56 protein-coding genes (2 of these 56 cut by a window edge) are annotated in these 56,849 nt (G+C 61.4%); 28 read left to right on the top strand and 28 right to left on the bottom strand.

Annotation, left to right across the window (positions count from 1 at the left end):
* On the bottom strand, positions 1-815 hold the 5' portion of the coding sequence (gene gyrA, locus JFU57_RS31485; RefSeq protein ID WP_020299636.1) for a DNA gyrase subunit A. 1,855 nt of this gene lie to the left of the window's left edge; 815 of the gene's 2,670 nt are visible here — the first part of the coding sequence; the start codon lies at positions 813-815; its stop codon lies off the left edge, out of view.
* A gap of 355 nt (positions 816-1,170) precedes the next feature.
* Positions 1,171-2,247, bottom strand: a complete 1,077-nt coding sequence (gene mtnA, locus JFU57_RS31490) for an S-methyl-5-thioribose-1-phosphate isomerase (protein WP_201131924.1) — start codon at positions 2,245-2,247, stop codon at positions 1,171-1,173.
* A 108-nt stretch (positions 2,248-2,355) separates the two neighbouring features.
* On the opposite strand from mtnA, the gene JFU57_RS31495 reads away from it, so the two are divergent.
* The 5 genes from JFU57_RS31495 (at position 2,356) to JFU57_RS31515 (ending at position 7,281) form a co-directional block, all read left to right on the top strand.
* Entirely contained in the window at positions 2,356-3,687 is a 1,332-nt protein-coding gene (locus JFU57_RS31495; protein WP_201131925.1) for a TRZ/ATZ family hydrolase, read from the top strand.
* A 62-nt stretch (positions 3,688-3,749) separates the two neighbouring features.
* A complete protein-coding gene (gene ubiG, locus JFU57_RS31500) occupies positions 3,750-4,448 on the top strand; it encodes a bifunctional 2-polyprenyl-6-hydroxyphenol methylase/3-demethylubiquinol 3-O-methyltransferase UbiG (protein ID WP_020299633.1) in 699 nt (232 codons plus the stop codon).
* 4 nt (positions 4,449-4,452) lie between these two features.
* Complete coding sequence (gene mupP, locus JFU57_RS31505; protein WP_078470710.1) at positions 4,453-5,124, top strand: N-acetylmuramic acid 6-phosphate phosphatase MupP; 672 nt, start codon at positions 4,453-4,455, stop codon at positions 5,122-5,124.
* A 117-nt stretch (positions 5,125-5,241) separates the two neighbouring features.
* Positions 5,242-5,982, top strand: coding sequence for a YciK family oxidoreductase (locus JFU57_RS31510; protein WP_201131926.1), 741 nt, complete (start codon positions 5,242-5,244; stop codon positions 5,980-5,982).
* 372 nt (positions 5,983-6,354) lie between these two features.
* Positions 6,355-7,281, top strand: coding sequence for a GGDEF domain-containing protein (locus JFU57_RS31515; RefSeq protein ID WP_078470712.1), 927 nt, complete (start codon positions 6,355-6,357; stop codon positions 7,279-7,281).
* Between the two features lie 94 nt (positions 7,282-7,375).
* Here the strand turns inward: JFU57_RS31515 and JFU57_RS31520 are convergent, their stop codons facing one another.
* From JFU57_RS31520 to JFU57_RS31550, 7 genes are all read right to left on the bottom strand, one after another.
* Positions 7,376-8,128: a TenA family transcriptional regulator gene (locus tag JFU57_RS31520; protein WP_207202530.1), complete on the bottom strand. Its 753-nt coding sequence runs from the start codon at positions 8,126-8,128 to the stop codon at positions 7,376-7,378.
* A gap of 78 nt (positions 8,129-8,206) precedes the next feature.
* Entirely contained in the window at positions 8,207-10,666 is a 2,460-nt protein-coding gene (locus JFU57_RS31525) for an EAL domain-containing protein (protein WP_078470713.1), read from the bottom strand.
* A gap of 211 nt (positions 10,667-10,877) precedes the next feature.
* On the bottom strand, positions 10,878-12,695 hold the full coding sequence (locus tag JFU57_RS31530) for an ATP-binding cassette domain-containing protein (protein WP_201131928.1): 1,818 nt from the start codon (positions 12,693-12,695) through the stop codon (positions 10,878-10,880).
* Positions 12,688-13,290: a DsbA family protein gene (locus JFU57_RS31535; protein ID WP_178102949.1), complete on the bottom strand. Its 603-nt coding sequence runs from the start codon at positions 13,288-13,290 to the stop codon at positions 12,688-12,690. The genes JFU57_RS31530 and JFU57_RS31535 overlap by 8 nt, the downstream gene beginning before the upstream one ends.
* Before the next feature lie 36 nt (positions 13,291-13,326).
* Positions 13,327-14,268 (bottom strand): oxygen-dependent tRNA uridine(34) hydroxylase TrhO, encoded by a 942-nt coding sequence (gene trhO, locus JFU57_RS31540; protein ID WP_078470716.1) that lies wholly within the window; start codon positions 14,266-14,268, stop codon positions 13,327-13,329.
* Between the two features lie 141 nt (positions 14,269-14,409).
* Positions 14,410-14,712, bottom strand: coding sequence for a BolA family protein (locus JFU57_RS31545; protein WP_020299624.1), 303 nt, complete (start codon positions 14,710-14,712; stop codon positions 14,410-14,412).
* Between the two features lie 12 nt (positions 14,713-14,724).
* Entirely contained in the window at positions 14,725-15,240 is a 516-nt protein-coding gene (locus JFU57_RS31550) for a DUF2059 domain-containing protein (protein ID WP_020299623.1), read from the bottom strand.
* A gap of 192 nt (positions 15,241-15,432) precedes the next feature.
* Between JFU57_RS31550 and JFU57_RS31555 the strand changes: the two genes are divergently transcribed.
* Positions 15,433-16,827: a class II fumarate hydratase gene (locus JFU57_RS31555; protein WP_078470717.1), complete on the top strand. Its 1,395-nt coding sequence runs from the start codon at positions 15,433-15,435 to the stop codon at positions 16,825-16,827.
* Positions 16,828-16,933: 106 nt separating this feature from the next.
* Here the strand turns inward: JFU57_RS31555 and JFU57_RS31560 are convergent, their stop codons facing one another.
* Together JFU57_RS31560 and pap are read right to left on the bottom strand one after the other, a co-directional pair.
* Entirely contained in the window at positions 16,934-18,118 is a 1,185-nt protein-coding gene (locus JFU57_RS31560) for a thiolase family protein (protein WP_078470718.1), read from the bottom strand.
* 102 nt (positions 18,119-18,220) lie between these two features.
* Complete coding sequence (pap, locus tag JFU57_RS31565) at positions 18,221-19,735, bottom strand: polyphosphate:AMP phosphotransferase (protein ID WP_078470719.1); 1,515 nt, start codon at positions 19,733-19,735, stop codon at positions 18,221-18,223.
* Positions 19,736-19,929: 194 nt separating this feature from the next.
* On the opposite strand from pap, the gene mnmC reads away from it, so the two are divergent.
* The 5 genes from mnmC (at position 19,930) to JFU57_RS31590 (ending at position 27,266) form a co-directional block, all read left to right on the top strand.
* Positions 19,930-21,912 carry a bifunctional tRNA (5-methylaminomethyl-2-thiouridine)(34)-methyltransferase MnmD/FAD-dependent 5-carboxymethylaminomethyl-2-thiouridine(34) oxidoreductase MnmC gene (gene mnmC / locus JFU57_RS31570; RefSeq protein ID WP_201131929.1) on the top strand — a complete coding sequence of 661 codons (1,983 nt, stop codon included), beginning with the start codon at positions 19,930-19,932 and terminating at the stop codon, positions 21,910-21,912.
* Between the two features lie 202 nt (positions 21,913-22,114).
* Positions 22,115-23,887, top strand: coding sequence for an N-acetylglutaminylglutamine amidotransferase (locus JFU57_RS31575; protein ID WP_201131930.1), 1,773 nt, complete (start codon positions 22,115-22,117; stop codon positions 23,885-23,887).
* 3 nt (positions 23,888-23,890) lie between these two features.
* On the top strand, positions 23,891-25,636 hold the full coding sequence (ngg, locus tag JFU57_RS31580; protein ID WP_201131931.1) for an N-acetylglutaminylglutamine synthetase: 1,746 nt from the start codon (positions 23,891-23,893) through the stop codon (positions 25,634-25,636).
* Between the two features lie 129 nt (positions 25,637-25,765).
* The gene (locus JFU57_RS31585) at positions 25,766-26,950 is read left to right on the top strand and encodes an osmoprotectant NAGGN system M42 family peptidase (RefSeq protein WP_078470723.1); all 1,185 of its coding nucleotides are present in this window, start codon (positions 25,766-25,768) and stop codon (positions 26,948-26,950) included.
* 88 nt (positions 26,951-27,038) lie between these two features.
* Positions 27,039-27,266, top strand: coding sequence for a YheU family protein (locus JFU57_RS31590; protein WP_020299615.1), 228 nt, complete (start codon positions 27,039-27,041; stop codon positions 27,264-27,266).
* A 28-nt stretch (positions 27,267-27,294) separates the two neighbouring features.
* Here the strand turns inward: JFU57_RS31590 and JFU57_RS31595 are convergent, their stop codons facing one another.
* Both JFU57_RS31595 and JFU57_RS31600 read right to left on the bottom strand, forming a co-directional pair.
* A complete protein-coding gene (locus JFU57_RS31595; RefSeq protein WP_201131932.1) occupies positions 27,295-27,627 on the bottom strand; it encodes a YnfA family protein in 333 nt (110 codons plus the stop codon).
* A gap of 64 nt (positions 27,628-27,691) precedes the next feature.
* Complete coding sequence (locus JFU57_RS31600; RefSeq protein ID WP_020299613.1) at positions 27,692-28,507, bottom strand: SDR family oxidoreductase; 816 nt, start codon at positions 28,505-28,507, stop codon at positions 27,692-27,694.
* A gap of 333 nt (positions 28,508-28,840) precedes the next feature.
* Between JFU57_RS31600 and JFU57_RS31605 the strand changes: the two genes are divergently transcribed.
* A complete protein-coding gene (locus tag JFU57_RS31605) occupies positions 28,841-28,999 on the top strand; it encodes a DUF3309 family protein (protein ID WP_177323429.1) in 159 nt (52 codons plus the stop codon).
* A 69-nt stretch (positions 29,000-29,068) separates the two neighbouring features.
* On the opposite strand, the gene JFU57_RS31610 is transcribed toward JFU57_RS31605, so the two are convergent.
* From JFU57_RS31610 to JFU57_RS31635, 6 genes are all read right to left on the bottom strand, one after another.
* Positions 29,069-31,162: an LTA synthase family protein gene (locus JFU57_RS31610; protein WP_078470725.1), complete on the bottom strand. Its 2,094-nt coding sequence runs from the start codon at positions 31,160-31,162 to the stop codon at positions 29,069-29,071.
* Between the two features lie 297 nt (positions 31,163-31,459).
* The gene (speE, locus tag JFU57_RS31615) at positions 31,460-32,335 is read right to left on the bottom strand and encodes a polyamine aminopropyltransferase (protein ID WP_020299610.1); all 876 of its coding nucleotides are present in this window, start codon (positions 32,333-32,335) and stop codon (positions 31,460-31,462) included.
* A gap of 227 nt (positions 32,336-32,562) precedes the next feature.
* The gene (locus tag JFU57_RS31620; RefSeq protein ID WP_020299609.1) at positions 32,563-32,754 is read right to left on the bottom strand and encodes a PLDc N-terminal domain-containing protein; all 192 of its coding nucleotides are present in this window, start codon (positions 32,752-32,754) and stop codon (positions 32,563-32,565) included.
* 83 nt (positions 32,755-32,837) lie between these two features.
* Entirely contained in the window at positions 32,838-33,368 is a 531-nt protein-coding gene (locus tag JFU57_RS31625) for a hypothetical protein (RefSeq protein WP_078470726.1), read from the bottom strand.
* Positions 33,369-33,464: 96 nt separating this feature from the next.
* Positions 33,465-33,983 (bottom strand): ankyrin repeat domain-containing protein, encoded by a 519-nt coding sequence (locus JFU57_RS31630; RefSeq protein WP_020299607.1) that lies wholly within the window; start codon positions 33,981-33,983, stop codon positions 33,465-33,467.
* A gap of 97 nt (positions 33,984-34,080) precedes the next feature.
* Positions 34,081-35,919 carry a long-chain-acyl-CoA synthetase gene (locus JFU57_RS31635; protein WP_201131933.1) on the bottom strand — a complete coding sequence of 613 codons (1,839 nt, stop codon included), beginning with the start codon at positions 35,917-35,919 and terminating at the stop codon, positions 34,081-34,083.
* A gap of 501 nt (positions 35,920-36,420) precedes the next feature.
* Between JFU57_RS31635 and JFU57_RS31640 the strand changes: the two genes are divergently transcribed.
* Complete coding sequence (locus tag JFU57_RS31640; protein WP_020299605.1) at positions 36,421-36,699, top strand: DUF3509 domain-containing protein; 279 nt, start codon at positions 36,421-36,423, stop codon at positions 36,697-36,699.
* Between the two features lie 57 nt (positions 36,700-36,756).
* On the opposite strand, the gene mtnC is transcribed toward JFU57_RS31640, so the two are convergent.
* The 5 genes from mtnC to aroC all read right to left on the bottom strand — a co-directional run bounded on the left by mtnC (position 36,757) and on the right by aroC (position 40,991).
* Entirely contained in the window at positions 36,757-37,440 is a 684-nt protein-coding gene (gene mtnC / locus JFU57_RS31645; protein ID WP_201131934.1) for an acireductone synthase, read from the bottom strand.
* 4 nt (positions 37,441-37,444) lie between these two features.
* Positions 37,445-37,990 carry a 1,2-dihydroxy-3-keto-5-methylthiopentene dioxygenase gene (locus JFU57_RS31650; protein ID WP_078470730.1) on the bottom strand — a complete coding sequence of 182 codons (546 nt, stop codon included), beginning with the start codon at positions 37,988-37,990 and terminating at the stop codon, positions 37,445-37,447.
* Positions 37,991-38,096: 106 nt separating this feature from the next.
* Positions 38,097-38,717, bottom strand: a complete 621-nt coding sequence (locus tag JFU57_RS31655; RefSeq protein ID WP_201131935.1) for a methylthioribulose 1-phosphate dehydratase — start codon at positions 38,715-38,717, stop codon at positions 38,097-38,099.
* A complete protein-coding gene (locus JFU57_RS31660; RefSeq protein WP_201131936.1) occupies positions 38,714-39,865 on the bottom strand; it encodes an MFS transporter in 1,152 nt (383 codons plus the stop codon). Before JFU57_RS31660 ends, JFU57_RS31655 begins: the two co-directional genes overlap by 4 nt.
* A 34-nt stretch (positions 39,866-39,899) precedes the next feature.
* Complete coding sequence (aroC, locus tag JFU57_RS31665) at positions 39,900-40,991, bottom strand: chorismate synthase (RefSeq protein ID WP_201131937.1); 1,092 nt, start codon at positions 40,989-40,991, stop codon at positions 39,900-39,902.
* A gap of 141 nt (positions 40,992-41,132) precedes the next feature.
* Here aroC and JFU57_RS31670 point away from each other — a divergent pair, with 141 nt between their 5' ends.
* Both JFU57_RS31670 and JFU57_RS31675 read left to right on the top strand, forming a co-directional pair.
* A complete protein-coding gene (locus tag JFU57_RS31670; protein WP_020299599.1) occupies positions 41,133-42,086 on the top strand; it encodes an alpha/beta hydrolase in 954 nt (317 codons plus the stop codon).
* A gap of 99 nt (positions 42,087-42,185) precedes the next feature.
* On the top strand, positions 42,186-42,977 hold the full coding sequence (locus JFU57_RS31675; protein ID WP_078470734.1) for a hypothetical protein: 792 nt from the start codon (positions 42,186-42,188) through the stop codon (positions 42,975-42,977).
* A 51-nt stretch (positions 42,978-43,028) separates the two neighbouring features.
* Here JFU57_RS31675 and prmB read toward each other — a convergent pair whose 3' ends face one another.
* Positions 43,029-43,937, bottom strand: coding sequence for a 50S ribosomal protein L3 N(5)-glutamine methyltransferase (prmB, locus tag JFU57_RS31680; protein ID WP_078470735.1), 909 nt, complete (start codon positions 43,935-43,937; stop codon positions 43,029-43,031).
* A 226-nt stretch (positions 43,938-44,163) separates the two neighbouring features.
* On the opposite strand from prmB, the gene JFU57_RS31685 reads away from it, so the two are divergent.
* From JFU57_RS31685 to JFU57_RS31705, 5 genes are all read left to right on the top strand, one after another.
* Entirely contained in the window at positions 44,164-44,754 is a 591-nt protein-coding gene (locus JFU57_RS31685) for a cysteine hydrolase family protein (RefSeq protein ID WP_078470736.1), read from the top strand.
* A gap of 132 nt (positions 44,755-44,886) precedes the next feature.
* Positions 44,887-45,207, top strand: a complete 321-nt coding sequence (locus JFU57_RS31690; RefSeq protein WP_043230410.1) for a hypothetical protein — start codon at positions 44,887-44,889, stop codon at positions 45,205-45,207.
* A 73-nt stretch (positions 45,208-45,280) separates the two neighbouring features.
* Positions 45,281-45,838, top strand: a complete 558-nt coding sequence (locus JFU57_RS31695; RefSeq protein WP_020299594.1) for a Smr/MutS family protein — start codon at positions 45,281-45,283, stop codon at positions 45,836-45,838.
* 77 nt (positions 45,839-45,915) lie between these two features.
* On the top strand, positions 45,916-46,461 hold the full coding sequence (gene folE, locus JFU57_RS31700) for a GTP cyclohydrolase I FolE (protein WP_003204506.1): 546 nt from the start codon (positions 45,916-45,918) through the stop codon (positions 46,459-46,461).
* 101 nt (positions 46,462-46,562) lie between these two features.
* A complete protein-coding gene (locus JFU57_RS31705) occupies positions 46,563-46,934 on the top strand; it encodes a glutathione S-transferase N-terminal domain-containing protein (protein WP_020299593.1) in 372 nt (123 codons plus the stop codon).
* A 49-nt stretch (positions 46,935-46,983) separates the two neighbouring features.
* On the opposite strand, the gene JFU57_RS31710 is transcribed toward JFU57_RS31705, so the two are convergent.
* A complete protein-coding gene (locus JFU57_RS31710) occupies positions 46,984-47,586 on the bottom strand; it encodes a glutathione S-transferase family protein (RefSeq protein WP_078470737.1) in 603 nt (200 codons plus the stop codon).
* 10 nt (positions 47,587-47,596) lie between these two features.
* Positions 47,597-48,763: an aminotransferase-like domain-containing protein gene (locus JFU57_RS31715; protein WP_201131938.1), complete on the bottom strand. Its 1,167-nt coding sequence runs from the start codon at positions 48,761-48,763 to the stop codon at positions 47,597-47,599.
* Positions 48,764-48,845: 82 nt separating this feature from the next.
* On the opposite strand from JFU57_RS31715, the gene JFU57_RS31720 reads away from it, so the two are divergent.
* The 3 genes from JFU57_RS31720 to JFU57_RS31730 all read left to right on the top strand — a co-directional run bounded on the left by JFU57_RS31720 (position 48,846) and on the right by JFU57_RS31730 (position 51,617).
* Positions 48,846-49,280 (top strand): MarR family winged helix-turn-helix transcriptional regulator, encoded by a 435-nt coding sequence (locus tag JFU57_RS31720; protein ID WP_201131939.1) that lies wholly within the window; start codon positions 48,846-48,848, stop codon positions 49,278-49,280.
* 297 nt (positions 49,281-49,577) lie between these two features.
* Complete coding sequence (locus JFU57_RS31725; protein WP_020299589.1) at positions 49,578-50,927, top strand: NCS2 family permease; 1,350 nt, start codon at positions 49,578-49,580, stop codon at positions 50,925-50,927.
* A 63-nt stretch (positions 50,928-50,990) separates the two neighbouring features.
* Positions 50,991-51,617, top strand: coding sequence for a LysE family translocator (locus tag JFU57_RS31730; RefSeq protein WP_078470740.1), 627 nt, complete (start codon positions 50,991-50,993; stop codon positions 51,615-51,617).
* Between the two features lie 133 nt (positions 51,618-51,750).
* Here JFU57_RS31730 and uraH read toward each other — a convergent pair whose 3' ends face one another.
* The gene (gene uraH, locus JFU57_RS31735) at positions 51,751-52,104 is read right to left on the bottom strand and encodes a hydroxyisourate hydrolase (RefSeq protein ID WP_078470741.1); all 354 of its coding nucleotides are present in this window, start codon (positions 52,102-52,104) and stop codon (positions 51,751-51,753) included.
* Positions 52,105-52,527: 423 nt separating this feature from the next.
* Between uraH and puuE the strand changes: the two genes are divergently transcribed.
* The 5 genes from puuE to JFU57_RS31760 all read left to right on the top strand — a co-directional run.
* Positions 52,528-53,454: an allantoinase PuuE gene (gene puuE, locus JFU57_RS31740; protein ID WP_078470742.1), complete on the top strand. Its 927-nt coding sequence runs from the start codon at positions 52,528-52,530 to the stop codon at positions 53,452-53,454.
* A complete protein-coding gene (gene uraD / locus JFU57_RS31745; RefSeq protein ID WP_078470743.1) occupies positions 53,451-53,966 on the top strand; it encodes a 2-oxo-4-hydroxy-4-carboxy-5-ureidoimidazoline decarboxylase in 516 nt (171 codons plus the stop codon). Before puuE ends, uraD begins: the two co-directional genes overlap by 4 nt.
* Positions 53,967-54,057: 91 nt before the next feature.
* Complete coding sequence (alc, locus tag JFU57_RS31750) at positions 54,058-55,053, top strand: allantoicase (protein WP_020299584.1); 996 nt, start codon at positions 54,058-54,060, stop codon at positions 55,051-55,053.
* An 83-nt stretch (positions 55,054-55,136) separates the two neighbouring features.
* Positions 55,137-55,640 carry an ureidoglycolate lyase gene (locus tag JFU57_RS31755; protein ID WP_020299583.1) on the top strand — a complete coding sequence of 168 codons (504 nt, stop codon included), beginning with the start codon at positions 55,137-55,139 and terminating at the stop codon, positions 55,638-55,640.
* Between the two features lie 51 nt (positions 55,641-55,691).
* Positions 55,692-56,849 carry the 5' portion of a urate hydroxylase PuuD gene (locus JFU57_RS31760; protein ID WP_201131940.1) on the top strand. It continues 135 nt past the right edge of the window, so 1,158 of the gene's 1,293 nt are visible here — the first part of the coding sequence; its start codon is at positions 55,692-55,694; the stop codon falls past the right edge of the window.

Raw genomic sequence — 56,849 nt, forward strand, 5'->3', positions numbered from 1 at the left:
GCCTTGTTCAACTGGTATGGGAGCTCGGTAATGACGATCTGCTGGCGGCCACCGACCTTGTCGATATCTTCGATCATCGAGCGGGCGCGCATGTAAATGCGGCCACGACCGGTGCGATAGGCTTCGATGATGCCGGCACGACCGTTGATGATCGCGGCGGTCGGGAAGTCCGGGCCCGGGATGTATTGCATCAGCTCGTCGACCGTCAACTCAGGGTTGTCGATCAGCGCCAGGCAACCGTCGATGACTTCACCGAGGTTGTGCGGCGGAATGTTGGTCGCCATGCCCACGGCGATGCCGCTGGAACCGTTGACCAGCAGGTTGGGAATACGGGTCGGCATGACCGCCGGGATCATTTCGGTGCCGTCGTAGTTCGGCACCCAGTCCACGGTTTCTTTATGCAGGTCGGCCAGCAGCTCATGTGCCAGCTTGGTCATGCGCACTTCGGTGTATCGCATGGCCGCAGCGTTATCGCCGTCGACCGAACCAAAGTTGCCCTGACCGTCTACCAACAGGTAGCGCAGCGAGAATGGCTGCGCCATCCGAACGATGGTGTCGTACACCGCGGTATCACCGTGAGGGTGATACTTACCGATCACGTCACCGACAACACGGGCAGATTTCTTGTACGGCTTGTTGAAGTCGTTGCCCAGCTCGCTCATCGCGAACAGCACACGCCGATGCACGGGCTTCAAGCCATCGCGCGCATCAGGCAGTGCCCGCCCGACAATTACGCTCATCGCGTAGTCGAGGTAGGACTGTTTCAGCTCGTCTTCGATATTGACCGGGAGGATTTCTTTGGCCAGTTCGCCCATGAGAAGCCTGATTCCTTTTTCTGGTGAAACCTCGTCACATCCATATGGGACGAACGAAGCTCGTCGCTGCAGGCCTAGCGCCTTGCACCGACTTACGACAAATCAACAAGTTATGCCATGGATTTGCGCAGTAAAGGCAACCACTTTGGGCCACCTTGGAAACCGCCGGATGTTATCACAATCGCCGCCACGCACCTATCCCCCAGATGCGCATGGTGCGTAGTTAGTTGACCGGTGACAGCCTGATAGGGGACCAGAGAAGCTCAGAGGCGGATTTCGCGCTTAAACGGGGATTTTTTCTTGACCAATAGCCGTTTCCAGGGAGCAGCGACCTACTCCACGGGAAACGAGTGTCTCAATGCAGGCGTTTGCGGCACATCAATTGGGCCATTTTCGCGGTATCCGGCCGCTCGACTATGCCCTTTTCAGTGACGATGGCGTCGATCAGGTCTGCCGGCGTCACATCGAATACCGGGTTGAAGGCGTCCACCTCGGCACCGACGCGCTTGCCGCCCACTTCCAGCAATTCCTTGCCGTCGCGCTCTTCGATCGGGATCTCATCGCCACTGGCGAGGTTCATGTCGATGGTGGAACTGGGCGCGACCACCATGAATCGCACGCCATGGTGCATGGCATTGACCGCCAACTGATAAGTGCCAATCTTGTTCGCCACATCACCGTTGGCGGTAATGCGGTCGGCACCGACTATCACCCAGGTCACACCCTTGGTCTTCATGATATGGGCGGCTGCGGAGTCGGCGTTCAAGGTCACCGGAATGCCTTCATTGGCCAATTCCCAGGCCGTCAGGCGCGAACCTTGCAGCCAGGGTCGGGTTTCATCGGCGTAAACGCGCTCGACCATGCCTTCGAGCCATGCCGCGCGGATAACCCCCAACGCCGTGCCAAAGCCACCGGTGGCCAGGGCACCGGTATTGCAGTGGGTCAGCAGCGCCTGGGCATTGCCCTGGTGCCGGCGGATCAGGTCCACGCCCAACTGCGCCATGGTCAGGTTGGCTTCGCGATCGCTTTCATGAATGGCCAGGGCTTCGGCCTCAAGCACGGCCAGCGGGTCGATGTGGTCCTTGAGCCGCTCCAGGCGATCGCGCATGCGATTGAGCGCCCAGAACAGGTTGACCGCGGTCGGGCGCGAGTCGGCAAGCAGGGTGAAGTCCTCCTCCATTGCCGCCTGCCAGTCACCGCCGGCGGCAAACCGCGCGCGTGCCGCCAGGACCACGCCATAGGCCGCGCTGATGCCGATTGCCGGCGCGCCACGGACTACCATGGAGCGAATCGCCTCGGCAACGCCCGCGGCGCTGGTGTAGGCGATCCAGGTTTCCTCGAAAGGCAAAATGCGCTGATCGAGCAGATACAGGGCGTCATCCCGCCAATCGATGGCCTTCACCTTCTCCGCAGCCAACAGTCGATCGCGCATCCCTCACCCCGCACTCATGAACAAAAGCCGTCGATTATAGCGATCCCCCGGCGAAGACGCTCGGGTATACTTCGCCATCCCTTACAAAAGCTCTGGAACCGATCTTCGATGCCGACACCTGCCGCTGCGCTCGACTTATTGCTGTTGCCGACCTGGTTGGTGCCTGTCGAACCTGCTGGCGTGGTTCTCAAAGAACACGGCCTGGGCATCCGCGACGGGCGCATCGCCTTTATCGGGCCCAGGGCCGAGGCCTTGCGCCTGAAGGCCACGCAAGTGCGGGAACTGCCAGGCATGCTGCTCAGCCCGGGCCTGATCAATGCTCACGGGCATGCGGCCATGACCCTGTTTCGCGGCCTGGCCGACGATCTACCGCTCATGACCTGGCTGGAAAAGCACATCTGGCCGGCCGAGGCCAAGTGGGTCGATGAAGCCTTCGTGCGCGACGGCACCGACCTGGCCATTGCCGAACAGCTCAAAGGCGGCATTACCTGCTTCTCCGACATGTACTTCTTCCCCAAGGTGGCCAGCGAACGCGTGCACAACAGCGGCATACGCGCACAGATCGCGATTCCAATCCTCGATTTCCCGATTCCCGGCGCCCACGACGCCGATGAAGCGATCCGCCAGGGTGTCGAGCTGTTCGGCGACCTCAAGCACCACCCTCGCATCAAGATCACCTTCGGCCCTCATGCACCCTATACCGTGGGCGATGAGAACCTGGAAAAAATTCGCGTTATCGCCGAAGAGCTCGACGCCTCGATCCATATGCACGTCCATGAAACCGCATTCGAGGTGCAACAATCCCTCGAACAGCACGGCGAGCGCCCCCTGGCCCGCCTTGGCCGCCTCGGTTTGCTAGGCCCTCGCTTCCAGGCCGTTCATATGACCCAGGTCAGCGATGAAGACCTGGCTTTGCTGGTAGAAACCAACAGCAACGTTATTCATTGCCCGGAATCGAACCTCAAGCTGGCCAGCGGTTTCTGCCCGGTGGAGCGACTTTGGCAGGCTGGGGTGAATGTCGCGGTCGGCACCGATGGCGCCGCCAGTAACAATGACCTGGATCTGCTGGGTGAAACTCGCACTGCCGCGCTGCTGGCCAAAGCCGTTGCAGGCTCCGCCACCGCGCTGGACGCCCATCGCGCCCTGCGCATGGCGACCCTGAACGGCGCTCGCGCCCTGGGCCTGGAGGCTGAAGTCGGTTCCCTGGAACTGGGCAAGGCCGCGGACCTGGTGGCGTTCGACCTGTCGGGTTTGGCCCAGCAGCCGATTTATGACCCGGTTTCGCAGCTTATATATGCCACCGGCCGCGATTGCGTGAAACACCTTTGGGTCGCCGGCAAGCAGTTGCTCGACGACCGGCGCCTGACCCGCCTCGATGAACAGCAGCTGTGCGCCACGGCCACTGCCTGGGGCCAGCGCATCAGCGGACATACCGAATAGACAGACCCCTTGAGGATCAACTCAAGGCCCAGTGCAGAATTTTTTAGATTTGAGGATTACCCATGAGCAACGTCGACCACGCTGAAATCGCCAAATTCGAAGCCCTGGCTCACCGCTGGTGGGACCGTGAAAGCGAGTTCAAACCCCTGCACGACATCAACCCGCTGCGGGTCAACTGGATCGACGAGCGGGTCAACCTCGCGGGCAAGAAAGTCCTCGACGTCGGTTGTGGCGGCGGCATCCTCAGCGAAGCCATGGCCCAGCGTGGCGCTACCGTGATGGGTATCGACATGGGCGAGGCGCCACTGGCAGTGGCGCAGTTGCACCAGCTGGAGTCGGGTGTCAGCGTCGAATACCGGCAAATCACTGCCGAAGCCCTGGCCGAAGAAATGCCCGAGCAATTCGACGTCGTGACCTGCCTGGAAATGCTCGAACACGTACCGGATCCGTCGTCGGTGATCCGCGCCTGCTTCCGCATGGTCAAGCCGGGCGGCCAGGTGTTTTTCTCCACCATCAACCGCAATCCCAAGGCTTACCTGTTCGCCATCATTGGCGCGGAGTACATCATGAAGCTGCTGCCGCGCGGCACCCATGACTTCAAGAAATTCATCCGCCCTTCCGAGCTTGGCGCCTGGAGCCGCATGGCCGGCCTGACCGTCAAGGACATCATCGGCCTGACCTACAACCCCCTGACCAAGCACTACAAGCTGGCGGCGGACGTGGACGTCAACTACATGATCCAGACCCTGCGAGAGGAATAAGCCCATGGGTATCAGAGCAGTTCTTTTCGACATGGACGGCACCCTGCTCGACACCGCGCCGGACTTCATCGCCGTCTGCCAGAGCATGCGCGCCGATCGCGGCCTGGCACCGATCGTCGACCAGCACATCCGTGACGAAATCTCCGGTGGTGCCCGGGCCATGGTCGCCGTGACCTTCTCCATGGACCCTGAATCGCCCGGATTCGAAGAGCTGCGCCTGGAGTTCCTGGAGCGTTACCTCCAGCACTGCGCGGTGCACAGCAAATTGTTCGACGGCATGGCCGAGCTGCTGGCGGATATCGAGAAGGCCAACCTGATCTGGGGCGTGGTGACCAACAAGCCGCTGCGCTTCGCCGAACCGATCATGCAGCAACTGGGGCTGTCCGAACGCTCGGCCCTGCTGATTTGCCCGGACCACGTGAAAAACAGCAAACCCGACCCGGAGCCGTTGATCCTGGCGTGCAAGATGCTCGACCTGGACCCGGCCAGCGTGCTGTTCGTCGGCGATGACCTGCGTGATATCGAATCGGGGCGCGATGCCGGCACCAAGACCGCCGCCGTGACCTACGGCTATATCCACCCGGACGACAACCCCAGGCACTGGGGCGCCGACGTGGTAGTCGATCACCCGCTGGAACTGCGCCGCGTGCTGGATAACGCCCTCTGCAGCTGCTGATGCGACGCGGGTAATACCCCTCGCCCGAGCAGTTGCACTGTCACCGCACAGGCTGTGCGACCGGCCCAGCTCCAAGAGTGCTGCCGGTCCTATCGTTGATATTGTGTTGAGGTTTTTATGTTTGATTACTCCGCTCGCCCCGAACTGCTCAAGGATCGGGTCATCCTGGTCACCGGCGCCGGCCGTGGCATCGGTGCTGCCGCCGCCAAGACCTTTGCCGCCCACGGTGCCACCGTATTACTGCTGGGCAAGACCGAAGCCAATCTGACCCAGGTCTACGACGAAATCGAAGCCGCCGGCCACCCGCAACCGGCGGTGATCCCGTTCAACCTGGAAACCGCCCTGCCTCACCAGTACGACGAACTGGCGGCCATGATCGAAACCGAATTCGGCCACCTCGACGGCCTGTTGCACAACGCATCGATCATCGGCCCCCGCACGCCACTGGAGCAGCTCTCGGGCGAGAACTTCATGCGCGTGATGCAAGTCAACGTCAACGCCATGTTCATGCTGACCAGCACCCTGCTGCCGTTGCTCAAGCTATCCAAGGACGCCTCGGTGGTCTTCACTTCGAGCAGCGTCGGCCGCAAGGGTCGTGCCTACTGGGGCGCCTACGGCGTTTCCAAATTCGCGACCGAGGGCCTGATGCAGACCCTGGCCGACGAACTGGATACCGTGGCCCCGGTCCGCGCCAACAGCATCAACCCTGGCGCCACCCGCACCAGCATGCGCGCCCAGGCCTACCCCGGGGAAAACCCGAGCAACAACCCAACTCCGGAGCAGATCATGCCGGTCTACCTCTACCTCATGGGGCCGGACAGCAGCGGGATCAACGGCCAGACCTTCGACGCCCAGTAAACATGCCGTACATCAGGTCGCGGCGGAAAGCTGTCGCGGCCTTTTTTGAAATTCCGCGGACTTTTGCCGCCTCCAGTCAAACAAATGCCGCGCCAGGCATCCTATCTTGCCACTCATTATTGCCAACAGATTGAATTCAAAAGACTTTTATTTATCTGAACCGAATGGCATGACTTTCGCTCTAAACCTGCTCATACACGCAGTGTATTGGCGAGCCAGGCACCGCCCCAATCGGGGCTTATAACGACGGGCAAAGCGGATTAGACTGTGAAAACTCGTCCTACGGGACTGATGGAACAGTATGACGCGCAGCCCAGAGCCGCTCTCACCCAGCCAGTAAGACTGCATTACGTGCTCAGGGGCTCACGCCATATGAAAACACCAACCCAGACCAACGCAATTGACTTCGATAGCGCCAAATTGCAACGCCTGGGCTTTGGTCAACCATCGCCATTGGCGCAACGTCCGGTAGGGCTGGCTCAATTACGCCAGCAACTGGGCCTGCAGCTGCAAACCAGCCTCGAACCACAGCGGATCCTTGGCCTGTTCTTCCGTGAAGTCCAGCGCCTGGTCCCCCTCGATGCCATGGTCTATCAACACACCCCCAGCGACCTGCGCCTGGAGTTCGGGCTGCGCGGCCACCACTCGGTCAGCTACAGCCTCAGCCATGAAGGCGAGCCCATGGGCGAACTGGTGTTCCGACGCAATCAGCGCTTCAACGACCAGGAACAGGGCAACCTCGAATCGCTGCTCTCATCCCTGCTCTACCCCATGCGCAACGCCCTGCTGTATCGCGCAGCGACCCGCAGTGCCCTGCGTGACCCCCTGACCGATACCGGCAACCGTATCGCAATGGACCAGACCCTGCAGCGCGAAATCGAAATGGCACGCCGGCACACCCAGCCGCTGTCGCTGCTGATGCTGGATATTGACCACTTCAAGAGAATCAATGACAACCATGGCCACAGCGCGGGCGATGAGGTGCTCAAAGCCGTTGCAGCAGCCATCAAGGGGCAACTGCGCAATGTCGACATGGTGTTCCGTTTCGGCGGGGAGGAGTTTCTGATCCTGCTTTCCAACACCGGGCGCGACGCTGCCGCGATGATTGGCGAGCGCCTGCGGCATGCGACTCAGACCCACGATTATCGGGTCGACGGCCAGCCGATCGAACTGACCGTCAGTCTCGGCTGCTCGACTCTGTTGCCTGGCGAGTCGTCGGACAGCCTGCTGCGCCGTGCCGACAGCGCACTCTATGTGGCCAAGCGCGAAGGCCGTAACCGCCTGGCAATGGCCGGCTGAACCTGCCCCGAAAACAATCGCGGGCAGGTTCGTCGCCTCGGAAAGCCGCAGCTCCCGTTGACGCCGAACCTGCCCGCGCAGGCAAATCCTGTACTCAGCCTTCCGCCAGGGCCAACCGCTCGCGGCTTACGGGGGCTTTTTCCTGCTGCATACAGCGCTCCAGGAACAGGTACATGTAGTCGTAGCTCTTGCACACAGCCTGGCGCAACTCGACCTGCAACGCCTTGCTCGGATTCTGGCCGGCCAGGGTGCAGATGATTTCCAGTGCTTCCCATGGATGGGCGTCGTCGTACTGGGCATGCATCTTCAACCACTTCATGGCGCGCTTGCGGTCCTCTTCAGGAAAGGCCGCGGCGTATAGGCCATTGGAACAGACCAGCGCAGACCACTCGCCCGTCGCACCTTCGATCGCATAGTTGGTGGCAGCAATCGCCACGATCAGGGAGTCAGACGAACTGGTATGCCAGCACCAGTGGCTCAAGGCGTGCAATTCGGGCGGCACTTGTTGCGCCTGCAAGTCCTCCAGGCTGACGCCATGGGCTCGACTCCAATGCACCCAGTAATCGGCATGGTTGAGCTCGACGCGAATATTGCGCATCAGCCAGCGTCGCGCCATGTCCTCGCCCGGATGGCGGGCAAAGCGGGTCTTGGTCAGGTTTTGCGCCATGTACAAAGCAAACTGCTCGACCACCGGCCAACCGCCAATAAGGTATTGGCGCATGGTCTTGGCACTGAGTTTGTTGTCACGCATGCGCTGATACAGTTCGTGTTCGACTACACGGCGCTTGCTCTCGCTGCAATCCTGGATCAGTTGCTGAGCCCAGGCGGGGTAACTTGCGGCTTCCATGAGCGGGCCGGTTCGGTTGAAGGTGTCAATCACTGTCGGGCTCCTTTTGAGTGTGATTCATACTGATCAACAAAGGTTTCAACGGAACGTGCCGGGCGCCTTGAACAACAGCGGCTGCGCGCGTGGTGGTCGACACTGCAGACTGTCACAGGTGAACAATTGCGGGCGTTCGATGATGTAGCCCTGAGCAAAATCCACACCGATTTCAAGCAACGCCTGCTCGATCTGCGGTGTTTCGACAAACTCGGCAATGGTGCGTTTACCCATGACATGGCCGATGTGATTGATCACTTCGACCATGGCGCGGTTAATCGGGTCGTCCAGCATATCCTTTACGAAACTTCCATCGATCTTCAAGAAGTCTACAGGCAAATGTTTGAGATAAGCGAATGAGGACATGCCCGCACAAAAGTCATCCAGAGAGAAGTGACAACCCAACCCTTTGAGTTCATTAATAAAACGAATCGCGCTGCCCAGGTTGGCAATAGCGCTGGTTTCGGTGATTTCAAAACAGATCATCGCCGGCGGTATGGCGTAGCGGGTGAATTGCTCGCGCAGGAAGTCGAGAAAGTCGTCGTCACCGATGGTAATGCCCGACAGATTGATCGCACACATGGCCATCGGCCCTTCGCCCTTCTCCTCAATGCACTGGGCAATGATCTTGAACACGTTCTGCACCACCCAACGGTCCAGGGACGTCATCAACCCATAACGCTCAGCCGCAGGAATAAAGCTGTCCGGCAGGATCATGCGCCCGGCTTCGTCATGCAGGCGCAACAGAATCTCGATATGTCCGCCCGAGCGATCAGGGTGTCCGAGGGCCGCAATCTCCTGGGAGTAAAGGCAGAAGCGATTTTCCTCAAGGGCCATATGCAGGCGCTGGACCCAGGCCATTTCGCCAAAGCGCAAGGACAGCTCCGAGTCATCGGCGTGGTAGACCTGGACTCGATTGCGGCCCTTTTCCTTGGCCATATAGCAGGCCATGTCGGCCGCACGCAGGGAGGTTTCCAGAGTGGTCGGGGTCTGCGCGATATGCACCAGGCCGATGCTGACCGTGGTCACGAACGGCCGGCCCTTCCACACGAAATGCAGGTTCTGCACGGTCTGACGCAGGCCTTCGGCGATTTTCTCCGCCGCGTCGGGTGGGCAGTTCTCCAATAAAATGCCGAACTCATCGCCACCCAGGCGGGCCAGGGTATCGCCCTCGCGCAACCCGGACTGCAGGAGCGCGCAGATGTGCCGCAACAATTCATCCCCGGCCGCGTGACCGCAGGTATCGTTGACCAGTTTGAACTGGTCCAGATCCAGAAACATCAGCGCATGGCGCCCTGGCTGGCGCGACAGGTTGTGCAACGCCTGCTCCAGGCGGAACTCGAATTCCCGGCGGTTGGCCAGCCCCGTCAGCGCATCATGGGTCGCCTGCCAGGACAGATTGGCGATGTACTGACGCTCCTGGGTCATGTCGTGCAGCACCAGCACGGTGCCGCTGACCTTGCCCGCGTTCTGGATCGGAGCACCGACCAGGGTCACCGACACCGTGCTGCCGTCGAGGCGCTGGATCAGCTTGGAATGCTCGCTGCCGCCACTGAGCTGGCCACTGAGAATATGTTCGATCAGGGTAAACCCGTCGGCTTGGGCATTTTCATCCAGCAGGTTGAACAATGCCGCCAGGGGCAACCCTACCGCCTGCTCGGCCTTCCAGTGGGTCAGCTCTTCGGCTGCAGGGTTCATATAGGCGATGGCGCCTTCCACATCGGTGGTGATCACCCCGTCGCCGATGGACTGCAGGGTGATTTGCGCCCGCTCCTTTTCCAGCTGCAAGGCATCGGCAAATTCATGGCGCTGAGTGAGCAATTTGTGGGTTCGCAATAAAGCCAGGGCAATCAGCACCAGCGCGGTGGCCAGGTTGGTCACCAGCAGCAACCGCAGGATGACCCGCGAGCCCTCGCCCAGGGCATCACTGAACGCCTTGGCGGCCGGAGTCACCCCGTCATTGATGGCGAAAATCTGGCTCTTCCAGCGAAGGATATCGGCATCACTGACTTGATTGCGGCTGATGCTCTGGTGCATGTCCCGCGCCACCGCATCCAGCTGCACCAGGTAGCTGTCGCCGACGGTCCACAGGTCGATGGCCTTTTCCAGGTAACTGAAGTGGCGAAAGTTGAGGTACAGCCAGATCAGGCTGGACACATCGTCCGGATGGTTACCGCCCTTGAGGATACCCAGTCGCGCGGCTTCCAGGTCCGGCGGCTTGCGGTCCAGGGCGAGACGCAGTTCATGACCGCCCTGGGGCACGGCAATTGCGTTCTGGTATTTGAGGAAGGCCGATTCATCGCGGCTGTCGGCATAGAGGTTGAGGTAATAAATCGCATCCTTCTGCCCCTTGGACCACAGGCTTTCGCCCGCAACATACCCACGCACCGCCGAAAGGACGTAGAGGCTCAGGCCACCCAACAGGGCTTGAAACAACACCACGGCGATAAATGGCCAGACAATGCCCAGCAGCCGTGGGGTTCCGAGAGTGCGCTTTTGCTTCATGAGGTCCCTTGCATAAGCATTGCCCAATGAACACCCGAGGAGTCCTGCACCTACCAGCACAGACTAGGCTAGTTTGCGTCCGTTCGAAGTGCAGCGAGGCGCGCGCGTCGGCGCCTCGCCCTTGAATGCCTGTGGCCGATACGCTCGAAACAGGCCTTCCACCAAGGAATTCAATTACTAAGCGCAGAAAATCGGGCAAAACTCAAGAGCGTCAAATTTGCTGCAAGTGCCCATAAAGCTTGGCGTACAAACCTCCGTCGGCAATTAACTGCTGATGGTCGCCATCTTCGGCAATCTGCCCGCCATCGAACACCAGCACCCGATCCGCCTGTTTTACCGCCGACAGGCGGTGGGCAATGATCAGGGTCGTGCGCCCGCGCAGGAATCGGGTCAATGCCTGGTGCAGGCTGTACTCGGTAGCGGCGTCCAGGGCGGAGGTCGCTTCGTCGAGTATCACGACCTTGGGCTCGGCCAGAACCATGCGCGCAATGGCCAATCGCTGGCGTTGGCCGCCGGACAAACGCACCCCTGAACGTCCAACAACGCTGTCCAGGCCCTGGGGCAGGTTGCGCACCGTGGCTTCCAATTGGGCGATTTCCAGGGCCTGCCAGCAGGCAGCATCGGTGCGCTCGCGGCCCATGGTCAGGTTGGCGCGGATGCTGTCGTTGAACAGCGCCGGATGCTGCAACACCACTGCGACGTTTTCCCGCACGGTTTCCAGGCCAATCTCCTGCTGGGTCGAACCGCCGAAGCGGATGGTCCCGGCCTGCGGGGTATAGAGCCCCAGCAGCAACTGCACCAGGGTACTTTTTCCACCGCCACTGGCACCGACGATGGCGACCTTTTCGCCAGGGGTGATCGACAGGTCCAGTTGATTGAGCACCAGTTCGTCGCCATAGCCAAAACACAGGCCACGGACGTCGATTCCCACGGTTTCACGGCCCTGGAACGGGTCCACACCCCCCGGGTATTGCGGCTCGTCGGCACGCGCCAGCAACTCGTTGATGCGTGAAAGGGCACCACCGGCGGCGTAGTAGGCGTATTGCAGGTTCAGCAACTGCTCCACCGGGCCGATCATGAACCAGAGGTAGCTGAATACCGCCAGCATCTGGCCGATGGACAGGTCGGAAAACAACACGGTGAGCATGGCCGCTGCACGAAATATATCGATGCCGAACTGGAACAGCAGGCCGCTGGCGCGGCTGGATGCATCACTTTTCCACTGCGAGGCCACGGCAAAATCGCGAACCTCCCGTGCCCGCAGCCCAAGGCGGCCGAGAAAAAATCCCTGGCGATTGCCGGCCCGCACTTCCTGTATCGAGTCCAGGGTTTCGGTCAGGGCCTGGGTGAAACGCGCGGTGCTGTCGTTCTCCAGCTTCTTCAGGTGCTTGACCCGTTTGCCCAGTTGCACCGTGGCGTAGATCACCAGCGGGTTGAACAACAGGATCAACAGCGCCAGCTGCCAGTGCATCCACATCAGGATCCCGGCCGTGCCGACCAGGGTCAGCATCGCCACCAGGAAGCGACTGAGGGTTTCGCCGACAAACTTATCCACAGTGTCGAGGTCGGTGACCAGGTGCGTGGTCACGGTGCCGCTGCCCAGGCTTTCGTATTCAGCCAGGGAGATCCGCTTGAGACGCTCGATCAGCCGGGTGCGAATCCGATACACGATGTCCTTGGCCAGCCCGGCGAACAGCCGCGCCTGCAACACGTTGAACACCAGCGCGCCACAGCGCAGGGTCAGCGTCGCCAGCAGCATCAGGCCGATATAACCGGCCGCGCTCTGCCAAGCCGTGGGCAAGGCATGGTTCATGAATTTCAGCGCGGCGTCACCGTGGCCCAGCAGCACTTCGTCCACCAACAGCGGCAGCAGCAGAGGGATCGGCACGCTGCACAAGGTCGCCAGCACGGCGACGCCGTTGGCAATCCACAAGGCTTTCTTGTGATGCAGTGCCAGACGGCGAATTTCCGCCCAGCTCAGGCGGTCGACCGTTTGACCTTGCTCGTTCGTCGCGTCCCGCTCATCCACCGGCAGCTCGCTCCAACCAGCGTCCGAGCAGTGGCGACAACTCGCTCAGCGGTTGATAACCATTGGTCAGCAACGCCAGTTGACCATTGCGCTCGGCCAGCAGGGTCGGGAAACCGGCAATGCCCAGATCCTGTACCCAGGTGAAATCCGCTGCGGTGGCTGCGTGCTGTTCGGCACGGTCGAAAGCCTCGGCGAATTCGATTCGCGGCACACCCGCCTGCTCGGCCAACTCCACCAGCACACTGGCGTGGGTGACGTCGCGCCCCTCACGGTAAAACGCTCGCTGGATCAGCCCGAGCAGCTTCCAGGCGCAGTCGGGCGCCAGGCTGCGGGCAGTGACGATGGCGCGGCAGGCGGGCTCGGTGTCGTAGACGAAGCCATCCGGCAGCGCACCTTCGAACTGGAACGGCTGGCCGGTGGCCTCGGTGACCGCCTGCCAGTGCTCAAGAATATAGCGCCGGGTCGTGGGCTCGAGCGCCGCACCGCTGCCGGTGCGCAAACCACCCACCACCAGGTGCAGCTCGACGCCTGCTGCATGTGCCTGCTCCACCAGGGCCTCGGCCACCGGAGCGAAGCCCCAGCACCAGGAACACATCGGATCCATTACATAGAGCAGGCGGGCAGACATGGCTCAGGCCTCGGAAGGTGATTGCTTGTAGTTGTAACCAATGGGGTGAGGCATGTTGCGAGCCTTGGCCAATTCGATCTGCTTCTGCCGATCGGCGGCGCTGCGTCGGGTCTTCTCGCTCAGGGTGTTCCAGCAGTGCGGGCAACTGATGCCCGGCACATAGTGCTCGGATGCGCGATCTTCGACGCTTACCGGAGTGCGGCAGGCATGACATTGATCGTAGTCGCCTTCGCTCAGGTCGTGGCGCACGGTGACCCGGTTATCGAAGACAAAGCAGTCGCCCTGCCATTTGCTCTCTTGCTGCGGCACTTCTTCGAGGTACTTGAGGATCCCGCCCTTGAGGTGGAACACCTCATCGAAGCCTTCGCTGAGCATGTAGCTGGAGGCTTTTTCACAACGAATGCCGCCGGTGCAGAACATCGCGACTTTCTTGTGTTTGCTCGGGTCGAAGTGGGCTTTGATGTAATCGGGGAACTCGCGAAAACTGGTGGTTTTCGGATCGATGGCGCCTTCGAAGGTGCCGATCGAGACTTCATAGTCGTTGCGGGTATCGATCAGCAGTACTTCCGGATCGCTGATCAGGGCGTTCCAGTCTTGCGGGTCGACATAGGTCCCGACCTGCTTGTTGGGGTCCACGCCCTCGACACCCAGGGTGACGATCTCTTTCTTCAGCTTGACCTTGGTGCGGTAGAACGGCTGGTCGTCGCAGTACGACTCTTTGTGGTCGATGTCGTCCATGCGCGGGTCGTTCTTGAGCCAGGCCATCAGCCCGTCGATGCCTTCGCGGCTACCGGAAACCGTACCGTTGATGCCTTCTTCGGCGATCAACAGGGTGCCTTTGATGCCGTTGTCGAGCATCGCCTGCAGCAGGGGTTCGCGCAGGGCTACGTAATCTTCAAGGGTGACGAACTTATACAGTGCCGCCACGACAATGGGTTGTGTCATGGGTGATCTCCAGGTGGCTACCCTCGTAAAGGGTGAACCGGATGCGAAAAAAAACGCGCCGACTGAGCGGCGCGTTGCGGATTGTAGCAGGAAGGCAGCTACAAGCTCCAAGGGGCAAGCGTCAAGCTTGCGGCGGGCCCCTCAGTGCTTGCCGCTGCCCCCGGCGCAGGTCGGCGAGGCCGGGGCCACACCGATCTTCGCCCATTCCTCAGGGGTATAGGTATGCAGCGCCAACGCATGGAACTCGCCCATCAGGTCGCCAAGCGTGGCGTACACCTTCTGGTGGCGCTTGACACTGTTGAGCCCGGCAAACTGCTCACTGACCAGCACGGCCTTGAAATGGGTCTGCAGCCCGCGACTGTGCATATGGCTTTCATCCGCCACCTGCAAATGCTCTGGCTGCAATGCGCCGAGCGCCGATTCGATACGTTGTTGCATGGTCATTCCTGGCTCCGCTTACTTCTTCTTCGCCGGTGCTGCTTTTGGCGTCAGTTCAGTGGTCATGTCATCCAGCAGCTTGTTGACCACAGGCACCGCGCTTTCCAGCTTGGCTTGGGTCAGCTGTGCCGATTGCTGGGTCAACTGAGGCATTTTTTCCAGGACTTTCTTGCCCAGCGGCGACTGGTAGAACGCCACCAGGTCCTTGAGTTCGGATTCGCTGAAATTGCTGGTGTAGAGCTTGACCATGTCCGGCTTCAGCTTGTTCCAGCCGATGGCCTGGTCCAGGGCGGCGTTGGCCTTGGCCTGGTAGGTGTCCAGCAGGGCTTTTTTCGATTCGGGGGCTTTGGTCTGCTCAAACCGCTGAGCGAACATTTGCTGCACTTGCATGTACACCGGGGTACCCAGCTTGTCGGCGTGCGCCAGGGTCAGGAAGGCTTCGGCACTGGCATTGTGGCTGGCGGTATCGGCAAGAACCTGGCCGCTGGCGCAAACCAGAACAACCGCGGTACAGATGGCACGAAGACGAGTCATCGAGTTTCCTTTTCTAGCAGGCGAGGTAAGACCCCAAGGGCGACCATTCTGCGCCTAAAAAACTCATGCACTCAACCCCACCCCTTGCCGCGCCTGGATTTGCTCGACCAAACGACGCAAAAGCAGCTTTAGGGAACCCCACTGCCCGATCACGACCTAAACTGCGCAATCAGACCTACAGGAGTGTGCACGATGAGCCGTATCGAAACCGACAGCCTTGGCCAGGTTGAAGTCCCGGATGAAGCCTACTGGGGCGCTCAGACACAGCGTTCGCTGATCAACTTCGCAATCGGCGACGAGCGCATGCCGCTGTCGGTGGTGCATGCCCTGGCCCTGATCAAGAAGGCCGCGGCCCGGGTCAACGATCGCAACGGCGACCTGCCCGCTGACATCGCACGCCTGATCGAGCAGGCCGCCGATGAAGTGCTGGCAGGTGATCACGACCAGCAGTTTCCGCTGGTGGTCTGGCAGACCGGCAGCGGCACCCAGAGCAATATGAACGTCAATGAGGTGATCGCCGGACGCGCCAACGAACTGGCCGGCAACCCACGCGGCGGCAAAAGCCCGGTGCACCCCAACGACCACGTCAACCGCTCGCAAAGCTCCAACGACAGCTTCCCGACCGCCATGCACATTGCCGCAGCTCAGGCCGTGCAGCATCACCTGCTGCCAGCGATCGCCGAGTTGTCCGGCGGCCTGGCCGAACTTTCGGCGCGGCACATGAAGCTGGTGAAGACCGGACGCACTCACTTGATGGACGCCACACCCATCACCTTCGGCCAGGAGTTGTCGGCATTCATCGCCCAGCTCGATTACGCCGAACGGGCGATTCGCGCCACGCTGCCAGCGGTGTGCGAATTGGCACAGGGCGGCACCGCAGTGGGCACCGGACTCAATTCACCCCATGGTTTCGGCGAAGCGATTGCCGCCGAGCTGGCCGCGCTGTCGGGCCTGCCGTTTGTCACCGCCCCCAACAAATTCGCCGCCCTCGCCGGCCATGAGCCGCTGACCAGCCTGTCCGGTGCGCTGAAGACCCTGGCCGTGTGCCTGATGAAAATCGCCAACGACCTGCGCCTGCTGGGCTCCGGGCCGCGGGCCGGGTTTGCCGAGGTCAAGTTGCCGGCCAACGAGCCCGGCAGTTCGATCATGCCCGGCAAGGTCAACCCGACCCAGTGCGAAGCCCTGTCGATGCTGGCCTGCCAGGTCATGGGCAACGACGTGGCCATCGGCTTCGCCGCCAGCCAGGGTCACCTGCAACTGAACGTGTTCAAACCGGTGATCATCCACAACCTGCTGCAATCGATTCGCCTGCTGGCCGATGGCTGCAGCAACTTCCAGCAGCATTGTGTGGCTGGCCTGGAACCTGATCCAGTGCAAATGGCGGCGCACCTGGAGCGCGGCCTGATGCTGGTGACCGCGCTCAACCCCCATATCGGCTACGACAAGTCGGCGGAAATCGCCAAGAAGGCCTACGGCGAGAACCTGACCTTGCGCGAAGCGGCGCTGCAACTGGGTTATCTGACCGACGAGGAGTTCGACGCCTGGGTCCGCCCGGAAAACATGCTCGAGGCTGGCAAACAGGGCTGATTCGGGCTGTGGATAAAAACGGCTCTTGCACAGGCAACCCATGCAAGAGCCGTCGCTCGGTCAGCGGTGCAACCCGCCGCCGGGCCCTACAAAGAGGACTGTCTGCTCAACGCAAGGCCTCGAACAACCCACTCGCCCCCATGCCCCCGCCCACGCACATGGTGACGATGCCATAGCGCAGGTTGCGCCGTTGCAGCTCACGCACCAGGTGCCCGACCTGGCGCGAGCCGGTCATGCCGAACGGGTGGCCGATGGAGATCGAACCGCCGTTGACGTTGTATTTCTGGTTGTCGATTTCCAGGCGGTTGCGGCTGTACAGGCACTGCGAGGCGAACGCCTCGTTGAGCTCCCACAGGTCGATATCGGCCACTTGCAGACCCTTGGCCTTGAGCAGCTTGGGAACCGAGAACACCGGGCCGATGCCCATCTCGTCGGGCTCGCAACCGGCTACCGTAAACCCGCGAAACAACGCCCGAGGCTTGAGCCCCAGCGCCAGCGCTTTTTCCAGGCTCATGACCAGGGTCATGGACGCGCCATCGGACAATTGCGAGGAGTTGCCCGCGGTCACCGAGCCGTCTTCGGCAAATACCGGCTTGAGGCCAGCCAGGCTTTCCAGGGTGGTGTCAGGGCGGTTGCAGTCGTCGCGGTCCACCACGCCCTCGAGAATCTGCACCTGCCCGGTGTTCTTGTCCTCGACCCGGTACTTGACCGCCATCGGCACGATTTCGTCATCAAACAGGCCGGCCGCCTGGGCCTGGGCCGTACGCTGCTGACTTTGCAGGGCGTACAGGTCCTGTTCTTCGCGGCTGACGTTGTAGCGCCGGGCGACAACCTCGGCGGTCTGGCCCATGGGGAAGTAGATCCCGGGAACCTGTTCCTTGAGCAGCGGGTTGATCAGGTTGTCGGTGTTGACGCTTTTCATGGTCAGGCTGATGGACTCGACGCCACCGGCGACGATGATCTCGCTGCAACCGGAAGCGATCTGGTTCGCGGCGATGGCGATTGCCTGCAGGCCCGAGGAGCAGAAACGGTTGAGGGTCATGCCCGCAGTGCCGGTGCCCAGTTGCGAAAGCACCGCGACGTTGCGCCCGATGTTGTAGCCCTGGGCGCCTTCGTTGGAGCCGGCGCCGACGATGCAGTCCTCGACGCTGGCCGGGTCGATGCCATTGCGGGTCAGCAGCGCATTCACGCAATGAGCCGCCATGTCATCCGGACGGGTCTGGTTGAACTTGCCGCGAAAGGATTTGGCCAGGCCAGTCCGTACGCTGTCGACGATCACCACTTCACGCATGGCACACCTCATTGTTGTTGTCGGTTAAGAGTGGATCGAGCATAGATCCAGCCCTCCCCCGACCGCGACAATCATTCACCCCGCGTATGCAAAACCATCGCCTTATTTGCCGTGCTTCTTATCGTGCTTGTCGGACTTTTCAAACGCCGATTCCAGGGCGCGGTTGATGGTGCGCAGCACTTTGACCCGCGCCCAGCGCTTGTCATTGGCTTCGACCAGGGTCCAGGCCGCAACTTCGGTGCTGGTGCGATCAACCATGTCGCCAACGGCCGCGCGATAGGCGTCCCACTTGTCGCGGTTACGCCAGTCGTCCTCGGTGATCTTGAAGCGCTTGAAGGGGATTTCCTCGCGGGCCTGGAAGCGCTCCAGCTGGGTCTGCTTGTCGATCGCCAGCCAGAACTTGACCACGATCACCCGCGCATCATCGAGCTGCTCTTCGAAGTCATTGATCTCGCCATAGGCACGCAACCAGTCACCCGGGCTGCAAAAGCCCTCGACCCGCTCCACCAACACCCGGCCATACCACGAGCGGTCGAACACGGTGAATTTGCCCCGCGCCGGAATATGCCGCCAGAACCGCCAGAGATAAGGCTGCGCCCGCTCCTCTTCGGTGGGCGCGGCAATCGGCACGATGCTGTACTGGCGCGGGTCGAGGGCTGCCGCCAGACGACGAATGGCGCCCCCCTTGCCCGCCGCATCGTTGCCTTCGAACACCGCCACCAGCGCGTGCTTGCGCATGCGCTTGTCACGCAGCAAACCGGCGAGGCGCGCCTGCTCGGTAATCAGTTGTTCTTCGTAATCGTCTTTTTCCAGGTGCTGGGTCATGTCCAGGCTGTCGAGCAGACTGATCTGATCGACGCTCACCGGTAACGGCGCCGCGTTCACCGTGGCCGGCTTGGCGGCGGGACGGTTGAGGGCGTTCTGCAGGCCCTCGAGCAGAATCCGCCCCACTGTCAGGCTACGGTAGTGCGGGTCCACACCTTCGATCACGTGCCAGGGCGCGTAGTCGCGGCTGGTGCGGCGCAGGACACGCTCACCGTATTTGACGAACTTGTCGTAGGTCTTCGACTGCTGCCAGTCCAGGGGGCTGATGCGCCAGCTGTGCAGCGGATCGTCCTGCAGCGACTTGAGCCGCGCCTTCATCTGTTTCTTCGACAAATGGAACCAGAATTTGAAGATCAGCGCGCCCTCGTCGCAGAGCATTTTCTCCAGGCGCTCGGCGGCGTTGATCGCCTGGTCCAGGCGCGCATCCTTGAACTCCCCATGCACCCGCCCCTGGAGCATCTGGCTGTACCAGTTGCCAAAAAACACACCCATGCGGCCCTTGGCCGGCAGCATCCGCCAGTAGCGCCAAGCCGGCGGCCGCGCCAGTTCTTCGTCGGTCTGCTGGTCGAAGGTGCGCACCTCGATCAGCCGCGGGTCCATCCACTCGTTAAGCAGCTTGACCGTCTCGCCCTTGCCGGCGCCTTCGATGCCGTTGATCAATACGATCACCGGAAAGGCCGCTTTCTCTCGCAACTCGAACTGTGCTTCCAGCAAGGCTTCCCGCAGCGCGGGGACTTCGGCGTCGTAGACTTCTTTGTCGATGGCGTGACCGATTTCGGCAGATTCGAACATGGGCGGCTCCCTTCCAAGATGGGGCAAGACTAGCGGATCGCCCCCTGGCTGTGGAAACAAATCCCCGACGATTCATTCCCCCGGCCTTGCCCCCGCGCCAATGGCGGCCGACTGTCGAACCACGGCCTTGTCATGGATCAATCGCCGCCCCGGCGATCGGCTAGAATGGCCGCCTTGCCGTAATCGAGCCGAACATGACCGCCGTATTGCCCCACGCCCAGCTCGACTGGGACGAACAGGGACGCCCGCACTCGCGGGTGTTCGATGACGTGTACTTCTCCACCGAGTCCGGGCTGGATGAAACCCGCCATGTGTTTATCGAACAGAATCGGCTGCGCGAACGCTTTGCCGCGCTGGCCCCGGGTGCCCGATTTGTCATTGGCGAGACCGGCTTCGGCACCGGGCTGAATTTCCTCTGCGCCTGGCAGCTTTTCGAGCAACAGGCCGAGCCCAGCGCTCGCCTGCATTTCGTCAGTGTTGAAAAGTACCCGCTGGCCCCTGCCGACCTGCAACGCGCCCTGGCCCTGTGGCCGGAATTGGCGGCGCTTGCCGAGCCGCTGCTCAAGGCCTATGTCGCAGTGCATCAGGGTTTCCAGCGCCTGGTCCTGGACCAGGGCCGCGTCACCCTGACCCTGCTGATCGGCGATGCCCTGGAGCAGTTGCCCCAGCTCGACGCACAGATCGATGCCTGGTTCCTCGATGGCTTCGCCCCGGCGAAAAACCCCGACATGTGGACCCCGGAGCTGTTCGCCGAGCTGGCGCGCCTGGCGGCCCCGGGTTCGACTATCAGCACCTTTACCAGCACCGGCTGGGTGCGCCGCCTGCTGAACGCCGCCGGCTTCAAAATGAAACGCACCCCGGGCATCGGCCACAAATGGGAAGTGCTGCGCGGCGAGTTTCTCGGCTGGCCCGCCGAGACACCGGCACCCGCCACTGCCAGGCCCTGGTTCGCTCGCCCCGATCAGGCCCCGACAGACAAACACGCCCTGGTGATCGGTGCCGGCCTGGCCGGTTGCGCCAGTGCCGCGAGCCTGGCCGCACGCGGTTGGCGGGTCAGCCTGCTGGAGCGCCATGCCGGGCTGGCCCAGGAAGCCTCGGGCAACCCCCAGGGCGTGCTCTACCTCAAGCTTTCGGCCCACGGCACCGCGTTGTCGCAGCTGATCCTCAGCGGCTTCGGTTACACCCGGCGTCTGCTGGAGCACCTGCAACGGGGCGTCGACTGGGACGGCTGCGGGGTGCTGCAACTGGCGTTCAACGCCAAGGAAGATGAGCGCCAGCAGCAGTTGGCCGAGGCCTTTCCCGCCGACCTGTTGCATCGACTGGACCAGGCCCAGGCCGAGGCTCGGGCCGGTATCGCCCTGGCCCAAGGGGGGCTGTTTTTCCCCGAGGGCGGTTGGGTCCATCCACCGGCACTGTGCCAGTGGCAGGCCCGCAACCCGTTGATCGAGGTCCTGGCGCACCACGATGTGCTGCACCTGCACAAGGTCGACCAGCAGTGGCAAGCCTGGGACGGCGAGCAGTTGCTGGCCAGTGCGCCGGTGGTGATTCTTGCCGGCGCGGCAGAGATCAAGCGCTTCGCGCCCAGCGCCGAACTGCCCCTCAAGCGTATTCGCGGGCAGATCACCCGCCTGCCGCAGACCGCCCTCAGCCAGAGCCTGGCCACCGTGGTCTGCGCCGAAGGTTATGTCGCGCCGCCACGCCTGGGCGAACACACCCTGGGGGCGAGCTTTGACTTCAACAGCGACGACCTGACGCCCACCGCGGCCGAACACGCCGGCAACCTGCAGATGCTGGAAGAAATCTCCAGCGACCTGGTGGCACGCCTGCAGGCCGATCAACTGCCTGTGGATAACCTGCAGGGACGGGCCGCGTTTCGTTGCACCAGCCCGGATTACCTGCCGATCGTCGGGCCGCTGGCTGATCAGACGCTCTTTGCCCAGACCTACGCCGCACTGGCCAAGGACGCGCGGCAAGTACCGGACCTGCGGTGCCCCTGGCTGGATGGCCTGTATATCAACAGCGGCCACGGCTCCCGGGGGCTGATCACCGCCCCGCTGTCCGGCGAACTGCTGGCCGCCTGGCTGGAAAACGAGCCGCTGCCACTGCCCCGCAGCGTGGCCGAAGCCTGTCATCCCAACCGTTTTGCCTTGCGTCGGCTGATTCGCGGCAAAGCCTGAGCCCCTTGGCGGCGTTGCTTCCGTGCAACGCCGCCCGCATGCACCCCAAGCCTTTTCCAGCACCTGGCTGCGCACTACAGCCGGGCGCCTTATAACCTATCGGTCTAAAACTCCCGAGTTTCACACAGGTCAGTTTCTGAGTACCGGCCCTTCTGGCCGATCGACGATTGACTCTCCCCAACGGAAAAACCGGTAAGGACTTATGTGCGGACTAGCTGGCGAATTACGCTTTGATCATCAACCTGCCGACCTGGCAGCGGTTGAACGAATCACCCATCACCTGGCCCCTCGCGGCCCTGACGCGTGGGGCTTTCATAGCCAGGGGCCCATTGCCCTCGGCCATCGACGCCTGAAAATCATGGACCTGTCGGACGGCTCGGCGCAGCCGATGATCGACAACCAGCTGGGGCTGTCCCTGGCGTTCAACGGCGCGATCTACAACTTCCCCGAGCTGCGAGCCGAACTCGAAGGCCTGGGTTACGCCTTTTATTCCGGCGGCGACACCGAAGTGCTGCTCAAGGGCTATCACGCCTGGGGCGCCGACCTGCTGCCCAAGCTCAACGGCATGTTTGCCTTTGCCATCTGGGAGCGCGATGCCCAGCGCCTGTTCATCGCCCGCGACCGTTTGGGCGTCAAGCCGCTGTACCTGTCCCGCACCGGCCAGCGCCTGCGCTTTGCCTCGGCCTTGCCGGCACTGCTCAAGGGCGGCGACATCAACCCGATCCTCGATCCGGTGGCGCTGAACCATTACCTGAACTTCCACGCCGTGGTACCTGCGCCGCGCACCTTGCTGGCTGGTATCGAAAAACTACCGCCCGCGACCTGGATGCGCATCGAAGCCGATGGCCGCACCGAGCAGCAAACCTGGTGGACCCTGCCCTACGGTCCGCGCGCTGACGAGCTCGACCTGACCCTGGAAGACTGGCGCGACCGTGTGCTCGACAGCACCCGTGAAGCCGTGGCGATCCGCCAGCGGGCGGCGGTGGATGTCGGTGTGCTGCTTTCGGGCGGTGTCGATTCGAGCATGCTGGTGGGCCTGCTGCGGGAAGTCGGGGTGGAAAATCTCTCGACCTTCTCCATCGGTTTTCAGGATGCCGGCGGCGAACGTGGCGACGAGTTCCAGTACTCGGACCTGATCGCCAAGCATTACGGCACCGAGCATCACCAGTTGCGTATCGACGAGCGCGAAATCATCGAGCAGTTACCGGCAGCCTTCCGTGCCATGAGCGAGCCCATGGTGAGCCACGACTGCATCGCCTTTTACCTGCTGTCGCGTGAAGTGGCCAAGCACTGCAAGGTGGTGCAAAGCGGCCAGGGCGCCGATGAACTGTTTGCCGGTTACCACTGGTACCCGCAGGTGGATGGCGCCAGCGACCCGTATGCCGCCTACCGCGAGGCGTTCTTCGACCGCAGCTATGACGACTACGCCGCTACCGTGCAGCCCAAGTGGCTGACCGCCAACGACGCCGCCGGTGACTTTGTGCGCGAGCATTTCGCCCAGCCCGGAGCCGACGCCGCGGTGGACAAGGCCCTGCGCCTGGACAGCACGGTGATGCTGGTCGACGACCCGGTCAAGCGTGTGGATAACATGACCATGGCCTGGGGCCTGGAAGCGCGCACGCCCTTCCTCGACTACCGCCTGGTGGAGTTGTCGGCGCGGGTGCCGGGTAAATACAAGCTGCCGGAAGGCGGCAAGCAAGTGCTCAAGGAAGCGGCGCGGCTGGTCATCCCCAGCGAAGTGATCGACCGCAAGAAAGGCTATTTCCCGGTCCCGGGCCTCAAGCACCTGCAAGGCGACACCCTGAACTGGGTGCGCGAACTGCTGCTGGACCCGAGCCAGGATCGTGGCCTGTTCAACCCGGCCATGCTCGACCGCCTGCTGACCGACCCGCAAGGCCAACTGACGCCATTGCGCGGCTCCAAGCTGTGGCAACTGGCAGCGCTGAACCTGTGGCTCAGCGAACAAGGAATCTGATCGATGAAACCCCACGCCACGGCTTACAGCCAACGCTTGTTACGCGGTCAGGCGCCGTCTTATGAACGCCTGCAAGCGCGCTTTGCCGAAGACGGCAGCGAGCCCGGGCCGGAACCCATTGCCGTGCATTGCGGGTGGGGCCGGCTGCTGATCGGCCATACCTTTCCCGACCCGGCGAGCCTGGCCCAGGAGTTGCTCAACGAACAGCCCGGCGAGCGCGATATCGCGCTGTATGTGGCGGCGCCGCAGCAGATTCTGGGGCTGGAGCCGACGCAGCTGTTTCTCGACCCGTCCGACACCTTGCGCCTGTGGTTCAGTGATTACCGCCAGGCGACCCGGGTCTTTCGCGGGTTTCGCATTCGCCGCGCGCAGAACGAGGCCGACTGGCAGGCCGTCAACCAGCTGTACCAGGCGCGCAATATGCTCCCCATCGACCCGGCGCTGTTGACTCCGCGCCACGCGGGCGGCCCGGTGTACTGGCTGGCGGAAGACGAAGACAGCGGCGCGGTGATCGGCAGCGTGATGGGGCTCAACCATCACAAGGCGTTCCAGGACCCGGAAAACGGCAGCAGCCTCTGGTGCCTGGCGGTAGACCCGCAGTGCACCCGCCCCGGTGTCGGCGAAGTGCTGGTGCGGCACCTGATCGAGCACTTCATGAGCCGTGGTCTGAGCTACCTCGACCTGTCGGTGCTGCACGACAACCGCCAGGCCAAGAACCTCTATGCCAAGCTCGGTTTTCGCACCCTGTCGACCTTTGCCATCAAGCGCAAGAACGGCATCAATCAGCCGCTGTTCCTGGGCCCTGGGCCCCAAGCCGAGTTCAACCCCTACGCGCGGATCATTGTCGAGGAAGCCCATCGCCGCGGCATCGATGTGCAGGTCGACGACGCCGAGGCCGGGATGTTCACCCTGAGCCACGGCGGGCGCCGGGTGCGCTGCCGCGAGTCCCTGAGCGACCTGACCAGTTCCATCAGCATGAGCCTGTGCCAGGACAAGAGCCTGACCCACAAAGTGCTGCGCAGCGCCGGGCTGAATCTGCCCGCGCAGCAATTGGCGGGTAACGCCGACGACAACCTGGCGTTTCTCGATGAACACGAGCGGGTCGTGGTCAAGCCCCTGGACGGCGAGCAAGGCCAGGGCGTGGCGGTCGACCTGCGCAGCATTGAAGAGGTGCAGCAGGCTATCGATCATGCCCGGCAGTTCGACAGCCGGGTGTTGCTGGAAAGCTTTCACCAAGGCCTGGATCTGCGAATCCTGGTGATTGGCTTTGAAGTGGTGGCGGCCGCGATTCGCCGGCCTGCGGAAGTGATCGGCGACGGTCAGCATTCCATCGGTGCCCTGATCGAAGCCCAGAGCCGCCGACGCCAGGCCGCTACCGGCGGCGAAAGCAAGATCCCCCTGGACCACGAAACCCAGCGCACCCTGCATGCCGCAGGCTATGACTACAACAGCGTACTGCCGGCAGGCGAACGCCTGTTTGTGCGACGTACCGCCAACCTGCACACCGGGGGCACCCTGGAAGACGTCACAGCGATATTGCATCCGACCCTGGTCGACGCTGCGGTGCGAGCCGCGCGGGCGCTAGATATCCCGATGGTCGGCCTCGACCTGATGGTGCCGGCCGCCGATCAGCCGCAGTACGTGTTTATCGAAGCCAATGAACGCGCCGGCCTGGCCAACCACGAGCCGCAACCGACGGCGGAGCGCTTTGTCGATCTGCTGTTCCCCCATAGCCAACCGGCGACCTAGGTTCGCCCTGGGCCGGCATCGGCAGCCCGACGGGCTGTGGTGCCGGCATCAAGGCCCTCGACCTGCACCAGGCAACACGCCCTTGGCCTCATCGAAACCATCGATGCCCTTTACTCATCAGGAGTTTCCATGACCCGTAAAATCCCCGAACCCGACCTCACCTACCTGCAGAAAGTCCTCCTGGAGATGCTGGCCATCCCCAGTCCGACGGGCTTTACCGACACCATCGTGCGTTACGTCGCCGAGCGCCTGGAAGAGCTGGGCATTCCCTTTGAACTGACCCGCCGCGGCACCATCCGCGCCACCCTCAAGGGCCAGAAAAACAGCCCGGACCGCGCAGTCTCGGCCCACCTGGACACCATTGGCGCCAGCGTCCGCTCGGTCAAAGACAATGGGCGCCTGACCCTGGCCCCAGTCGGCTGCTGGTCCAGCCGCTTTGCCGAAGGCAGCCGGGTCAGCCTGTTTACCGATAACGGGGTGCTGCGCGGCAGCGTGTTGCCGTTGATGGCCTCCGGGCACGCGTTCAACACGGCAGTGGATGAAATGCCCATCAGCTGGGACCACATCGAGCTGCGCCTGGACGCCTATTGCACCACCCGCGCCGACTGCGACTCCCTGGGCATCGGCGTCGGGGATTTCGTCGCCTTCGATCCGCTGCCGGAGTTCACCGAAAGCGGGCATATCAGCGCCCGCCACCTGGACGACAAGGCCGGGGTCGCCGCCTTGCTGGCCGCGCTCAAGGCCATTGTCGACAGTGGCGAACCCTTGATGATCGACTGCCACCCGCTGTTCACCATCACCGAGGAGACCGGCAGTGGCGCGGCGGCCGCCCTGCCCTGGGATGTCAGCGAGTTTGTCGGCATCGACATCGCCCCGGTCGCGCCCGGCCAGCACTCCAGCGAACACGCGGTGAGTGTCGCCATGCAGGATTCCGGCGGCCCTTATGACTACCACCTGTCGCGCCACCTGCTGCGCCTGGCCCATGACCACGAGTTGCCGGTACGCCGGGATTTGTTCCGCTACTACTTCAGCGACGCCCATTCGGCGGTCACCGCCGGTCACGATATCCGCACGGCGCTGCTGGCCTTCGGTTGCGACGCGACCCACGGCTACGAACGCACTCATATCGACAGCCTGGCGGCGCTCAGTCGTTTGCTCGGGGCTTACATCCTCAGCCCGCCGGTATTCGCCAGCGACGCGCAACCGGCCCAGGGCTCACTCGATCGCTTCAGCCATCAACTGGAGCATGACGCACAGATGGAGAGCGACACCCGAGTGCCGTCGGTCGACAGCCTGGTCGGGCAAAAATCATAACGGCGACTGACACCCCGCCTGCACGCGCTTTGGCTGGCGGTGCAGGCCCGGGCGCAGTAGCATCCGGGATTGTTTGCCGGAGGCCCGTATGCTGATTCCCCACGACCAACTTGAAGTCGACACCCTGACCCGCCTGATCGAAGACTTCGTGACCCGCGACGGCACCGATAATGGCGATGACACGCCACTGGAAACCCGCGTGCTGCGGGTGCGCCAGGCCTTGAGCAAGGGTCAGGCGCTGATCGTTTTCGATCCGGAGAGCGAACAGTGCCAGTTGATGCTCAAGCACGATGTGCCCAAGGCCCTGTTCGACTGAAGAGTCTGCGGGCCCGCATTGGGCCCGATCAGCCGTTGGAGAAGCGTGGGCCGAACAGGATGACGCTCGCGCCTATCACACACAGTGCCACCCCGAGCCAGTCCGAGCTCAGCGGACGCACCCGCTCCACCAACCCCAGCCAGCCAATCGAAGCGATGATGTAGATCCCGCCATAGGCGGCGTAGGCGCGCCCCGCATAAGTGGCCTCGACGCGGGTCAACAACAGGGCAAACAAGGTCAGGCTCAATAGCGCGGGGATGATCCACCAGGGACTCTTGCCCTGGCGCAACCACATCCAGAAGGCGTAGCAGCCAGCGATTTCAAACAGCGCGGCAAGGAAAAACCACAGGTAATTGAGCATGCAAGGTCTCGTCAGGATTGCCAGATGCCGGCAACCCTAACGACGCACCGGCCAGCGGGCAAGTTCAGCTTGCGCTTTGCCGGGCCTTGGCCCGCATCTTGTCGGCCATCAGGGTCATTTCGTCGTACAGCAGCTGCGGGTTCTTCTGCTTCAGGGCCCAGGCCATGCGGCCCTGCTCATGGGGCAGGATCATGAACTCGCCGGCGGCGACCTGACGGTAGATATAGTCGGCAATGTCGGCCGCGCTGATGGGCGAGCTTTCAAGCAGTTTGCCGACCTGGGCTTTCATCGCCGGGGTCGGGCCACGGAATGAATCCAGCAGGTTGGTCTGGAAGAACGACGGGCATACCACATGCACCCCAACCTCCTGTTGCGCCAACTCGATCAGCAGGCTTTCCGACAGCGCCACCACACCGGCCTTGGCCACGTTGTAGTTGCTCATGGCCGGGCCCTGCATCAGGGCCGCCATGGAGGCGATGTTGATGATCTTGCCCTTGCTCTGTTCCAGCAACGGCAGGAACGCCTTGCAGCCCTTGACCACGCCCATCAGGTTGATTGCAATCTGCCAGTCCCAATCCTCCAGGGACAGCTCGCTAAAAAACCCGCCCGAGGCCACCCCGGCGTTGTTGACGATCACATCGATACCGCCCAGCTTCACCTCGCAGGCCTGGGCAAACGCGGTCAATTGGCTGTAGTCGCGCACATCGCAGCGCTGCACGAAGCCATCGCCACCCGCCTCGCGCACCAGCTTCAGGGTTTCCTGCAAGCCCGGCTCACTGACATCGGACAACGCCAACTGCCAACCTTCACGAGCCCAGCGCAGTGCGATTTCACGACCCAGGCCGGACCCGGCGCCAGTAATCATCATGCGATTTTGCATAGGAGTTGCCTTGTTGTTCCGGGGAAGTTGAGCCGCAGTGTAGCGAAGGAGCCTGGCTCTCCCACGTACCATCAGAATGCTGAATGCCCCAGGCAAACTTAGCCGCCATGCCTTGCACAATCCGAGTCGGGACTTGGCGCGAATCAATAAGTTCAGCGCCGAGGGGCAATTGCCCCAGCATTAAAAGAAATAAACCCGTGTGCAAAAAACATTAAAAATACTTGGAATTTTTTCTCCGCGTGCAGAGTCGGATTTATTAAGCGGTTCGGCTTAGTTGATAACTGAACCTCGTCGTCAAACAGCCGCGTCTTGACCGAAAACTCCAATAAGGAAATCGACATGGGCACAATTCTGATCGTTATTCTGATACTTCTTCTGATCGGTGGTCTTCCGGTGTTCCCGCACTCCAGAAGCTGGGGTTACGGCCCGTCCGGTATCATCGGTGTGGTTCTGGTAGTGCTGCTGGTATTGCTGCTGCTGGGTCGAATATAAGCACATCGCTATTGTATAGCTGAAAAAAAAGAGGCCCTTGCAGGGCCTCTTTTTTATTGCGCTTACTGATCAGTCCGGCTTGCCATCGATAACACCGGCCGTGTTATCAATCAGACTCTTCGTGGCTGTTTGCAGGAACGCTTCCAACTTGAGTTTCATCTCGGCGGTATCAGGTGCGTCCGGAACGATTTCAGCTCGTGGGTTAGTCCCCAGTTGGTATTGGTACATCTTGGGCAGCATTTCCTTTTCCTTCGGCAGCACCAGGATCTCACCCGCCGTCACAATGGCGGTGGTCTGCTCGCTACCCGATGGCTTGATCACGCCAAACCCGGTGTCGCCTTCCGGCAGGTTCAGCAGGTCACGGCCCCAGCACTGGTGACGCACTTCGCCACCCAGGCGGCCCATGATGGTCGGCACGATGTCGACCTGGGTCCCGACGATGTGGCTGCGCGGACCGAACTTTTCCTGGATCCCCGGCGCGATCATCAGCATCGGCACGTTGAAGCGGCCCAGGTCCATTTCGGTGATCTGGCGCTCGTTGCCGAAGCCATGGTCACCCACCACCACGAACAGGGTTTCCTTGAAGTAAGGCTCTTTGCGGGCCTTCTCGAAGAACTGGCCCAACGCCCAGTCGGCGTAACGCATGGCGGTCAAATGCTCATTCAGGGTGCCGCGATCGGTCACCGGCTCAACCGGCAACGGCGTCGGCAGCGCGTAAGGCGTGTGGTTGGACAGGGTTTGCAGCAGGGCATAGAACGGTGCGCCATTTTCCCGCGCCTTGAGCTCGACCAGGCCGCGATCGAACATATCCTGGTCGGATACGCCCCAGGTCGGATCGGAGAACACCGGGTTGACGAAGTCGTTGCGCCCGACAAAGTTGGTCATGCCCTGGTTGCTGAAGAAGCCCGACTGGTTATCCCAGGCGAAGTCGCCGTTGTAGACGTACACATCGTCGTACTTGCGAGCACTGAGCAGTTGCGGCAGGCCCGACAACTTGTGGCTGCCTTCCGGGGTCTGCATCAGGTATTCGAAACCGGGCAGGTTCGGGAAGCAGGCCATGGTGGCAAACATGCCCTGGTGGGTATGGGTGCCATTGGAGAAGAAGTTATCGAACAGCAGCCCTTCCTTGGACAGCTTGTCGAGGTACGGCGTGATGTTGCCGGGAGCGCCCAATGCACCGACCGAGTGACCGGCCATGCTTTCCATCAGGATCACGACCACGTTCTTGATCGGCAGGGTCTTCTCGGCGGGCGGCGTGTAGTCACGGCGCACGGCGGCCGTGTTGGCATCCACCAGTTTTTCGTCCGGCATCACCAGCATTTGGCGCACGATCTTGGTTGCCTCTTCCTGAGGCAGGGTGGCTTTCCAGATGTTGCCGCGGTCTTCCGACATGCGGTCCTTGGCTGCCGCCACCAGTTGTAAGGTGCCATTCAGGCCGAGCTGGTTGGCGAAGTTGGAGTCGGTGGTGTACACGTCACCCCAACGCAGCGGCGGCCCCTGGCGCAAGGTGCCGCGCGCTGCAACCACACAGATCAGCAGGCAAACCACGAACACACCGACCCGGGCGTACCAGGGGGCGATCTGCCGGGTGCCGATGCTGCCACCGCTGAAGGGGCCACGAGGGCGGGTCGCACGGTCGGCGCCCTTGAACGCCAGGCTCAGGATCCAGGTACCCACGGCCCACGCCAGCAGGTAACGCACCACCGGGAAGCCATACCAGAGCATGCTCATCACGGTTTTCGGGTCTTCCTTCACATACTGGAAGACCAGGCCGTTGAGGCGCTGGTGGAACTCACGGTAGAAGTCCATCTCCATCAGGCCGAGGAACAGCGCGATGCTCGATACCAGGGTCAGCCAGAAGCGGAAGAAGCCGCGTGCGGCCATGGCCCTGGCGCTGAACAGTGCCAGCAACAGCGGAATGCTCAGGTACACCACCAGCCGCAGGTCAAAACGCAGACCGTTGGCGAACGCTTCGAGAAAGGTCGAAGCCGGGGTGTCGAGGATCATCTCGCGGTTGTAGGCCAGCAGCGCCACGCGCAGCAAAGTGAACATCACCATCATGACCAACGCGCACAGCAGCGTATAAGCCAGGTGGGATTTGACGGTCGGTTGCAGCAGGCGATTCGAGGCTCGCTGCTGACTCAGGGCGTCCGGGTTTGCCATGTCGTTTTAGGACCCATTGGAAGTTTAAGTTTCAAAAATGCAGCTGCGCTCTGCCCTCTTTTCGCCACCAGGGGCAGGGGGGATACGCGGAGCGCAAATGTTGCACGATCACTCGTGGCATTGCCATTGATTACTGGCAAACACCCAAGCAAGCCCGCAACGGCTCTAGGGCAAGAGATTGCGTCACAAAACAGAGGAAACGGTGCGGGCGGATTGTCTTGGAAACTTTGTGAAAATTTTGTGCAACGCATATTTGGTCACATAAAAAAGGGCCCTGAGGCCCTTTCCATATGATGATCAGTCGTTGCTCGGTTTGTTCACTGCTTGCAAGACGTATTGCGGCAGGGCAAAGGCGCCGATATGAATTTCCGGGTTGTAGTAGCGCGTCACGATACCGCTGCCGGCAAAACGCTGGCGCAGGACGTCACGGGACAGCTTGCGATACGCGGTGTCGGTCGCGCCCCAGGCAAAGGTCATGGCGCCGCCGATGTAGGTCGGAATCGCCGCCTGATAGAAGTGCCAATCCGGGAACAGGCTGCGCAGGCGGCCGGCTGTGGTCTGGACTTCACCCAGTTGCATGAACGGCGTGCCGTTCTGGGTCACCAGGATCCCGCCTTCATTCAGGCAGCGATGGCAGGCCTGGTAGAAGTTTTCCGAGAACAGGACTTCACCCGGACCGATCGGATCGGTGGAGTCGGAAATGATCACGTCGAACTTCTCTTCGGTGGTAGCGACGAAGCGCATGCCGTCGTCGATCACCAGGTTCAGGCGTGGATCATCGAACGCCCCCTTGGAGTGGTTGGGCAGAAACTCCTTGCACATTTCGACCACGGTGCCGTCGATCTCGACCATCGTGATGTGTTCGATACCGCGGTGCTTGGTCACTTCACGCAACATGCCGCCGTCACCGCCGCCGATGATCAGCACGCGCTTGGCCGTGCCGTGGGCGAGGATCGGCACGTGGGTCAGCATCTCGTGGTAGATGTATTCGTCAGCCTCGGTGGTCTGGATCACGCCGTCCAACGCCATGACCCGGCCCATGCGCGGGTTTTCGAAAATCACCAGGTGCTGGTGCTCGGTGCGCACTTCGTGAAGCATTTTTTCCACGCGAAAACGCTGGCCGTAGCCTTCGTAGAGGGTTTCCAGGTATTCGCTGGTCTTGGTGCTGCTCATGGGTAAGTCCCCCGATAAATGCTGGTGGCAACGGACGGTTACCCGCCCATGATGGTCGGATGCCGGCACCTGCGTGTGGGCATTCAACCAAGGAAAGGCGCGCATTCTACGTCGCCGAACATGACAGGTCGAACCTTCTGGTTCGACTTTCATGCCCGGCCCGGGCCACGGCATGGATCACCCGGCAGCCGTTGCCGGGGCTCGGGGGTAGTTACACCCGCTGGGGGTCAGATCCGCACGTTGCCTCGCGGCCCGGCGATCGCCCAGATAATCAGGCCCAGCACCGGCAACAGGATGATCAGCAGCACCCAGATGATTTTCATCCCGGTTTCTGCGCTACTTTTCAGAACGTTGATGATCGCCCAGATATCCAGCGCCAGAATAATCAGGCCGATAAGGCCATTGAAGGTGGATCCCATGGTGTTGCTCCCAAGTGATGGATTGCACCCTTAGGATAGCCGCGCCTGGCCAGGGTTCCGTTTTATTGCGCAGATCGCCGGTTTTAAACGTGAATCGCGACCTTGAGCGCTTCCAGGGACGGCGCAGCGGCGATCCCTACCTCGGCGCACAACTCCAGGACGCGCGGCACGTCGTTGCCATACACCAGCACCAGTTGCAGCTCGTCATCCAGCAGTTGGCTGAAATTCATCAGCACATAACCGCCGTTTTCCGGGTTCATGCTGGCCATCTGGATCTGAATGCGGTTGAGGGCAGTCAACGCCTCGGTCTTCGCCAGTTGCTTGGGCTTGATGTTGAAGGTCACGCCCGGGCCGAACGAGTCGACGATCTGGGCGAACAGGTCGACATAGGTATCGGCCTGGAACAGCACGGTGTCCGGCAGACTACCCACTACCACCCACTCACCCAGCGGGATCGGGAAAGTATCGTCGTAGTTGATGTCCGGATTGGCCGTCAGAAACGCTTCGGGGTCGGCGTAGGCTTGCGCCGCGTCGGTGGCGATTTGCTCGATTTCAGCATCGCCCATGCACCCGGAGCTGATTTTGCCGATGAGTTCGATTAGGGCGGTTTTCATGGGTGCATCCTGAAGGCGAGTGATTTTTTCGGGCGCGCAGGATAGCGCAAAGGCCCGGAGGCGGCGAGGGTGTTGCGCCCTCGCCCTCCCCTGCGGTCAGCCCAGCAGGCGCTCAAGCTGCGCGATCGTGTCCTTGGCGCCCATGGTCTTGGCCGCCTCCAGCGCACTCACGCCATTCGCATCGCGGCCCTTGGGGTCGGCGCCCTGGCTGATCAGGTAGTCGACGATCTCGGTGCGGTTGAACATCGCGGCCATCATCAGCGCGGTACGGCCGTCGAAGGACGAGCCTTCAACCTCGGCGCCGCCCTCGACCAACGCCTTGACCACCGCCAGGTCGCCCTTGAACGCCGCGCCGGCAATCGGGCTCTGCCCGTTATCGTTGCGAATCTCCGGGTCGGCCTTGTGTTTGAGCAGCACTTGCACCGCGTCCAGGTGACCGTGGTAGCTGGCGAGCATCAGCAAAGTGTCGCCCTTATGGTTGCGCAGGTTGATCGGCAGGCCGTTGCTCACCAGCCTGTCGAGCATCAATGCGTCACCCTGACGGGCCACGTTGAACACCTGCTCGGCAAACTCCTCAGCTTCTTCCTGGGTCATCTGGCGGCTGTTGTCTGTCATCGGAAACTCCACATTCGGCAAATTGCAAAGGCGCTAGTTTCCTTAAGCCGCCCCGGCCCTGTCACCCCTTTTTTCTCAAGAGCGGCCATAGCCAGAATCAATAACGGAATTTGCCCGACTGGATATCCAGCACCGTCTGTTCAGTTACCTGCACATAGGTATCCGAGCCTGGCAGCCAGGCATAGATTGGGTCGTCACCGGTCTTGGCGGGGTCGAAGGCTTCTTCCTTGAGCCGGGTTTTCTGGTATTTGAAGGTGCCGGTGGTTTCCATCTTGACCTTCACCCGCAGGAACAGCGGCACGGCATACGCCGGCATCTGCTCCCGGGCAAATTGCAGCAGGTCGCGAAAATCCAGGGTCGCCAGCGACTCGGCCGGGGTGATCGCCGCCATTCCGGCACGGCCGTTGGTGTTGTGCACTTGCACTCCGTAGGCCACGGCCTCGGCGATATGGGGGTGTTGCAGGAAGATATTCTCGACCTCGGTGGTGGAGACGTTTTCGCCCTTCCAGCGATAGGTATCGCCCAGGCGGTCGACGAATTGCGCATGGCCAAAACCGATATCGCGCAGCAGATCGCCGGTGTTGAAGTAGCGATCGCCCTTCTCGAACACATCGCACAGCGTGACCTTGCGGTTTTTCTCTGGCTCGGTGTAGCCGTCCAGAGGCGCCTTGTCATCAATCTTCGCCAACAGCAGGCCCTGCCCGCCCTTGGCGACCTTCTGCATAAACCCGGCACTGTTGCGGATCGGTTCCCCCGTGTCGTGGGCGTACTCCACCAAGGCCCAGGACGCCAGGGAAAACCCAATGGTGTTGTTGAAGTTGAGCACGTTGGTGAAACCGATATTGCCGTCGCTGGCGGCGTACAGCTCGCAGATATGCCCGACTCCGAAACGTTGCTTGAACTCGGCCCAGACGCCCGGGCGCAGGCCATTGCCGATCATCTTCAACACCGGGTTGTCACGGTCCCGGGCGCTGGGCGGCTGATCGATCAGGTAGCGGCAGAGCTCGCCGACATAGCCCAGGGTGGTGGCATTGAATTGTCGTACGTCATCCCAGAACCGGCTGGCACTGAACTTGCGCCGGATCGCAAACCCCGAGGCGCCGACAATGGCCGAACCCCAGCACACACAAAGCCCGGTGGCGTGGTACAGCGGTAAGGTGCAATAGACCACGTCTTCGGGCTGCATATTCAGGGCGATGGTGCCAAAGCTGGCGGAGGTGCGCATCCAGCGCCCGTGCTTGAAGATCCCGGCCTTGGGCAGGCCGGTGGTACCGGAGGTATAGATGTAGAAGCACGGGTCATCGAGGTAGATCTGCTGGGTGCTCGGCGGATTGCTCGATGGCGAATCGGCGCTGGCGCTGATCAGATTGATGTAGCCCTCGGGCGCCTCGCCCGGATCGACAAAGGTCTGTTGATCGGCAACAAACCAGGTCCGCTGCGCGTCGATCGCCAACTGCGGGCGAACCGCGGAATAGGCCGCGACCAGTTCGCCACCAACCACAATCGCTGCCGGCTTGACCAGGTTCAGGCTGTGCGCGAGCACGCCCTGGGTCTGCGCCGTATTGAGCATTGCGCAGATGCCACCCAGCTTGGCCACCGCCAGCACCGTCACCAGCAGTTCCGGGCGGTTCTCAATGAAGATCGCCACCACATCGCCCTTGCCCAGGCCCTGTTGCTGCAGGTAATGAGTGATGCGGTTGGCCCATTGGTTGACCTGTGTATAAGTCAGCCGCTGGTTGCCATAGAGCAGCGCCGCGCCATCGGGATTGCGCTGTGTTGCCTGTTCGAAGGTCCAGCCCAGACCGCAGGCTTGATCAGGTTTCTCGACGTTGGCCGCTTTCATGCCCTTGAGCACCCGAGGCAACGCCCGGGCAATGGACGGCAACTTACGAATTATCATGCCCCAGGTGATCATGTCGCTTTGATTGCTGTTCATGGATCCCATCCTGTTTCTTATTATTCGGTCGAGCGGACCTCGCAATCCGCCGCTCATGACTTTCCTTGTCGTGATAACCGGCACTACTCGGCAACTCCCGTAAACAGCTGGCACAACGCTTGGCCACGACAGCCGTGAGGCAGCGTTGCAGGCTGAAAAATACGTCAGCCGTTCTCGGACTGTACACGTGGTTTTTGCAAAGTTTTGTATCCCTTGGCAACGCCTGCCCTGGGGAAAAATTGCCGACCGCAAGTCTGAGCCATGGAATTTTTAGGACGGTGCCAGGGTCACAGCGGTACCCGGATCGAGCGCCAGAGCCCGCCCGAACCACGCAAAATGCAGGATGCACGATGGCCATTCATGCAATATGCACGAAAAAGAAAAATCGGATAATTTGTAACGTGTTGATTTTAATATAGTTTTATTAAAATCAAATACTGGCACAATCGCTGCACCTATCACTCCACGCTTGCCATTCAAGAGCTAACGGAGCTGATAGACATGAGCCTGATCCAAGAAAAATTTTCGTCGCTGTTCTCCAACTTCGAAGTCACCACCCAGCCACGTCCTGACGGCGGCATCCTGCTCACATTGCGCAATAGCGAAGGCCGACAGTTCAAACGGTCGATCTCCTACGCGCAGTTGCATGCCGGTGACCAGTTGTCTTGGGTGATCAGTGCGATTCGTCGCGACCTGGCCGAACAAGCCAGCGAGTTGCCACAGATTTCCATGCTGCAAAGCCAGAATCGCTTCGCCCTGCCGACCTATCACTCCGTTTGAGTGAAGCTCGCGCCACACCTCAGGCCGTGCCAGCCTTGCGCTGACACGGCCTTCGTTTTAGAAGCTGGCCGGATCGATATCGGCAAAGCTCGTTACATTGAGATGCCCAAGCAATTCCCCGCCGTCGCGCACCAGGCCACAAGTGGCCATGCCGGCGGCTTTGGCTGCGTCCAGTTCCTGGACGATATCCGATAGGAACAGCACCTGCGCCGCCGGGCAAGCCATGGCCTGGCTGATGCGGCGATAGGATTGCTCCTCGCGCTTGGGGCCTGAAGTGGTGTCGAAATACCCGCTGAACAGCCCAGACAGATCCCCGGCATCCGAACAGCCGAAGATCAGTTTCTGCGCCTGGATCGAGCCAGACGAGTAGACATACAATTCATAACCTTGCTGATGCCAGTGCTGCAGCGCGTCGACCGCGTCGGGGTAGACATGCCCTTTGAGCTGGCCGGCCTGATAACCCTGCTCCCAGACCATGCCCTGCAATGCCTTGAGCGGCGTGGCCTTGCGGTCTTCGGCGATCCAGCCCAACAGAATCTCGATCACCCGCTCCACATCCGCCGCCGTTTCGCCGCTGTCCTGGCGCACCGCCTGCAACTGCTCGGCCACATCTGCGCGGGTGGCGTGCTGGCGAACAAAGTCGGGCAAATGCGTGGCGGCGTAGGGAAACAGCACATCAAACACGAAACTCACCGCGCTGGTGGTGCCTTCAATGTCGGTCAGAATGGCCTTGATCGGCATCCGCTCAATCCTCCAGGCGTGGGAAACGGCTGGCGATGTCTTCGCCGGTGAATTGAGCGACCCAACCTTCTGCATTATTGAACAGGCGGATGGCGACGAAATGCGGGTGCTCGCCCATGTCAAACCAGTGCGGGGTGCCAGCTGGCACCGAGATCAGGTCGTTTTTCTCACACAGCACCGCGTACACATAATCATCGATATGCAGGGTAAACAGCCCACGCCCGGCGACGAAAAACCGTACTTCATCTTCGCCGTGTCGGTGCTCGTCGAGGAACTTGGCGCGCAATTCAGCTTTTTGCGGATGATCGCTGTTGAGGCTGATGACATCGACGGTGATGTAGCCGCGCTCGGTCATCAGGCGATCGATCTGCACCTGGTAGGCGGCGATCACTTCTTCCTGGCTGGCGCCCGGTTCGATCTTGCTGGCAGCTTGCCAGCGATCGAAACGCACGCCCTGCTCGGCCAGGGTCGAAGCGATATCGTCGAAATGGGTCAGGACCTTGTTTGGCAGGTCCGGGCTGGATACGTGGTAAACGGACAGGCTGCTCATAATGGCAACTCCTAGGTCTTCGTCCCGCCTTCCGGCTTTTACACACCGGTCAGGCGAGGCACTTCATCAGGCGATGGCTACTTCGGTCGAAGAAAGCCTTGACGGTTTAACGGTTCAGGATCGCGCGGGTCTTCAACTCGCATTCGAACAGAAACTCAAAAGCCTCGATCTGGCGCAGCGCATCACTCATGCGTGCGCCCCAGGTGTACAGGCCATGGCCGCGAATCAGGTAGCCGACACAATCCGGGTGGGCCTCCAGCCAGGGCTGGACCTTGGCTGCCAGGCGCGCAATGTCCTGATCATTGTCAAAAATCGGTACCCGTACCCGCGACTCGTGGGTCGAGATGCCGCTGAAGGCTTTCTGCAATTCGTAGTCTTCGAACTCGATCACGGTCCCCGGGGTCAGGCGCGAGAGCACTGTGGCGTTCACCGAATGGGTATGCAATACCGCACCGATCTGCGGGCGCCAACTGTAGAGCTGGGTGTGCAGCAGGGTTTCCGCCGACGGCCTCTTCCCCGGTTCCAGGCTGTTGCCGGCCAGGTCGGTGGCCAGCACATCGTCCACCCCCAACTGCCCCTTGTGCTTGCCAGAGACCGTGAGCAAAGCCTCGGTCGAGGACAGGCGGGCCGAATAGTTGCTGCTGGTGGCCGGCGACCAGCCGCGGCCATAAAGAAAGCGCCCGGCATCGATGATTTCCTGGGCGAGCTGTTCACGGGTAAGGCTCATGGCCTGTCCTCTTGCATACGTGTGGCAATAATAACGGCTGCAGCCAAAGCTGCGACGCTGGCAATACTAAAGGTCAACACAGGTCCCAGGGCATTCCAGCTGTAACCGGAATACAAGGCCCCCATGGCCCCGCCGGCACCGGCCAAGGCGGCATACAGCGCCTGGCCCTGACCCTGCTGGCGGGCACCGAAACTACGTTGCACGAAATGAATGGCAGCCGCATGAAAGCTGCCGAATGTCGCCGCGTGCAGCACCTGGGCCAGCAACAAGACCCCGAGGTACTCGGCAAACTCTCCCAGCAGCAGCCAGCGCAAGGCCGCCAGCAGCACACTCGCCAGCAGCACCCGGCGTACTGAAAAGCGCGCCAGGATCCGGCTCATGGCCAGGAACATCAGCACTTCGGCCACCACCCCCAGCGCCCACAACAGGCCGATCAACCCACGGCTGTAACCGAGTCGCTCCAGGTGCAACGTGAGGAAGGTGTTATACGGGCCATGGCTCAACTGCATCAAGGCCACGCACAGATAAAACGCCAGGACGCCCGGCACCCGCAGTTGCTTGAGAAACCCCGAACCGGCCGAACTGTTGCTGCCCTGGGTCGCAGGCTGGGCATTGGGCACCCAGGCGCTGCTGAGTACGATTCCGGACATGATCACCACCAGCGTCACCGGGTAGATATCCAGGCTCAGCCATTCGAACAGGCGCCCGATGATGACCACCGCCAGGATAAAACCGATCGAGCCCCACAGGCGGATCTGGCTGTAGCGTGCGGGCTGGCCCCGCAGATGGGCCAGGGTGATCACTTCGAACTGGGGCAGCACTGCGTGCCAGAAGAAGGCGTGCAGGGCCATGACCATCGCCAGCCAGGCGTAGGTCTTGCTGATGAAAATCAGCGAAAAACTCAGCAACGTGCAGATCGCGCCAAAACGCACGATAGCCAGGCGCCGCCCGCTGTAGTCCCCCAGCCAGCCCCAGATATTGGGCGCCACGCAGCGCATCAGCATGGGGATGGCCACCAACTCGCCAATGCGCGCGCTGGAAAACCCCAGGTGGTCGAAATACAGCGCAAGAAACGGCGCGGTCGACCCCAGCAAGGCGAAATAGAACAGGTAGAAGCTGGAGAGCCGCCAGTACGGGAGCGCCGCCACGGCGTTCAGACCGTGGCGACTGGCAGGACCGCCATTACAACTGGCCCAGCACCGGCGTGCTGACGCGCACGTCGGCATTCTGTCCGCGATGACGCAGCAGGTGATCCATCAGCACGATGGCCATCATCGCCTCGGCGATCGGCGTGGCGCGAATGCCGACGCACGGGTCGTGACGGCCCTTGGTGATGACGTCCACCGGATTGCCGTCAATGTCGATGGAACGGCCCGCAGTGGTGATGCTGGAGGTTGGCTTGAGTGCCAGGTGGGCAATGATCGGCTGCCCCGAAGAGATCCCGCCGAGGATGCCGCCGGCGTTGTTACTGAGGAAACCTTCCGGGGTCAGTTCGTCACGGTGTTCGGTGCCGCGCTGGGCGACGCTGGCAAAGCCGGCGCCGATCTCCACGCCCTTGACCGCATTGATGCTCATCAGCGCGTGGGCCAGTTCGGCGTCCAGGCGATCGAAAATCGGCTCGCCCAGGCCCGGCATCACGCCTTCGGCGACTACCGTGATCTTGGCTCCGACCGAATCCTGGTCGCGTCGCAACTGGTCCATATAGGCCTCCAGCTCCGGCACTTTGTCCGGGTCGGGGCTGAAAAAGGCGTTGTCTTCCACCGAGTCCCAGGTCTTGAACGGGATCTCGATCGGGCCCAACTGGCTCATGTAGCCGCGAACCACAATACCCTGGGTGGCCAGGAACTTCTTGGCGATGGCACCGGCCGCGACGCGCATGGCGGTTTCCCGCGCCGAACTGCGGCCGCCGCCACGGTAGTCGCGTACGCCGTATTTATGGTGGTAGGTGTAGTCAGCGTGAGCGGGGCGAAACAGATCCTTGATCGCCGAGTAATCCTTGGACTTCTGGTCGGTATTGCGGATCAGCAGACCGATGGCGCAGCCCGTGGTCTTGCCTTCGAATACCCCGGAAAGGATCTCGACCTCATCGGGCTCCTGACGCTGGGTGGTATGGCGGCTGGTGCCGGGTTTGCGCCGGTCCAGGTCACGTTGCAGATCGTCCAGCGACAGCTCGAGGCCCGGCGGGCAGCCGTCGACAATGGCGACCAACGCCGGACCATGGCTTTCGCCCGCGGTGGTGACAGTGAACAGCTTGCCGTAGGTATTGCCGGACATGCGGGGAGCTCCGTGAAATCAGCCGAAATAACTCAATCAGGATTACTGAGCGCGCCAGTATACGCAGGCTATCGGACTAGTTCATCCTCGAACCTTATCCGTACCGGGAAGTCCAACCGGCACCTTATCCATGATGGCGTGATGATGCTGCGAGTTCTCCTCTTGAGCCTTACCCTGTTCACCGGCCTGGTCCAGGCCGCCGTATTGCAACGCCCGATCAGCCTGGACACAGGGCACGGCGAACTCTATGGCTCGCTGCTGCTGCCCAAATCCGAGCAGCCGGTGCCGGTGGTGCTGATCATCTCCGGCTCCGGGCCCACCGATCGCGACGGCAACAACCCGGACGGCGGGCGCAATGACAGCCTCAAGCGCCTGGCCTGGGTGCTGGCCAAGCACAACATCGCCAGCGTGCGCTACGACAAGCGCGGGGTCGCCGCCAGCCTGGCCGCGACCCCGGACGAACGCAACCTGACCCTCGACGCCTACGTGTCGGACGCCGTGGCCTGGGGCCAGAAGCTCAAGGCCGACTCGCGCCTGGGCCCGCTGATCGTGCTTGGCCACAGTGAAGGTGCGCTGATTGCCACCCTTGCCGCTCCGCAACTGGATGCGGCGGCGGTCATTTCGGTGTCCGGCACCGCGCGCCCGGTCGACCAGGTACTGCGCCAGCAGTTGAGCTACCGCCTGCCACCCGCGCTGATGCTGCGCGCCAACGAACTCCTGGACAGCCTCAAGGCCGGCCGGGTGGATGAAGACGTGCCGCCGCAACTGCAGGTGATCTTCCGCCCCAGCGTCCAGCCCTACCTGATCACCCTGTTCCGGGAAGACCCGTCCGCCGCCTTTGCCAGACTGAAAATGCCGGCCCTGATCATCCAGGGCAGCAACGACATCCAGGTCGGCGTCGGCGATGCGCAAATGCTCAAGGCTGCCAAGCCGGATGCGCAGCTGGCGCTGATCGAGGGCATGAACCACGTGATGCGCATCGTGCCCAACGACATCAAGCGTCAGTTGGCCTCCTACAAGGATCCGCAACTGCCACTGGCCGCCGAGCTGGGAACGAAAATTCTCGGATTTATTGACGGACTTCACATCCGTTAACGCGTTTTCGCCCTCCAGTCCTGAAAAAAACGGCCGATAAGCCTTTGCCGGCCGCTTACTTTCCGTCGGCAAGCAGCGCTTGGACAGGACCTCGCCGTTATGACTGAAACCCCGAATTCAACCGACACCGAACTCGACAAACCCGCCCCGGAGGCGGTCGAGCGGCCGTGGGCGGATGTGCATGCCGAGCACCATAAGATGCTCCGCCTGGCACCGCTGCAGACTGATCGCGCCACCGGTGGGCGGCCTTTGCGTTTTGTGGAGTTCGGTTATGCCGAGCGCAGTAACAAAGAGCACAGCTTGTTGCGCATGAGTATTTCGTTGCCCGGGCAACGGGTACGCAAGGAACAGAATCATCTGGATTTGTGGGTCGACCATGCCACCCACAGCGTCACGTTCCAGCCGGAAAGCGGTTTGCAGATCGAACCGGCAAACCGCGGCATCGGCCGCTTCCTGCTGGCCCAGGCGGCGATTTGGGCGCAGAAGAAGTGGTCGCACTATCGGATCGAAGGCTTTGACCTGGCGAACAAGGATGCGCTGAACGAAGACACGCGCCTGCGCCGCGACCACGTGCTGCGCACCCAGGGCTTTGATGTGGTCTACGCCGATGCCCAGCACTTGAAGGGCAGCGTGAAGGCGGTGCAGGTCGGTGAGCTGCTGGACAAGTGGAACACCGAGAAGCTGCAGTTCGTGGAAATCCTCGAAGCCGCACAGATGCTCCAGCAAGCCGAACAGAACCTCGAAGAGCTGGAAGGCAAACTGCGCAAGCAGGACGAAAAGGTCAGCAAGTACAAACGCGAAGACACCGGGCTGCGCTTTACCATCAGTTGCCTGGTGGCCTTTGCGGTGTTCCAGGCCGGGCTGCTGATCTGGATCGCCACCCACCGCTGAACATCCGTGTTGTCACGTAAAAGCCCGCCATTGAGCGGGCTTTTTCATGCCTCAGACGCGGGAGGCAAACAGCCCCTGATGCGCTCGGCACTGCTCGGCGGTCAGCATGAACACGCCATGGCCGCCACGTGCGAAGTCGAGCCAGGCGAAGTCGACTTCCGGATACAGCGCCTCGACATGCACCTGGCTGTTACCGACCTCGACGATCAGCAAGCCCTTCTCGGTCAGGTGCTCGCCGGCCTCGGCCAGCATGCGTCGCACCAGGTTCAAGCCGTCTTCACCACAGGCCAGGCCCAGCTCCGGTTCGTGCTGATACTCATCGGGCATGTCGGCAAAATCTTCGGCGTCGACATAGGGCGGGTTGGACACGATCAAGTCGAACCGCTGCCCCGGCAACCCGTCAAACCCGTCGCCCTGCACGGTGAATACACGTTCATCGACGCCATGGCGCTCGATGTTCTGATTGGCTACTTCAAGGGCTTCGAACGACAGATCGGCGAGTACCACTTCGGCACTCTGGAATTCGTAGGCACAGGCAATACCGATACAGCCGGACCCGGTGCACAGATCGAGAATCCGCGCAGGCTCGCTGCCCAACCAGGGCGCAAAGCGTTTTTCGATCAGCTCGCCAATCGGCGAACGCGGGATCAGCACACGCTCGTCGACAATGAACGACAAGCCACAGAACCAGGCCTCGCCCAACAGGTAGGCGGTGGGGATGCGCTCTTCGATCCGACGCTTGAGCAGCCGTTGCAGGTTGACCAGCTCATCGTCCTCCAGCGCGCAATCCAGATAACTGTCGGCGATTTCCCACGGCAGATGCAGGGCTCCCAGTACCAACTGGCGGGCTTCATCCCAGGCATTGTCGGTCCCATGGCCGAAAAAAAGATCCTCCCCATGAAAACGGCTGACAGCCCAGCGGATGTGGTCGCGCAAGGTGCGCAGGCGGGAAGTGATCACGGGCAGACTCCTGAAAAAACGACTGGCAATTCTAGCAGCCTAAACGCTCCCCGACGACGCTTGAAAAAACCCGGCACCGGAGCCGTTTTTCGTCGTCCGGCACCCTTGCACGCGGCCCTTGACACGGCTGTAAGCCAACAACGGCGCACCTTACGTTAGTAGCGATTCACAGAAGCGCTCTGCCAGAGGACAATGACGCAAAAGCCCCACTCACAGGAGCCCCAGAATGTCTGTTCCAAAGACGATGTTTCAACTCAGCGGTCGTGGTTATGCAGCGGCCAATCTGAGCCACGCGACCCTGGTGATCATCGACGCCCAGAAAGAATATTTGAACGGCCCGCTGGCGCTGTCCGGCATGGCGGCGGCCGTCGCCAACATCCAGCAACTGGTGGCCGCTGCCCGCGCAGCCGGCCGGCCAGTGGTGCATGTGCGTCACCTCGGCACCGTCGGCGGCCTGTTCGACCCGCAAGGCGAACGGGGCGAGTTCATCCCGGGTCTAGAGCCCCAAGGTGACGAAACCATCATCGGCAAGCTGCTGCCCAGCGCCTTCCATGGCACCGACCTGGAAAAACGCCTGCAGGACCTCGGCTCGCTCGACCTGATCGTCGCCGGCTTCATGAGCCACTCCAGCGTCAGCACCACCGTGCGCGCGGCCAAGAACCTGGGCTTTCGCTGCACGTTAGTCGAGGACGCCTGCGCCACCCGCGACCTGCCCTACAAGGGCGGCATCCTCAGCGCCGAAACCGTGCAGCAGACCGAAATGGCAATCATGGCCGACAACTTCGCCACCCTGGCGCAGACCAAAGATCTGATTTGATTCCCTCCCCAGATGAGCGGCTGGTGGGCCGCTCATCCGTAATAACCTGTCATTGGCGGCAATTGCCTTAGCCTCAGGAACAACCCGCGCATCTCCCGGTCGAAGGGCCGATACCCATTGAGGAAGGTCGGAATGAAGATATCCGATGGTTTTGACGCACGCCGACTACGGCCCAAAGGCCCGCGAAACTGGCGATTGCGCTTGGGCGCGGCATTCTCTGCATTGCTGGCGACCTTCGGTGTGCTGCTGGCAATGGCCGGCGCTGCCAGCCTGCTCGGACGCCCTCCGGCACTCGGCGAGTTGAATGCGAGCCCAGCCGGCTCGGCGGTGATTCTGGTGGTGGGCCTGTTGTTGCTGTACGCCGGTGTCTGGCTCTGGCGTCGCTGCCGGCGCCGCATGCGCCAACCGCAAACGCTGAACATCGCCCCGCACCTGATGAAAAAACATGACTGACTCGACGCGCCCGTGTTTTGTCGCGCCGCTGGCGTCGAGTTGGGTAAACTAGCCGCCCTTCGCGGAGGCTGACATGCAAGACGACGATTTTTCCCTGTTCAAAAGCGAGATCCGCGGCGTCAAGCCGATCAAGCATGATCGCGCCGATACCGGCAAACCCAAGTCCGACCGGGCGCAGATTGCGACATTGCGCCAGGCCGCGACCGTGCGCAACGACGCCACGACTGTGGATGGCCTGTCCGACCAGTTCGTTATCGACGTGGGTCCGGAAGACGAGTTGATGTGGGCCCGCGACGGGGTTCAGGAAAGCCAGATGCGCAAGCTGAAGGTTGGCCAGATCCCGTTCGAAGGCAGCCTCGACCTGCACGGCATGACCGTGGAAAAAGCCCGGGAAACCCTGTGGGCCTTTCTCGCCGAAGCCACCAAATTCGAAATCCGTTGCGTGCGCGTGACCCACGGCAAGGCGGTGCGCCTGGACGGCAAGCGGCCGATGATCAAAAGCCACGTCAACACTTGGTTGCGCCAGCATTCGCAAGTGCTTGGCTTCACCTCGTGCCAGGCCAGGCATGGCGGTGCCGGAGCGGTTTACGTCATGCTCAAACGCACCATGATGGAAGGTCGCGACGAATAAAGCCGATGTTGCATGCTTGCAGCGTCGTGTCCGCCACCGTACCCTTGCCCTTTGCGTAAAATCCCACAGGTAGTTTCATGTCCCTGGAACAGAATTACACCGCGATCCTCGGCCAACTGGGCGAGGACGTCTCCCGCGAGGGCCTGCTCGACACGCCCAAGCGTGCCGCCAAAGCCATGCAGTACCTCTGCCGCGGTTATGAACAAACGCTGGAAGAAGTCACCAACGGTGCCTTGTTCAGCTCCGACAACAGCGAAATGGTACTGGTCAAGGACATCGAGCTTTACTCGCTGTGCGAACACCACCTGCTGCCTTTCATCGGCAAGGCCCACGTCGCTTACATTCCGAGTGGCAAGGTCCTGGGCCTGTCGAAGGTCGCGCGCATCGTCGATATGTATGCCCGCCGCCTGCAGATCCAGGAAAACCTCAGCCGGCAGATCGCCGACGCCGTCCAGCAAGTGACGGGCGCCCTGGGCGTGGCTGTGGTGATCGAGGCCAAGCACATGTGCATGATGATGCGCGGTGTCGAGAAACAGAACTCGTCCATGATCACCTCGGTGATGCTCGGTGAGTTCCGCGAAAACGCTGCCACCCGCAGCGAGTTTCTCAGCCTGATCAAGTAATACCGAACACAGAAAAACCGGCGTTCATCGCCGGTTTTTTTTCGCCTGGGCAAAATCAGGTAAGCTGCCGCCCCTTCATTCATGGGCAAGAGGCTGTAATTGTGATTGTCAAAGCGCTCCGAGTCGGCCTGGGCCAACTCATCATCCTCATCGACTTCATCACCCGCCCGCGCAAGCAGCAGCGCCCTGCCGCCGCCCAGGCCCAGGTCGATCAGGCCGCCAAGGACCTGACCCTGTACCAGTTCCATGCCTGCCCGTTCTGCGTGAAAACCCGCCGCACCCTGCGCCGCCTGAACGTGCCGGTGGCCCTGCGTGATGCGAAAAACAACGAACAGGACCGCCAGACCCTGCTGGAACAGGGCGGCAAGATCAAAGTCCCGTGCCTGCGCATCGAAGAAAACGGCCAGACCACCTGGATGTATGAATCCAAAGTAATCATCGACTACCTCGACAAACGCTTCCAGGCGGCTTGAGGTCGCCAACCCCGGGGCTGCTCAGCCCCGGTCCGGCGGCTGCGCAGGTTCAGTCAAACATCCCGATATACCCCGGCTGGCTTTGTACCCGCTGGATCCAGGCCTGGATCGCCGGGTAGCGAACCAGGTCGAAACCACCCTCATCGGCCACGTGGGTGTAGGCATACAACGCAATATCGGCAATCGAGAACTGCTCGCCCACCAGGTAGGGCGTGCGGCTCAGTTGCTGTTCCATCACGTCCAGCGCCTTGTAGCCGCGCTTTTGCAGTTTTTCGTATTCATGCTGCCGCTCTGCCGGCAAGCCCTGGTACAGCTGGATAAAACGCGCCACGGCGATGTAAGGCTCGTGACTGTATTGTTCGAAAAACTGCCATTGCAGGACCTGGGTGCGCAATCTCGGCTCGCTGGGCAAGAACCGGCTGCCATCGGCCAGGAAGTTTAGGATCGCGTTGGACTCCCACAAGCAGGTGCCGTCCTCAAGTTCCAGCACCGGAATCTTGCCGTTGGGGTTCTTGGCCAGAAAGGCCTCGGTCTGGGTGTCGCCATTGAGGATATCCACCGCCTGCCAGGCATAGGGCAGCCCCAGCAGGTGCAGCATCAGCTTGATCTTGTAGCAGTTGCCTGAACGATAATCGCCGTAAACCTTGTACATGGCCCTCCCCTTAGGCTGCTTGTGCAGCCTGTGCTTGACGTACTACGGCGGCCAACCGCTTGAGACCTTCGTCCAGCCGCGCTGGATCGATATGACTGAAATTCAACCGCAAATGACCTGGATTGCGGTCCGGCTCGGAAAAGAACGGCTCGCCAGGCATAAAAGCCACGTCCTGTTCCAGCGCCGGCTTGAGCAAGGTGCGGGTGTCCAGCGGCTGTTTCAAGCTCAGCCAGAAAAACAGTCCACCCTGAGGCACCTGCCAATCCGCCAGGTCCGCGAAGTGAGTCTGCAGTGCGGCCTGAAATGCATCGCGGCGCACCCGGTAAAAAGCTCGCAACTCGTGCAGGTGCTGCTGGAATTTTTCGCTGCCAAGCCATTGCATCGCCTGCCACTGGCCAACACGGTTGGTGTGCAAGTCGGCCGACTGTTTCAGCCGCAGCAGATGCGGGAACAGGTCCGGGCTGGCGATCAGGTAACCCACACGTAAACCGGGGAGCAAGGTCTTGGAAACCGTGCCGGTGTAGATCCAGCTGGCCTTTTTCAAACGGCTGACGATGGGGGTGGCGCTGCCGCCGTCAAAGGTCAGCTCGCGATAGGGTTCGTCTTCGATCAGGGTCACGCCGAATTCGTCGAGCAACGCCGCCACCGCATCGCGCTTGGCTTCGCTGTAGCGCACCGCCGACGGGTTCTGGAAGGTCGGGATCAGGTAGATAAACGCCGGCCGGTGTTGTTCCAGGCGCGCACGCAATAACCCGAGATCCGGGCCGTCGGCCTCCAGGGGCACGGTGATGCAGTCAGCGCCGAACAGCTGGAAGATCTGCAGCGCCGCCAGATAAGTCGGCGCTTCGAGCATGATCTCGGTGCCCTTGTCGATGTACAGCTTGGCTGCCAGATCCAGGGTCTGCTGGGAACCACTGACCACCAGCACCTGGCTCTCCTCACACGGCACACCCAGGGCCCGGGCCTCGGCAGCGAGGATTTCACGTAGCTGCGGTTCGCCCTCGCTCATGCCGTATTGGCCCATGGACAGCGGCATGTCGTCCCACTCGATCTTCGGCAGCATCACCTCGGCCGGCAGCCCGCCAGCAAACGACATCACTTCCGGGCGCTGGGCCGCAGCAAGGATTTCACGGATCAGGGAGCTTTTAAGACGAGAGACACGTTCGGAGAAGGCCATGGGGATCACCGCTAGCGAAGGCTGAAGGAAATACGTCAAACTGCTTGGCCGAAATTACGCCGAGCCGGACAGATACGTCAATATGCTTGACCTTAAAAACCAAACCACTCAGCAAGATGCCATGGAAGCGTTTTTCTTCGGCTACCAGGCGTTCACAGCCAAAGCCGACGAAATGCTCGAACGCCGAGGCCTGAGCCGGGTGCACCAGCGCATTGTGTTTTTTATCGCCCGCTACCCGGGGCTGAGCGTGAAAGAACTGCTCGCCGCCCTGGGCGTGAGCAAGCAGGCGCTGAACATTCCATTGCGCCAATTGATGGAAATGCACCTGGTCAGCAGCGTTGCGTCCGAAGCCGACAAGCGCAAACGCCTGCTCGAATTGAGCGAAGACGGTGTGCGCTTTGAGCAGTCATTGCGCCGCGAGCAGGTCAAACTGCTGCAGCGCGCATTTGCCGAAGCCGGCGAGGCGGCCGTGAATGGTTGGCTGGCCGTGAACAAGGCGCTGGGCGAAAACCGCTGATCCCCTCCCCGGGCCAGATCTGGCCCCAAAAAATCGATTGCACGGTTGCCGGTACAGGCCGCGCCTGGCGGCCTTGCGTCACCCTTTGGCGCATATAGCCTTTGCGCCGGAGTTTTCGAATACAATATAGAAAACATTATTTGCTTTCTTTGTATACAAACGCATAATTCGCTCCGTGCGAGTTCCTGACCTTTCAGTCAACAAAACCCGCCAGCCTTGCCTGCCTCAAAGAGCCGCTGCCCACCTTCGCGTGTCCGGTTCTGGAAATAACAATAAAACTCTTGAGGAGTACTCGCTGTGGAAAGCCGCAAATCCGAAGCCCCTACGCTCGACCTCTCGCCGCCGCTGCGCCATGGCTGGCTGGAGCGCATCTTCAAACTCAAGTTGCATGGCACCACGGTCAAGACTGAGTTGATTGCCGGCCTGACGACCTTTATCACCATGGCCTACATCATCTTCGTCAACCCCAACATCATGGCCGACGCCGGCATCGACCATGGCGCGGCGTTCGTCGCGACCTGCATCGCCGCCGCCCTCGGTTGCCTGCTGATGGGGTTGTACGCCAACTGGCCGGTGGGCCTGGCGCCGGGCATGGGCCTCAATGCGTTTTTCACCTACACCGTGGTCGGCACCATGGGTTACACCTGGGAAACCGCGCTGGGCGCCGTATTTATCTCGGGCGTGCTGTTCATGATCCTGACCCTGTCCCGGGTGCGTGAATGGCTGCTCAATAGCATTCCGGTAAGCCTGCGTTATGCCATGGGCGCCGGGGTCGGCTTGTTCCTTGGGCTGATCGGCCTGAAAACCGCAGGCATTGTCGTCGATAGCCCGGCCACTCTGATCAAGCTCGGTTCGTTGCGCGAACCCGGCCCACTGCTGGCAGCAATCTGCTTCCTGATGATCGCCGTACTCAGCTACCACCGGGTGTTCGGCGCGATCCTGATCAGCATCATCGCCGTGACCGCAGCCGGCTGGGGCCTGGACCTGGTGCATTACAACGGGATTCTCTCGACCCCGCCGAGCCTGGCTCCAACCTGGATGGCGATGGACATCGCCGGGGTGTTCAACGTCAGCATGATCAGCGTGGTCCTGGCCTTTCTGTTTGTGCACATGTTCGACACCGCCGGCACCCTGATGGGCGTGGCCCAACGCGCTGGGCTGGTCAACGCCGATGGCCGGATCGAAAACCTCTCCCGGGCTCTCAAGGCCGACAGCGCGTCCAGCGTATTTGGGGCCATGGTCGGGGTGCCGCCGGTAACCAGCTACGTCGAAAGCGCCGCGGGGGTCGCGGCAGGTGGTCGGACTGGTCTTACCGCGGTCACCGTCGGCGTGCTATTTATCGCTGCCATGTTCTTTGCACCGCTGGCCGGCATGATTCCCGCTTATGCCACCGCCGGCGCATTGATTTACGTGGCGATGCTGATGATGGGCGGCATGGCCCATATCAATTGGGACGAGGCTACGGACAGCATTCCGGCGATCGTCACGGCAATCATGATGCCGCTGACGTTCTCGGTGGCCGATGGCATCGCCCTGGGCTTTATCACCTATGTGGTGCTGAAGGCCGGGACCGGCAAGCACAAGGAAATTTCCGTCAGCCTGTACGTGCTGTGCGCGATCTTTATCGCCAAGTTCATTTTCTTGTAGGCGACACCGGTTTTAACCGCCTCACCCCGTCGGGTGGGGCTTTTGTGCATTGGGAGGAAAGTGATGAGTGTGGAAACCTGGCTGCTGTTCAGCGGCGCGGCGCTGGTGGTAATCCTGATTCCGGGGCCCCTGTCTTTGCTGATGATCAGCAACAGCCTGAACTACGGCTTGCGCCGTTCGTACCCGGCGTTTCTCGGCGGGGTGTTTGCTTCGATCTGCCTGCTGAGTGCTTCGGCGCTGGGCCTGGGTGCGCTGCTGCTGGCCTCTGAACAGCTGTTCAGCGCCCTGAAAATCGTCGGCGCGCTGTACCTGTTCTACCTCGCCTGGCAGAGCTGGCAACAATCGCGGCAGCCTTCCCGGGGGGCCCATGTGCCCGAGGCTGCACCGACTCCGCGCTTTCGTGCACTGTTTGGGCGCGCATTCGTCCTGGGGGCGAGCAATCCCAAGGACATCCTGTTCTTCGCCGCCTTCCTGCCGCAGTTTCTCAGTGCCGAGCAGCCGTTCCTGCCCCAGCTGCTGATCATGATCGCCACCTGGACCGTGCTCGACCTGCTGTGCAAGCTGGCCTACGGCCTTGGCGCACACGGTGCCGCGCGCTATCTGCGCAGCGGCAAGGGCCAGAGCTGGTTCAACCGCATCAGCGCCGGGTTGTTCAGCGGCGCCGGTGCGGCATCGCTGCTGAGCCGCTGAGGACAACATCGGCGAGCCGCCTCCTGCGGGGGGCGGTTGCCGGCAACGGTTTTCAGCAGACGAAAAAAAGCCCGCAGTGTGAGCGGGCGAAAGACCAAAGAAGCTATTTGCGCAGGATTCTTGGGGGAGCCTCCTAGCTTCCTCTATAGGTCGAATAACTGTAGGGCGAAATCAGCAGTGGCACGTGGTAATGGTCCTGCTCAGCCGAGATACCGAAACGCAGCACCACCACATCGAGGAACGCCGGCTCAGGTAGCTGAACGCCACGGGCGCGGTAGTAGTCACCGGCGTGGAATTGCAATTGATAAACCCCGGAACGGTAGTCATCGCCTTGCAGCAAGGGTGCATCGCAACGGCCGTCGCTGTTGGTCAGGGCACTGGCGACCAGCTCCAACTGGGCTCCCTCGACCCGGTACAGTTCAACCTTGATTGCGCTGCCAGGGCAGCCATGTGCGGCATCCAAAACGTGTGTAGTCAAACGTCCCATTGATTGTGCGTGGCTGGCGCGCTTCAAGCACCCAGACCTCGCGCCTCCCGGAGTCAGTTAATAAGGAGGCCGCACCCTTTCAGGGCCTGAAAAAATGCGGCGAGCGACTGATTAAGACATTTTTCAAAAAAATTGTACACAATAAAAATCACAAATTAAGTCACCTAACGGCCATAAAGCGTTTAACCACCGTCCGGCGGGCACACCATGGGAATAGAAGGTCTATTGTCGATTAGCTGACCAGTCAGGCAGGTTTCTTGCAGTATCACAATGCGCCAGTAACCGATGAAAAATGCAAAAATTCAGGCTTACAATGTGATTACAGTTTTGTATACAATCACTCCATCGCAGTGACGCCAGCCTGGCTTTTCTTTTTCAGGCCACGCCACGCCACCGTTATCACGCACAAGAAGGAAGACTGCAGTGAGCGCTGACTACCCACGCGACCTGATCGGTTACGGCTCCAACCCACCTCATCCTCACTGGCCGGGTAATGCCCGGATTGCCCTGTCCTTCGTGCTCAATTACGAAGAAGGCGGCGAACGCAACATCCTGCACGGCGATAAAGAGTCGGAAGCCTTCCTCTCGGAAATGGTTTCGGCACAACCGCTGCAGGGCGAACGCAACATGAGCATGGAGTCGCTGTACGAGTATGGCAGCCGTGCCGGCGTGTGGCGGATTCTCAAGCTGTTCAAGGAATTCGACATCCCCCTGACCATCTTCGCCGTGGCCATGGCCGCCCAGCGCCACCCGGATGTGATCCACGCCATGGTCGATGCCGGCCACGAGATCTGCAGCCATGGCTACCGCTGGATCGACTACCAGTACATGGATGAGGCCCAGGAGCGCGAGCACATGCTCGAAGCGATCCGCATCCTCACCGAAATCACCGGTGAACGCCCACTGGGCTGGTACACCGGCCGCACCGGCCCCAATACCCGGCGCCTGGTGATGGAGGAAGGAGGCTTCCTCTATGACTGCGACACCTACGACGATGACCTGCCGTACTGGGAGCCGAACAATCCTACCGGCAAGCCGCACCTGGTGATCCCCTACACCCTCGATACCAACGACATGCGCTTCACCCAGGTCCAGGGTTTCAACAAGGGCGATGACTTTTTCGAGTACCTCAAAGACGCCTTCGACGTCCTGTATGCCGAGGGCGCGCAAGCACCGAAGATGCTTTCTATCGGCTTGCACTGCCGCCTGATCGGCCGCCCGGCGCGCCTGGCCGCCCTCAAGCGATTTATCGAGTACGCCAAGAGCCATGACCAGGTGTGGTTCACCCGCCGCGTAGACATTGCCCGTCACTGGCATGACGTACACCCTTTCCAGGGAGCCGCCAAATGACTGCGTTCCAGACCTTGAAACCGTCGACCCTGAGCCGTGACGAATTCGTCAAAGCCTTCGCCGACATCTACGAACATTCGCCATGGGTGGCCGAAAAGGCCTTCGACCTGGGCCAGGACGCTTCGATCGACGAGATCGAAACCCTGCACCAGCGCATGAGCGACATCCTGTTGAGCGCCGATCATGCCAGCCAGCTGGCACTGATCAACGCTCACCCGGACCTGGCCGGCCGTGCCGCCGTCCAGGGCCAACTGACCGAAGCCAGCACCAACGAACAAGCGGGCGCCGGTATTCACCAATGCACGGCCGAAGAGTTTTCTCGCTTCACCGAGCTGAACGATGCCTACAAGGCCAAGTTCAAGTTTCCCTTCATCATGGCGGTAAAAGGCAGCAACCGGCATCAGATCCTCGCGGCGTTCGAAACGCGCATCCACAACTCGGTGGACACCGAATTCAAATGCGCGCTGGCGGAGATCAACAAGATCGCCCTGTTCCGTTTACTGACCCTATAGCGACCTTAGCCCGAGAAATCACCACGTACGCAACGGTTTCCCAGGGCTCTGCAAGCATCCCCAGCCACTTTATTAAAGGCAGACAAGAAGAATGAAAGCTTACGCCGTACCTTTCGAGAAGTTCGTCAACCTGGCCGATGCCCGCCTGGGCACCAAGATCATTTCGGTGACCGATGACTGGTTCGCCGATGCCAACCGGATGTTCCAGCCGACCCCGGCCGTATGGAAGGAGGGCGTTTTCGATGACAACGGCAAGTGGATGGACGGCTGGGAGTCGCGCCGCAAGCGCTTCGAAGGCTACGACAGCGCAGTGATCCGCCTGGGCGTGCCAGGTTCGATCAAGGGCGTGGACATTGACACTTCATTCTTTACCGGCAACTTCCCGCCTTCGGCCTCCCTGGAAGCCTGCTTCCTGGCCTCCGGCGAGCCCAATGAAAACACCCAGTGGGTGGAAGTGCTGTCGGCCGTCGAGCTGCAAGGCAACAGCCACCACTACCACGAGATCAGCAACGACCAGGCCTTCAGCCACCTGCGCTTCAATATCTACCCGGACGGTGGCGTGGCCCGCCTGCGGGTGTACGGCATTCCGTTTCGCGACTGGTCGGCGATTGGCGACAACGAACAGGTCGACCTGGCCTCGGCCCTCAACGGTGGCCGCGCCCTGGCATGCTCCGATGAACACTTCGGCCGTATCAGCAACCTGCTCAACCCGGGCCGAGGGATCAACATGGGCGATGGCTGGGAAACCGCACGTCGCCGTACCCCTGGCAACGACTGGGTGATCGTCGCCCTCGGCCATGCCGGCGAAGTCGAGAAAATCGTCGTCGACACCCTGCACTTCAAGGGCAACTACCCGGACAGCTGCTCGATCCAGGGTGCCTTTGTCAAAGGCGGCACCGACAGCCAGATCGAAACCCAGTCGCTGTTCTGGCGTGAACTGCTGCCGAGCCAGAAGTTGGAAATGCACGCCGAACACACCTTCGCCGAGCAGATCAAGGCCCTGGGCCCAATCACTCATATCCGTCTGAACATCTTCCCGGACGGTGGCGTCAGCCGCCTGCGGATTTTGGGCAAGGTCGCTAAATAAGCAGTGCCCCGCGGAGAGGGAGCTTGCTCCCTCCTCCCCACAACAGCAGAACAAACAACACAGAATCCGGATAAGAGACAGCCATGCGCACACTGATGATCGAACCCCTGACCAAAGAAGCCTTCGCCCCCTTCGGTGACGTGATTGAAACCGACGGCAGCGACCACTTCATGATCAACAACGGTTCGACCATGCGCTTTCACAAACTGGCGACGGTCGAAACCGCTACGCCGGAAGACAACGCGATCATCAGCATCTTCCGCGCCGACGCGCAGGACATGCCGCTGACCGTGTGCATGCTGGAGCGTCACCCGCTGGGCAGCCAGGCTTTCATCCCGCTGCTCGGCAACCCCTTTCTGATCGTGGTCGCGCCACTTGGCGATGAACCTGTATCGGGCTTGGTCCGCGCCTTTGTCAGTAATGGCAGGCAGGGCATTAATTACCATCGCGGCGTTTGGCACCACCCGGTGCTGACGATCGAAAAGCGGGATGACTTCCTGGTGGTTGATCGCAGTGGCACAGGCAATAACTGCGATGAGCATTTTTTCAAAGAGGATGAGCGTTTGATCCTCGCCCCCCACCAATAAGAGAAGGTCTGATCACCCGACAACAAGGGTGACAGGCGAGAGGTAAAGACTGTGGAAGCACATCTGTTGGAATGGCTCAACCTGAGCGTGCGTTGGGTACACATGATCACCGGCGTGGCCTGGATCGGCGCATCGTTCTACTTCGTCTGGTTGGAAAACAACCTCAACCGCGTCAACCCCAAGGATGGACTGGCCGGCGACCTGTGGGCGATCCACGGCGGCGGTATCTACCACCTGGAAAAATACAAACTGGCCCCGCCGACCATGCCGGACAACCTGCACTGGTTCAAATGGGAAGCCTACTTCACCTGGATGTCGGGGATCGCGCTGCTGTGCGTGGTGTTCTACTCCAACCCCACGTTGTACCTGCTGGCACCGGGCAGCGGCCTGAGCGGCCCTGAAGGCGTGGCCATCGGTATCGGCTCGCTGTTCATCGGCTGGTTCGTCTACTCCTTCCTCTGCGACTCGGCCCTGGGCAAGCGCCCAGCCCTGCTCGGCCTGATCCTGTTTGTGCTGCTGATTGCAGCCGCCTACGGCTTCAGCAAGGTATTCAGCGGTCGCGGTGCGTACCTGCATGTCGGCGCCATCATCGGCACCATCATGGTCGGTAACGTGTTTCGCATCATCATGCCGGCCCAGCGCGCACTGGTCGCCGCCATCGCGGAAAACCGCACCCCCGACCCGGCACTGCCGGCCAAGGGCCTGCTGCGCTCGCGCCACAACAACTACTTCACCCTGCCGGTGCTGTTCATCATGATCAGCAACCACTTCCCGAGCACCTACGGCAGCTCATACAACTGGCTGATCCTGGCCGGGATCGCAGTATTGGCAGTACTGGTACGTCACTACTTCAACACCCGCCACAACAGCCACAAGTTTGCCTGGACCCTGCCCGTGGCAGCCCTGGGCATGATTTGCCTGGCGTACGTCACCGGTCCGGCGACCGCACCCGCCGCCGCACCGGTGGTCAAGGCCGCGGGCCAGATCGACTACCAACCCCTGCCGGAAACCGCCCTGGGCGGTGGTGCCAAACCCGCTGCACCGGCCGCGCCAGCCGCCGCGACCCAGGCGTCCAGCGCCGGGCCCGCGTTCGATAAGGTGCACAGCGTGATCCAGGAACGCTGCGCAGTCTGCCATTCAGCCAAGCCCACCAGCCCGCTATTCAGTGCCGCGCCAGCCGGGGTGATGTTCGATACACCGGAGCAGATT

Source organism: Pseudomonas sp. TH07 (assembly GCF_016651285.1).
GTDB lineage: Bacteria > Pseudomonadota > Gammaproteobacteria > Pseudomonadales > Pseudomonadaceae > Aquipseudomonas.

Bases quoted from the DNA above. Each gene is read 5' to 3' on its own strand.
- JFU57_RS31585 (WP_078470723.1), top strand. From the start codon at position 25,766: ATGACCCGTAAAATCCCCGAACCCGACCTCACCTACCTGCAGAAAGTC.
- JFU57_RS31675 (WP_078470734.1), top strand. From the start codon at position 42,186: ATGACTGAAACCCCGAATTCAACCGACACCGAACTCGACAAACCCGCC.
- JFU57_RS31715 (WP_201131938.1), bottom strand. From the start codon at position 48,763: ATGGCCTTCTCCGAACGTGTCTCTCGTCTTAAAAGCTCCCTGATCCGT.
- JFU57_RS31635 (WP_201131933.1), bottom strand. From the start codon at position 35,919: ATGAACAGCAATCAAAGCGACATGATCACCTGGGGCATGATAATTCGT.
- JFU57_RS31560 (WP_078470718.1), bottom strand. From the start codon at position 18,118: ATGCGTGAAGTGGTGATCGTCGACAGCGTACGGACTGGCCTGGCCAAA.
- JFU57_RS31730 (WP_078470740.1), top strand. From the start codon at position 50,991: ATGAGTGTGGAAACCTGGCTGCTGTTCAGCGGCGCGGCGCTGGTGGTA.
- mnmC (WP_201131929.1), top strand. From the start codon at position 19,930: ATGACCGCCGTATTGCCCCACGCCCAGCTCGACTGGGACGAACAGGGA.
- JFU57_RS31545 (WP_020299624.1), bottom strand. From the start codon at position 14,712: ATGACCATGCAACAACGTATCGAATCGGCGCTCGGCGCATTGCAGCCA.
- JFU57_RS31555 (WP_078470717.1), top strand. From the start codon at position 15,433: ATGAGCCGTATCGAAACCGACAGCCTTGGCCAGGTTGAAGTCCCGGAT.
- mtnC (WP_201131934.1), bottom strand. From the start codon at position 37,440: ATGCCGATCAAGGCCATTCTGACCGACATTGAAGGCACCACCAGCGCG.
- JFU57_RS31600 (WP_020299613.1), bottom strand. From the start codon at position 28,507: ATGCAAAATCGCATGATGATTACTGGCGCCGGGTCCGGCCTGGGTCGT.
- JFU57_RS31495 (WP_201131925.1), top strand. From the start codon at position 2,356: ATGCCGACACCTGCCGCTGCGCTCGACTTATTGCTGTTGCCGACCTGG.
- JFU57_RS31650 (WP_078470730.1), bottom strand. From the start codon at position 37,990: ATGAGCAGCCTGTCCGTTTACCACGTATCCAGCCCGGACCTGCCAAAC.
- JFU57_RS31590 (WP_020299615.1), top strand. From the start codon at position 27,039: ATGCTGATTCCCCACGACCAACTTGAAGTCGACACCCTGACCCGCCTG.
- JFU57_RS31595 (WP_201131932.1), bottom strand. From the start codon at position 27,627: ATGCTCAATTACCTGTGGTTTTTCCTTGCCGCGCTGTTTGAAATCGCT.
- JFU57_RS31550 (WP_020299623.1), bottom strand. From the start codon at position 15,240: ATGACTCGTCTTCGTGCCATCTGTACCGCGGTTGTTCTGGTTTGCGCC.
- trhO (WP_078470716.1), bottom strand. From the start codon at position 14,268: ATGACACAACCCATTGTCGTGGCGGCACTGTATAAGTTCGTCACCCTT.
- aroC (WP_201131937.1), bottom strand. From the start codon at position 40,991: ATGTCCGGCAATACCTACGGCAAGCTGTTCACTGTCACCACCGCGGGC.
- JFU57_RS31620 (WP_020299609.1), bottom strand. From the start codon at position 32,754: ATGGGATCCACCTTCAATGGCCTTATCGGCCTGATTATTCTGGCGCTG.
- pap (WP_078470719.1), bottom strand. From the start codon at position 19,735: ATGTTCGAATCTGCCGAAATCGGTCACGCCATCGACAAAGAAGTCTAC.
- mupP (WP_078470710.1), top strand. From the start codon at position 4,453: ATGGGTATCAGAGCAGTTCTTTTCGACATGGACGGCACCCTGCTCGAC.
- JFU57_RS31685 (WP_078470736.1), top strand. From the start codon at position 44,164: ATGTCTGTTCCAAAGACGATGTTTCAACTCAGCGGTCGTGGTTATGCA.
- JFU57_RS31515 (WP_078470712.1), top strand. From the start codon at position 6,355: ATGAAAACACCAACCCAGACCAACGCAATTGACTTCGATAGCGCCAAA.
- ngg (WP_201131931.1), top strand. From the start codon at position 23,891: ATGAAACCCCACGCCACGGCTTACAGCCAACGCTTGTTACGCGGTCAG.
- JFU57_RS31670 (WP_020299599.1), top strand. From the start codon at position 41,133: ATGATGCTGCGAGTTCTCCTCTTGAGCCTTACCCTGTTCACCGGCCTG.
- JFU57_RS31520 (WP_207202530.1), bottom strand. From the start codon at position 8,128: ATGGAAGCCGCAAGTTACCCCGCCTGGGCTCAGCAACTGATCCAGGAT.
- JFU57_RS31655 (WP_201131935.1), bottom strand. From the start codon at position 38,717: ATGAGCCTTACCCGTGAACAGCTCGCCCAGGAAATCATCGATGCCGGG.
- JFU57_RS31625 (WP_078470726.1), bottom strand. From the start codon at position 33,368: ATGAAAACCGCCCTAATCGAACTCATCGGCAAAATCAGCTCCGGGTGC.
- JFU57_RS31575 (WP_201131930.1), top strand. From the start codon at position 22,115: ATGTGCGGACTAGCTGGCGAATTACGCTTTGATCATCAACCTGCCGAC.
- JFU57_RS31525 (WP_078470713.1), bottom strand. From the start codon at position 10,666: ATGAAGCAAAAGCGCACTCTCGGAACCCCACGGCTGCTGGGCATTGTC.
- ubiG (WP_020299633.1), top strand. From the start codon at position 3,750: ATGAGCAACGTCGACCACGCTGAAATCGCCAAATTCGAAGCCCTGGCT.
- folE (WP_003204506.1), top strand. From the start codon at position 45,916: ATGTCCCTGGAACAGAATTACACCGCGATCCTCGGCCAACTGGGCGAG.
- alc (WP_020299584.1), top strand. From the start codon at position 54,058: ATGAAAGCTTACGCCGTACCTTTCGAGAAGTTCGTCAACCTGGCCGAT.
- JFU57_RS31720 (WP_201131939.1), top strand. From the start codon at position 48,846: ATGCTTGACCTTAAAAACCAAACCACTCAGCAAGATGCCATGGAAGCG.
- JFU57_RS31695 (WP_020299594.1), top strand. From the start codon at position 45,281: ATGCAAGACGACGATTTTTCCCTGTTCAAAAGCGAGATCCGCGGCGTC.
- mtnA (WP_201131924.1), bottom strand. From the start codon at position 2,247: ATGCGCGATCGACTGTTGGCTGCGGAGAAGGTGAAGGCCATCGATTGG.
- JFU57_RS31690 (WP_043230410.1), top strand. From the start codon at position 44,887: ATGAAGATATCCGATGGTTTTGACGCACGCCGACTACGGCCCAAAGGC.
- JFU57_RS31610 (WP_078470725.1), bottom strand. From the start codon at position 31,162: ATGGCAAACCCGGACGCCCTGAGTCAGCAGCGAGCCTCGAATCGCCTG.
- uraD (WP_078470743.1), top strand. From the start codon at position 53,451: ATGACTGCGTTCCAGACCTTGAAACCGTCGACCCTGAGCCGTGACGAA.
- uraH (WP_078470741.1), bottom strand. From the start codon at position 52,104: ATGGGACGTTTGACTACACACGTTTTGGATGCCGCACATGGCTGCCCT.
- JFU57_RS31510 (WP_201131926.1), top strand. From the start codon at position 5,242: ATGTTTGATTACTCCGCTCGCCCCGAACTGCTCAAGGATCGGGTCATC.
- JFU57_RS31755 (WP_020299583.1), top strand. From the start codon at position 55,137: ATGCGCACACTGATGATCGAACCCCTGACCAAAGAAGCCTTCGCCCCC.
- JFU57_RS31640 (WP_020299605.1), top strand. From the start codon at position 36,421: ATGAGCCTGATCCAAGAAAAATTTTCGTCGCTGTTCTCCAACTTCGAA.
- JFU57_RS31535 (WP_178102949.1), bottom strand. From the start codon at position 13,290: ATGTGTTCCTGGTGCTGGGGCTTCGCTCCGGTGGCCGAGGCCCTGGTG.
- JFU57_RS31630 (WP_020299607.1), bottom strand. From the start codon at position 33,983: ATGACAGACAACAGCCGCCAGATGACCCAGGAAGAAGCTGAGGAGTTT.
- JFU57_RS31710 (WP_078470737.1), bottom strand. From the start codon at position 47,586: ATGTACAAGGTTTACGGCGATTATCGTTCAGGCAACTGCTACAAGATC.
- speE (WP_020299610.1), bottom strand. From the start codon at position 32,335: ATGAGCAGCACCAAGACCAGCGAATACCTGGAAACCCTCTACGAAGGC.